Annotated in this window: 47 protein-coding genes and 1 riboswitch (2 of these 48 running past the window's edge); of the genes, 23 read left to right on the forward strand and 24 right to left on the reverse strand. The window is 74.8% G+C overall.

Annotation, left to right across the window (positions count from 1 at the left end; all coding sequences use genetic code 11):
* Positions 1 to 855: the 5' portion of a S41 family peptidase gene (locus ACFCLZ_RS27395; RefSeq protein ID WP_380280198.1), read on the reverse strand. It extends 153 nt beyond the left edge of the window; the window shows 855 of its 1,008 coding nt (coding positions 1-855); its start codon is at positions 853 to 855; its stop codon lies beyond the left edge, outside the window.
* Positions 856 to 945: 90 nt separating this feature from the next.
* Between ACFCLZ_RS27395 and ACFCLZ_RS27400 the strand changes: the two genes are divergently transcribed.
* Positions 946 to 1,488 carry an ArsR/SmtB family transcription factor gene (locus ACFCLZ_RS27400; protein WP_380280200.1) on the forward strand — a complete coding sequence of 181 codons (543 nt, stop codon included), beginning with the start codon at positions 946 to 948 and terminating at the stop codon, positions 1,486 to 1,488.
* A 10-nt stretch (positions 1,489 to 1,498) separates the two neighbouring features.
* On the opposite strand, the gene ACFCLZ_RS27405 is transcribed toward ACFCLZ_RS27400, so the two are convergent.
* Positions 1,499 to 2,638, reverse strand: a complete 1,140-nt coding sequence (locus ACFCLZ_RS27405; RefSeq protein WP_380280202.1) for a serine hydrolase domain-containing protein — start codon at positions 2,636 to 2,638, stop codon at positions 1,499 to 1,501.
* 43 nt (positions 2,639 to 2,681) lie between these two features.
* Positions 2,682 to 3,611 carry an RNA polymerase sigma factor SigJ gene (gene sigJ, locus ACFCLZ_RS27410; protein WP_380286303.1) on the reverse strand — a complete coding sequence of 310 codons (930 nt, stop codon included), beginning with the start codon at positions 3,609 to 3,611 and terminating at the stop codon, positions 2,682 to 2,684.
* 242 nt (positions 3,612 to 3,853) lie between these two features.
* Between sigJ and ACFCLZ_RS27415 the strand changes: the two genes are divergently transcribed.
* Positions 3,854 to 4,264 (forward strand): hypothetical protein, encoded by a 411-nt coding sequence (locus tag ACFCLZ_RS27415; protein WP_380280203.1) that lies wholly within the window; start codon positions 3,854 to 3,856, stop codon positions 4,262 to 4,264.
* Between the two features lie 46 nt (positions 4,265 to 4,310).
* Here the strand turns inward: ACFCLZ_RS27415 and ACFCLZ_RS27420 are convergent, their stop codons facing one another.
* A complete protein-coding gene (locus ACFCLZ_RS27420) occupies positions 4,311 to 5,138 on the reverse strand; it encodes an SDR family oxidoreductase (protein WP_380280205.1) in 828 nt (275 codons plus the stop codon).
* 129 nt (positions 5,139 to 5,267) lie between these two features.
* Here ACFCLZ_RS27420 and ACFCLZ_RS27425 point away from each other — a divergent pair, with 129 nt between their 5' ends.
* Both ACFCLZ_RS27425 and ACFCLZ_RS27430 read left to right on the forward strand, forming a co-directional pair.
* On the forward strand, positions 5,268 to 5,918 hold the full coding sequence (locus tag ACFCLZ_RS27425; protein ID WP_380280206.1) for a TetR/AcrR family transcriptional regulator: 651 nt from the start codon (positions 5,268 to 5,270) through the stop codon (positions 5,916 to 5,918).
* Positions 5,919 to 6,026: 108 nt separating this feature from the next.
* On the forward strand, positions 6,027 to 7,616 hold the full coding sequence (locus tag ACFCLZ_RS27430) for a serine protease (RefSeq protein ID WP_380280207.1): 1,590 nt from the start codon (positions 6,027 to 6,029) through the stop codon (positions 7,614 to 7,616).
* 23 nt (positions 7,617 to 7,639) lie between these two features.
* Here ACFCLZ_RS27430 and ACFCLZ_RS27435 read toward each other — a convergent pair whose 3' ends face one another.
* Together ACFCLZ_RS27435 and ACFCLZ_RS27440 are read right to left on the reverse strand one after the other, a co-directional pair.
* Positions 7,640 to 8,452, reverse strand: a complete 813-nt coding sequence (locus ACFCLZ_RS27435) for an arylamine N-acetyltransferase (protein ID WP_380280209.1) — start codon at positions 8,450 to 8,452, stop codon at positions 7,640 to 7,642.
* 69 nt (positions 8,453 to 8,521) lie between these two features.
* Positions 8,522 to 9,166: a TetR family transcriptional regulator C-terminal domain-containing protein gene (locus ACFCLZ_RS27440; protein WP_380280211.1), complete on the reverse strand. Its 645-nt coding sequence runs from the start codon at positions 9,164 to 9,166 to the stop codon at positions 8,522 to 8,524.
* An 86-nt stretch (positions 9,167 to 9,252) separates the two neighbouring features.
* Between ACFCLZ_RS27440 and ACFCLZ_RS27445 the strand changes: the two genes are divergently transcribed.
* From ACFCLZ_RS27445 to ACFCLZ_RS27475, 7 genes are all read left to right on the forward strand, one after another.
* Positions 9,253 to 9,774 carry a DUF1453 domain-containing protein gene (locus ACFCLZ_RS27445; protein WP_380280213.1) on the forward strand — a complete coding sequence of 174 codons (522 nt, stop codon included), beginning with the start codon at positions 9,253 to 9,255 and terminating at the stop codon, positions 9,772 to 9,774.
* A 146-nt stretch (positions 9,775 to 9,920) separates the two neighbouring features.
* Positions 9,921 to 10,619, forward strand: coding sequence for a hypothetical protein (locus tag ACFCLZ_RS27450; RefSeq protein WP_380280215.1), 699 nt, complete (start codon positions 9,921 to 9,923; stop codon positions 10,617 to 10,619).
* Positions 10,620 to 10,728: 109 nt separating this feature from the next.
* Entirely contained in the window at positions 10,729 to 11,376 is a 648-nt protein-coding gene (locus ACFCLZ_RS27455) for a class F sortase (RefSeq protein ID WP_380280217.1), read from the forward strand.
* Between the two features lie 110 nt (positions 11,377 to 11,486).
* Positions 11,487 to 12,347: a hypothetical protein gene (locus ACFCLZ_RS27460; RefSeq protein WP_380280219.1), complete on the forward strand. Its 861-nt coding sequence runs from the start codon at positions 11,487 to 11,489 to the stop codon at positions 12,345 to 12,347.
* A complete protein-coding gene (cseB, locus tag ACFCLZ_RS27465; protein WP_380280221.1) occupies positions 12,344 to 13,111 on the forward strand; it encodes a two-component system response regulator CseB in 768 nt (255 codons plus the stop codon). The genes ACFCLZ_RS27460 and cseB overlap by 4 nt, the downstream gene beginning before the upstream one ends.
* Positions 13,108 to 14,367 carry a sensor histidine kinase gene (locus ACFCLZ_RS27470; RefSeq protein WP_380280223.1) on the forward strand — a complete coding sequence of 420 codons (1,260 nt, stop codon included), beginning with the start codon at positions 13,108 to 13,110 and terminating at the stop codon, positions 14,365 to 14,367. Before cseB ends, ACFCLZ_RS27470 begins: the two co-directional genes overlap by 4 nt.
* A gap of 308 nt (positions 14,368 to 14,675) precedes the next feature.
* Positions 14,676 to 16,058, forward strand: coding sequence for a hypothetical protein (locus tag ACFCLZ_RS27475; RefSeq protein WP_380280224.1), 1,383 nt, complete (start codon positions 14,676 to 14,678; stop codon positions 16,056 to 16,058).
* A gap of 66 nt (positions 16,059 to 16,124) precedes the next feature.
* Here the strand turns inward: ACFCLZ_RS27475 and ACFCLZ_RS27480 are convergent, their stop codons facing one another.
* Entirely contained in the window at positions 16,125 to 17,333 is a 1,209-nt protein-coding gene (locus ACFCLZ_RS27480; protein ID WP_380280226.1) for an FAD-dependent monooxygenase, read from the reverse strand.
* A gap of 115 nt (positions 17,334 to 17,448) precedes the next feature.
* On the opposite strand from ACFCLZ_RS27480, the gene ACFCLZ_RS27485 reads away from it, so the two are divergent.
* Entirely contained in the window at positions 17,449 to 18,048 is a 600-nt protein-coding gene (locus tag ACFCLZ_RS27485) for a TetR/AcrR family transcriptional regulator (RefSeq protein WP_380280228.1), read from the forward strand.
* A gap of 10 nt (positions 18,049 to 18,058) precedes the next feature.
* On the opposite strand, the gene ACFCLZ_RS27490 is transcribed toward ACFCLZ_RS27485, so the two are convergent.
* On the reverse strand, positions 18,059 to 18,670 hold the full coding sequence (locus ACFCLZ_RS27490) for a TetR family transcriptional regulator (RefSeq protein WP_380280230.1): 612 nt from the start codon (positions 18,668 to 18,670) through the stop codon (positions 18,059 to 18,061).
* A gap of 80 nt (positions 18,671 to 18,750) precedes the next feature.
* Here ACFCLZ_RS27490 and ACFCLZ_RS27495 point away from each other — a divergent pair, with 80 nt between their 5' ends.
* The gene (locus ACFCLZ_RS27495; protein WP_380280232.1) at positions 18,751 to 19,695 is read left to right on the forward strand and encodes an oxidoreductase; all 945 of its coding nucleotides are present in this window, start codon (positions 18,751 to 18,753) and stop codon (positions 19,693 to 19,695) included.
* A 277-nt stretch (positions 19,696 to 19,972) separates the two neighbouring features.
* On the opposite strand, the gene ACFCLZ_RS27500 is transcribed toward ACFCLZ_RS27495, so the two are convergent.
* The 6 genes from ACFCLZ_RS27500 to ACFCLZ_RS27525 form a co-directional block, all read right to left on the reverse strand.
* Positions 19,973 to 21,448 (reverse strand): M6 family metalloprotease domain-containing protein, encoded by a 1,476-nt coding sequence (locus ACFCLZ_RS27500; RefSeq protein WP_380280234.1) that lies wholly within the window; start codon positions 21,446 to 21,448, stop codon positions 19,973 to 19,975.
* A 237-nt stretch (positions 21,449 to 21,685) separates the two neighbouring features.
* Positions 21,686 to 23,098: a cobyrinate a,c-diamide synthase gene (locus ACFCLZ_RS27505; RefSeq protein ID WP_380280236.1), complete on the reverse strand. Its 1,413-nt coding sequence runs from the start codon at positions 23,096 to 23,098 to the stop codon at positions 21,686 to 21,688.
* Positions 23,099 to 23,125: 27 nt separating this feature from the next.
* Positions 23,126 to 23,731, reverse strand: a complete 606-nt coding sequence (gene cobO, locus ACFCLZ_RS27510; protein ID WP_380280238.1) for a cob(I)yrinic acid a,c-diamide adenosyltransferase — start codon at positions 23,729 to 23,731, stop codon at positions 23,126 to 23,128.
* A 6-nt stretch (positions 23,732 to 23,737) separates the two neighbouring features.
* Positions 23,738 to 25,858: a putative cobaltochelatase gene (locus tag ACFCLZ_RS27515; RefSeq protein WP_380280239.1), complete on the reverse strand. Its 2,121-nt coding sequence runs from the start codon at positions 25,856 to 25,858 to the stop codon at positions 23,738 to 23,740.
* A complete protein-coding gene (locus ACFCLZ_RS27520) occupies positions 25,855 to 27,369 on the reverse strand; it encodes a cobyric acid synthase (RefSeq protein WP_380280240.1) in 1,515 nt (504 codons plus the stop codon). The genes ACFCLZ_RS27515 and ACFCLZ_RS27520 overlap by 4 nt, the downstream gene beginning before the upstream one ends.
* Positions 27,366 to 28,352 carry a cobalamin biosynthesis protein gene (locus ACFCLZ_RS27525; protein ID WP_380280242.1) on the reverse strand — a complete coding sequence of 329 codons (987 nt, stop codon included), beginning with the start codon at positions 28,350 to 28,352 and terminating at the stop codon, positions 27,366 to 27,368. Before ACFCLZ_RS27525 ends, ACFCLZ_RS27520 begins: the two co-directional genes overlap by 4 nt.
* Positions 28,353 to 28,390: 38 nt before the next feature.
* Positions 28,391 to 28,573, reverse strand: a riboswitch (cobalamin riboswitch).
* A 211-nt stretch (positions 28,574 to 28,784) separates the two neighbouring features.
* On the opposite strand from ACFCLZ_RS27525, the gene ACFCLZ_RS27530 reads away from it, so the two are divergent.
* Together ACFCLZ_RS27530 and ACFCLZ_RS27535 are read left to right on the forward strand one after the other, a co-directional pair.
* Positions 28,785 to 29,900, forward strand: a complete 1,116-nt coding sequence (locus ACFCLZ_RS27530; RefSeq protein WP_380280244.1) for an alpha/beta hydrolase family protein — start codon at positions 28,785 to 28,787, stop codon at positions 29,898 to 29,900.
* Positions 29,901 to 30,268: 368 nt separating this feature from the next.
* Complete coding sequence (locus tag ACFCLZ_RS27535; RefSeq protein WP_380280246.1) at positions 30,269 to 31,594, forward strand: hypothetical protein; 1,326 nt, start codon at positions 30,269 to 30,271, stop codon at positions 31,592 to 31,594.
* A gap of 93 nt (positions 31,595 to 31,687) precedes the next feature.
* Here the strand turns inward: ACFCLZ_RS27535 and ACFCLZ_RS27540 are convergent, their stop codons facing one another.
* From ACFCLZ_RS27540 to ACFCLZ_RS27580, 9 genes are all read right to left on the reverse strand, one after another.
* Positions 31,688 to 32,566 carry a CDP-alcohol phosphatidyltransferase family protein gene (locus tag ACFCLZ_RS27540; protein ID WP_380280248.1) on the reverse strand — a complete coding sequence of 293 codons (879 nt, stop codon included), beginning with the start codon at positions 32,564 to 32,566 and terminating at the stop codon, positions 31,688 to 31,690.
* Positions 32,553 to 33,245: a phosphatidylserine decarboxylase gene (locus ACFCLZ_RS27545; protein WP_380280250.1), complete on the reverse strand. Its 693-nt coding sequence runs from the start codon at positions 33,243 to 33,245 to the stop codon at positions 32,553 to 32,555. Before ACFCLZ_RS27545 ends, ACFCLZ_RS27540 begins: the two co-directional genes overlap by 14 nt.
* 469 nt (positions 33,246 to 33,714) lie before the next feature.
* Positions 33,715 to 34,917 (reverse strand): acyl-CoA dehydrogenase family protein, encoded by a 1,203-nt coding sequence (locus ACFCLZ_RS27550; RefSeq protein WP_380280252.1) that lies wholly within the window; start codon positions 34,915 to 34,917, stop codon positions 33,715 to 33,717.
* A gap of 177 nt (positions 34,918 to 35,094) precedes the next feature.
* Positions 35,095 to 35,598 carry a MaoC family dehydratase gene (locus tag ACFCLZ_RS27555; RefSeq protein WP_380280254.1) on the reverse strand — a complete coding sequence of 168 codons (504 nt, stop codon included), beginning with the start codon at positions 35,596 to 35,598 and terminating at the stop codon, positions 35,095 to 35,097.
* 28 nt (positions 35,599 to 35,626) lie between these two features.
* Positions 35,627 to 36,589 carry an HpcH/HpaI aldolase/citrate lyase family protein gene (locus ACFCLZ_RS27560; RefSeq protein ID WP_380280255.1) on the reverse strand — a complete coding sequence of 321 codons (963 nt, stop codon included), beginning with the start codon at positions 36,587 to 36,589 and terminating at the stop codon, positions 35,627 to 35,629.
* Positions 36,590 to 36,610: 21 nt separating this feature from the next.
* The gene (locus ACFCLZ_RS27565) at positions 36,611 to 38,632 is read right to left on the reverse strand and encodes a protein meaA (protein ID WP_380280257.1); all 2,022 of its coding nucleotides are present in this window, start codon (positions 38,630 to 38,632) and stop codon (positions 36,611 to 36,613) included.
* A 1-nt stretch (position 38,633) separates the two neighbouring features.
* Positions 38,634 to 40,004, reverse strand: a complete 1,371-nt coding sequence (gene ccrA / locus ACFCLZ_RS27570) for a crotonyl-CoA carboxylase/reductase (RefSeq protein ID WP_380280259.1) — start codon at positions 40,002 to 40,004, stop codon at positions 38,634 to 38,636.
* 375 nt (positions 40,005 to 40,379) lie between these two features.
* On the reverse strand, positions 40,380 to 41,285 hold the full coding sequence (locus tag ACFCLZ_RS27575) for a TetR family transcriptional regulator (protein ID WP_380280261.1): 906 nt from the start codon (positions 41,283 to 41,285) through the stop codon (positions 40,380 to 40,382).
* Positions 41,286 to 41,464: 179 nt separating this feature from the next.
* Positions 41,465 to 43,240, reverse strand: a complete 1,776-nt coding sequence (locus ACFCLZ_RS27580) for a 3-hydroxyacyl-CoA dehydrogenase family protein (protein WP_380280263.1) — start codon at positions 43,238 to 43,240, stop codon at positions 41,465 to 41,467.
* A gap of 512 nt (positions 43,241 to 43,752) precedes the next feature.
* On the opposite strand from ACFCLZ_RS27580, the gene ACFCLZ_RS27585 reads away from it, so the two are divergent.
* The 3 genes from ACFCLZ_RS27585 to ACFCLZ_RS27595 all read left to right on the forward strand — a co-directional run bounded on the left by ACFCLZ_RS27585 (position 43,753) and on the right by ACFCLZ_RS27595 (position 48,117).
* Positions 43,753 to 45,201 (forward strand): glutamine synthetase, encoded by a 1,449-nt coding sequence (locus tag ACFCLZ_RS27585; RefSeq protein ID WP_380280265.1) that lies wholly within the window; start codon positions 43,753 to 43,755, stop codon positions 45,199 to 45,201.
* 2 nt (positions 45,202 to 45,203) lie between these two features.
* Complete coding sequence (locus ACFCLZ_RS27590) at positions 45,204 to 46,322, forward strand: amidohydrolase family protein (protein ID WP_380280267.1); 1,119 nt, start codon at positions 45,204 to 45,206, stop codon at positions 46,320 to 46,322.
* Positions 46,323 to 46,623: 301 nt separating this feature from the next.
* On the forward strand, positions 46,624 to 48,117 hold the full coding sequence (locus ACFCLZ_RS27595; protein ID WP_380280269.1) for a S8 family serine peptidase: 1,494 nt from the start codon (positions 46,624 to 46,626) through the stop codon (positions 48,115 to 48,117).
* 118 nt (positions 48,118 to 48,235) lie between these two features.
* Here ACFCLZ_RS27595 and ACFCLZ_RS27600 read toward each other — a convergent pair whose 3' ends face one another.
* A complete protein-coding gene (locus ACFCLZ_RS27600; protein WP_380280271.1) occupies positions 48,236 to 49,129 on the reverse strand; it encodes a HipA family kinase in 894 nt (297 codons plus the stop codon).
* A 152-nt stretch (positions 49,130 to 49,281) separates the two neighbouring features.
* On the opposite strand from ACFCLZ_RS27600, the gene ACFCLZ_RS27605 reads away from it, so the two are divergent.
* From ACFCLZ_RS27605 to ACFCLZ_RS27625, 5 genes are all read left to right on the forward strand, one after another.
* Positions 49,282 to 49,722, forward strand: a complete 441-nt coding sequence (locus ACFCLZ_RS27605) for an SRPBCC family protein (protein ID WP_380280273.1) — start codon at positions 49,282 to 49,284, stop codon at positions 49,720 to 49,722.
* Between the two features lie 177 nt (positions 49,723 to 49,899).
* Positions 49,900 to 51,054, forward strand: a complete 1,155-nt coding sequence (locus tag ACFCLZ_RS27610; RefSeq protein WP_380280275.1) for a glycosyltransferase — start codon at positions 49,900 to 49,902, stop codon at positions 51,052 to 51,054.
* A 334-nt stretch (positions 51,055 to 51,388) separates the two neighbouring features.
* Positions 51,389 to 52,912 carry an exopolysaccharide biosynthesis polyprenyl glycosylphosphotransferase gene (locus tag ACFCLZ_RS27615; RefSeq protein WP_380280276.1) on the forward strand — a complete coding sequence of 508 codons (1,524 nt, stop codon included), beginning with the start codon at positions 51,389 to 51,391 and terminating at the stop codon, positions 52,910 to 52,912.
* Between the two features lie 8 nt (positions 52,913 to 52,920).
* A complete protein-coding gene (locus ACFCLZ_RS27620; RefSeq protein ID WP_380280278.1) occupies positions 52,921 to 54,267 on the forward strand; it encodes an O-antigen ligase family protein in 1,347 nt (448 codons plus the stop codon).
* Positions 54,264 to 55,983, forward strand: the 5' portion of a protein-coding gene (locus tag ACFCLZ_RS27625) for a lipid II flippase MurJ (RefSeq protein WP_380280279.1). 14 nt of this gene lie beyond the right edge of the window; the window shows 1,720 of its 1,734 coding nt (coding positions 1-1,720); its start codon is at positions 54,264 to 54,266; its stop codon lies beyond the right edge, outside the window. The genes ACFCLZ_RS27620 and ACFCLZ_RS27625 overlap by 4 nt, the downstream gene beginning before the upstream one ends.

Genomic DNA, 55,983 nt, shown 5'->3' on the forward strand with positions numbered 1-55,983 from the left:
GTCCGTCGCGGTGTCCGGGATCACGCCGGTGCCCTCCCAGTTGGCGCCCGACACCGGGTTGATCGAGCGGGCGGTCGGGATGGTGGCCTCCAGGTGGGGGTGGAGCGTGAAGCCCCGGCGCGGGTTGGCGCCGCCGCCGGACGCCTCGCCGACCACCACGGCGCGGCCGCGCTGCTGGAGGTCGTACGCGAGTGCCTCGCCGCCCGAGAAGGTGGCCTTGCTGATCAGCACGTAGAGCGGCTTGCTGCCGCCGAAGCGCGGGCCGGGCGCCATCGCCGGGGTCCAGAACTGCTGCTCGGCGTCCGTCTCGCGGTCGTAGAGGGAGCTGAGGTGCGTCGGTTCGTCGAAGAGGTGGCCGCCGATGTGGGCGGTCGTGTACGGGTGGCCGCCGACGCACTCGCGCAGGTCCAGGATCAGCGCCTCGGCCCGGGCGACCAGGGTGAGCGCGGCGTTCAGCGCCTCGCCGGCCATGTCGAGCGGGAAGAGGATCGGCGCGAGCTTCAGCAGGGCGACGCCGCCCGCCAGGCGCTCGATCCGGGGCACGCCGCCGAGCGAGAGGTCGGCGGATCGCGTCAGTTCGGCGAGGAGGGCGCCGTCCTCCTGCTCCGCCGGGATCGGCTCCGGGTGGAACTTCAGTCGCAGGTGGCGGTCGCCGTTGACGGACTGGAGGTCCTCGGTGACCAGCCGGCCGAGCGTCCGGGCGTCCTCGGCCTGCCGGTAGCGGCCCTGGGCGTGTGCCTCGTCGAGGCGGGCGGCGATCCGGGCGCCGATCTCGGGGAAGACGTACAGCTCGGTCGCGAGCCGACCGGCCTCGGTGACGATCCCGGTGATCTCGGCCGACTGGAGCTGCGTCATGTGCCGTCCCCTGCTGCTGGTGGTCGATCAGGTAGGGGTCAGTGGAGCACGCGGCTTGCGAAAGCGTCAAGAAAATTGGACGCTTTACGCATGGAGGATCAGACCCAGGATCAGACCCAGGATCAGGCCCAGGACCAGGACCAGGAACTCACCGTCGAGAGCCCGCAGCAGTTCAAGGCGCTCTCCCACCCGCTGCGCCAGCGGCTGCTGCTGGCGCTCGGCGGGCAGCCCGCCACGGCCGGCCGGCTGGCGGCGGCGCTGGACAGCCGGAAGAGCACGGTGGCCCACCACCTCAAGGTGCTGCAGGACGCCGGCGTCGTCCGCATCGTGGAGACCCGGAAGGTGCGCGGCGGCAGCGAGCACCTCTACCGGCGCACCGCCCGGCGGATCACGGTGGCCGGACGGGACGCCGGCCCGACCACCGCCCTGCTCGGGGCGGTGGCCGAGGAGTGCGTCAAGGCGCCGCAGGACCCGCTGCTGGTGCTGCGGCACCTCCGGCTGACCGCCGACCAGGCCGCCCGCCTCGGCGCCGCCCTCCAGGCCCTGGTGGACGAGGCCGCCGAGGCCCCGGAGGGCGAGCCGGTGCACGGTGTGCTGGTGGCGCTCTACGAGCAGGCGGCCGGACCGAACTGAGCGCCAGGACTCAGCGGCAGAACTCGGCCTCCGCGAGGGCGCGCTCGCCCTCGGCCCAGTCGGCGTTGGTGTTGAACGCCGCCGCGTGCCGCCCGTCGCGCGTGGTCAGCGCCACCGTCGACGAGCCGTGGATGCCGCCCGTGTGGCCCCAGAGGGTGACCCCGCAGCTGAGCTTCACGCTGCCGATGCCCAGCCCGGGGCCGCCGGCGGCGGGGACCATCTCGTCCAACTCGGCCCGCGGCAGCAGCTGTCCGCGCATCAGGGCGGAGTAGAAGCGGGTCAGGTCGGCGGTCGTGGAGATCATCTCCCCGGCCGCCCCGCCCCACGAGGGGTTGAGCTCGGTGGTCTCCAGCGGCGTCGCGGAGCCGCCGAACAGCTTGGAGTAGCCGAGCGCGTGCGGCCGGGGCAGGTCGGCGGCGGTGCCGGGCAGGGTCGTGGCGGAGAGGCCGAGCGGCCGGATGATCCGCCGCTCGATCGCCTCGCCGTACGGGTGCCCGGTCACCTTGGCGATGATCATCCCGGCCAGCACGAAGTTGGTGTTGGAGTACGAGCGGGACGTTCCCGGCGCGAACAGCGGCGGGTGGGAGACCGCCGTCCGCACCAGGTCCTCGGGCCGGTACGTGTCGTAGCGGTGGACCAGGAAGTCCGGACTCGCCAGCCGCTGGATCATCGCCGGATCCTCCTCGTAGGAGAACAGTCCGCTGGTGTGTCCCAGCAGCTGCCGGATCGTGATCGCCGAACCGTCGTTCCCGTTGCCCTGCACCACGCCCGGCAGCCACTTCTCCACCGAGTCGTCCAGGGAGAGCCGCCCCTCGGCCCGGAGTTGGAGCACCACGGTCGCGGTGAAGGTCTTCGTCAGACTCCCGATCCGGAACCGCTCCCGGGGGGACCGGGGCTGCCCGGTCGTGGTGTCGGCCGCCCCGACGGCCGCCGACCAACTGCCGCCGTCCTCGCGGACGCCGGCTATCGTCCCGGGCAGGCCCTCGGCCCGGACGAGCTCCGCCATCGCGGCCCTGGTCGCCCCGTGGACGCCGTCGCCGTGCCCTCCCTGGGCGCCGGCCGCCGCGGCCGACGTCACCGTGCCCGTCGTCACCGCGGCGGCCACCGCCACCGCACCGAACCCGCGCCGAAGCGCCTTCCGCCGAGCCATACCGACCTCCAAGGTCCGAATCGCCCGTCCCCCGCCGAACGGATCAACGGATGGGCCGCGCAGGGGAGTTCCCGACAGGCGTCGGGATGTCGGGGCGTCGGGCCGCGTCGCCGCCCGCCGTCCAGCGGGTCAGCTTCTCGGGGTTGCGGACGGCCCAGATGCGGGTGATCCGGCCGTCGGCGAGGTCGAGGGCGGCCACCGTCGCGGTGACGCCGTCGCGTTGGGCGACCAGGCCGGGGAGGCCGTTGACGGTGCGCTCCAGGAGGGTGAGCCCCGGCGCCTTCTCGGCCAGGAGGACGAGGTAGCGGGCGATGCGCGCGCCGCCCTCGACCGGGCGGAGCGCGGCGCCGACCAGGCCGCCGCCGTCGGCGACCATCGTGGCGGCGGGGTCGAGCAGGGCGACCAGCGCCTCGATGTCCCCGGCCTCCCACGCCCGCCTGAACTGCCGCACCACCTCGGCCTGTCGGGGCTGCCCGGCCGACGGGACCCGCGCGGCGCGGAGCCGTCGGCGGCCGGCGGAGGCCAGTTGGCGGCAGGCCGCGGGGGTCCGGTCGACGATCGCGGCGATCTCGGGGAAGGGGTACCGGAAGACGTCGTGCAGCACGAACACCACGCGCTCGGCCGGTGTCATCGACTCCAGGACGACCAGGAAGGCCATGCTCACCGACTCGTCCAGGGTGATCCGGTCGGCGGGATCGGCGGGATCGGCGGGATCGGCGGAATCGGTGGACCGGTCGCCGGTGCCGCCGAGCCACTCGGCGCGGTCGGGCAGCGGCTCGGGCAGCCACTCGCCGACGTAGCGCTCGCGCCGGACCCGCGCCGAGCCGAGCACGTCCAGGCAGACGCGGCTGACCACCGTCGTCAGCCAGGCGCCGGGCGCCTCGACCGCCCGCCGCCGCGCCGGCGCCATCGCGTACCAGCGGGCGTACGCCTCCTGCACGGCGTCCTCGGCCTCGGCCGGTGAACCGAGCATCCGGTAGGCGAGGTTGACCAGGTGGCGCCACTCGCCGACGGCTGCGTCCGGGAGCCGCTCGCCGACGGCCGGGAGCCGCTCGCCGACGTCCGCGTCCCCCGGCCGTTCGGAATGCCCGTCCTCGGTCCCCATGCCGGTCGCCCCCGTTCGTGCCCACCCGCCTCACACTTCGCGGGCCTGCGTCGTCGAATCACCGGGACACTACCGATCCACCGCCGCGAGGCAGGAAGAGGGACCGCACCATGGCCATCCCGAGCAACGCCGTCGAGCGCCGCAGCTTCACGTTCCCGCAGGTCGCGGTCGCCCTGCAGACCCTGGCGATCCTCTTCCAGGCGACCACCGCCGGCCTGCTGCTCTCCACCGCCTACGGCGAGACGCTGCACAGCGTCGGCGCCCGGGTGATGTACGGCGCCTCGATGCTCTACCTGCTGGCCGCGGTCCTGGCCTGGCGGCCCGGCGGCGGCCCGGTCCGGCCGGTCCTCCACGCCACCGGCTTCCTCGCGCTCGCCTCCGTCCAGGTGGTGCTGGGCGTCGCGCACCTGCCGGCGCCGCACGTGCCGCTGGGTGTGCTGATGTTCGGCCTGAGCCTGCTCGACCTCGGCCGCGACCTCGGCGGCCGCCGGTCCGCCGGCCCGCGCCGGGCGGGCCGGTAGCGCCGCGCCGGGCCGGGAGCCGTCCCGGCCCGGCGGGCCCGCCGTCTCAGAGGGTGAACGCGGTGGGCTGGGCGTCCGGGCGCATCGCGGCGTCGGTGCCGCCGTCGACGAACAGGGTGGCCCCGGTGGTGAAACGGGCTTCCGGCCGCAGGAACTGGTGCACCCAGTAGGCGATGTCCTCGGGCCGGCCGAAGACGCCCAGCGGCATCGGGGTCGGGAAAGCGTCGGGGTCCGGCTCCTCGCCCACGCCGGTCGACCCGAGCATCAGCGGGGTGAGCACCGCGCCGGGGGCGATGACGTTGAGCAGGACGCCCTCGCGGGCCCACGGGGGCGTGACCGCCGTCCGGCGCACCCAGCGGGCCAGCGCGAACTTGGAGCTCGCGTAGGCGGAGATGCTCGGCGCCGCCTGGCCCACCTCGGCGGGGACCGCCGCCTGGGCCGCGCGGGCGTGCTCGCGGGCCGCGTCCTCGTCGCCCGCGAGCAGCAGGCCGACCAGCGCGTCGTCGATCATCGGGACGGTCGTCGAGGAGTTGGAGCCGATCACCACGGCGCGGCCGGCCGACGAGCGGGCGAGCGCCGGGCGCAGCCCCTCCAGCAGGGCGACCGGGCCGAAGTAGTTGATGGAGGCCACGGCGGCGGCGTCCTTCATCGCGGGGCCGACCCCGGCCACCGCGGCCACGCCGTCCACCTGCCCGCCGGAGGCGTCCAGGATCCCCTGGACGGCGGCCCGGCGGCCTTCGGCGGTGCCCAGGTCGGCGGTGATGTCGGCGTCGTGGAGATCGACGCCGATGACGGTGTGCCCGGCCTCCCGGAGGACGGAGGCGCTGGCGGCGCCCATGCCCGAAGCGGAGCCGGTGACGACGTGGATACCCATGGTGCGAGCCTCTCGATCACGTGCGCGCGGGCGCACGGGACTGGCGGGATGCCCGTCTCCGGACATCGGCCAATCGCAATTCAATCACTGATTGGATGGTAACGCGGGTTCCTGTGGTGCAATGGCGACATGCCGGATGGAACCGCCCAGGCCCAGAACCCCGCCCCGCCCCCGGACCCCGCGTCGACCCGGGACCGGCTGCTCGCGGCCGCCGAGCGGCTCTTCCTCCAGCGCGGCGTGGGCCAGGTCTCGGTGCGGGCGATCAACGCCGAGGCGGGCCTCAACCCCGGGGCGGTGCACTACCACTTCGGCTCCCGGGAGGGTCTGGTCACGTCGCTGCTCGGGCGTGAGCTGCTCCCGCTCTGGCAGGACCGGCTGGAAGCGGCCACCCTCCACCCCGAGGCCACCGGGCCCGCGCAGGTGCGGACGCTCGTCACGGCCGTCGTCGAACCGTTCGACGAGCTGGTGCGCACCGAGCGCGGCCGGATGCTGTGCCGGCTGCTCGCCCAGACCATGCTCGCCGCCGACCGGCCGCTCAGCGGGTCCCCCTGGGCGGGCACCGCCCCGTTCGAGGTCGTCCTCGGCCGGGCGCTGCCCGAGCTGACCGTCCACGAGATCACCGACCGCTGGCGGCTGGCGTTCACCACGCTGCTGGAGGCCTACGGGCGACCGCTGGCCGCCGACGCGGCCTCCGTCGTCGAGCCGTCGTTCCCCGAACGGGCCACCGTGGTCGCGTTCCTGACCGCCGGGCTGACCGCCCCCCGGCCGGACGCCGGATAGCGGACCCCGGCGCCGTCGACGCCGCCCGCGCCGACCGGGCGTCCGGCCGCCCGCCCGGGCGTGGTCCGGATCACAGGAACTCCGGCGGCCGTGCGGGCAGGTCAGGGTATGCGCACTACTCCTGTATCCCGCCGCAACGCCCTCCGGTCCCTGGCCGTCGCCGTCACGCTGGTGGGCGGCCTGACGCCTGCCTGGGGCGGCGCGGCCTTCGCCGCCGAGGCCGAGACGTACACCCTCACCATCCGGCACCTCGACCGCGCCGGCCAGGCGCCGGAGCGGTACTCCACCACCGTCACCGGGATCTCCGGCGCCGGCGCCGACGAGCTGGTGCACCCGTACGACGCCTCCGGCACCACGACCGTGCGGCTGCCCAAGGGCCGCTACCTGCTGGAGAGCAGCCTGTTCACGAGGACGTCGGCGGACGGCACCGACTGGATCGTCCAGCCCCGCCTCGACCTCGACCACGACACCACCGTCACCGTCGACGCGCGCACCACCGCCCCGGTCGACGTCCGCCCCGCCGACGGCTCCGCGCGCTTCCTCCAGGGCGGGATGTTCCTGGAGGTCACCCACCAGGGCACCACCCGGATGGCCAGCGTGGTGAAGCTGACGCCGAGCCCTCTGCGCGTGGCCCACCTCGGGCCGGAGAGCGAGGCCGGGTCGGTGCGGCAGTGGTACGACACGTACTGGACGAGCGACACCGCCGCCTACGCGCTCGGCCAGACCTTCGCCGGCACCCGCGCGCTGACCGGGCTCGCCCACCACTACACCGCGCCGGAGCTGGCCACCCTGCGGATCCGCGGCGCGGCCCGGCCGGGCGCCGGGGGGACGGCGACCATGGACCTGGCGCCGAGCCCCGGCCAGGGCGCCGGACCGACGATCGGTCTCGTGCAGAGCATGCCCGTGCCCGGCACCGCCACCGTCCTCGTCACGCCCGGGCGCGGTACCTGGGACGTCTCCTTCGCGGCCCCCGGCGCGGAAGGCGTGCGGACGAACCGCTACTTCGCCGACCGCATCGCCCTGCGGGCCGGGGCCACGACCACGCACACCTTCGACGGCCCGGTCTTCGGCCCCGCGCTCACCGACCGCCCCGGCGTCGAACGCGACGGCGACACGATCACCACGCACCTCCCGCTGCTCGCCGACGGAGACGGCCACGTGCCGTCGGCGCCGTCCTTCGACACGGCCTACACCGCGCTCTACCGTGACGGCGTGCTGGTCGGCACCCGGTCCGGCGCGGAGAGCGCGGCCGGCCGCGCGGCGTTCACCGTGCCCGCGGCGAAGGCCTCGTACCGCCTGGCCGCCACGGTCACCCGCAAGGCCGCGACCGGCGCGACCACCCGCGTCAACGCGTCCTGGACCTTCGCCTCGGCCGCGACGGGCGGCCCGGCCCCGGTGCCGGTGAGCGTCGTGCGGTTCTCGCCCGAGCTGAGCCCGGCCGGCACGGCGGCGGCCGGGAGCCCGGTCCGGGTGCCGGTCACCGTGCAGGGCGCCGCCGCGGACGGGCGCGTCCGCGCGCTGACGGTCTCGGCGTCCACCGACGGCGGCGCCTCGTGGACCCGGCTCCCGGTCGAGTCCGGCGCCGTCACCGTCCAGAACCCGCCGGCGGGAGGCGGTGTCTCGCTGCGCGCGGAACTGACCGACACCGACGGCAACACGCTCGACCAGACCGTCGTCGACGCCTACCGCACCGAGTAGCTCACGCCTACCGCACCGAGTGGCTAACGCCGGGGTCGGACGCCCGGCGGCGGGGCGATGCCGAACTCGGACTCCAGGACCTCCCGGACGCCCCGCTCGCCGTCGAGCTCCTCCACCGTCGCGGTGCCGTCGCCCGCGGTGCGGGTGAGCGTGGTGCCGTCCAGGGACAGGTGGCCGTCGGCGAGGGTCCGCTGCGCGAAGAGGCGGCGGAACGGCGAGCGCGGGTGGGTGGCCACGTACCAGTTGGCGAGGTCGATGTCGGGCGGCGGCGCCGGGTCCAGGGTGAACGACACCAGGTCCCGCCACGCGTCGCCCGACCGGATCTGGAGCACCCACACCGGCACGGGGCCGTCCGCCTCCTCCAGGACCAGCCGGTGCCGGCGGCCCCGGCCCTCGCGGACCAGGCCGGGGACCATCGGCAGCGGCTCCAGCAACGCGTCGCGCGAGCCGAACCCGACGTCGGCGAGGTGGCGCGCCCCGGTCGCCCCGGGCACCCGGACGGCCAGCACCAGGTGGGTGCGCGGCCGGATCTCCCCGGGGCGGGCGCCGGCCCGCACCCGGCCGGTGTGGCGGGCGACCTCGTAGCCCAACTGCTCCAGGACGGCGGCGAACAGCGTGTTGTGCTCGAAGCAGTACCCGCCGCGCGAGCCGGTGACGATCTTGGCCTCCAGATCGGCGACCTCCAGCGACGGCACGGTGCCGACCACGACGTCGATGTTCTCGAACGGGACGGCCAGCACGTGCGCGTGCTGCAGTGACCGGAGCGTGGCCAGGGTGGGCGCCCGCTCGCCGTCCCACCCGATCCGTGCGAAGTACTTGTCCAGGTCGACGCTCATACCGCCACCGTACGGATCAAGCGGCGGCCGGGCCTCCGGCTGCGGTTCGGCTCGCGGTGGACCAATGGCCTAGGACCCGGGGCGGTCGCCCGGCCGTTCGGCCAGATCGCGCAGGTGGCGGCGGAGGATCAGCAGGGCGTTCTTCGGGGCGACGCCGTCCGGATGGAGGACCATGCCGAGGGCGAGGCCGTCCAGCAGGGCGGCCAGCCGCTCCGTCTCCAGCCCGAGGTCGAGGTCGGCCGGGACCCCGCCGGCGCGCCGGGCCTCCTCCAGGACGCGGGCGATCAGCCGGCGCGTCGACTCGTGCAACAGGGCCGCGCCGGGCCGCAGTTCGGGGTGGGTGCGGGCGGCGGTGGTGAACGCCAGCCAGAGCACCGCCTCCTCGCGGCGGACGGCGTCCAGCGGGAGCAGCTCCGCCAGCAGGGCCTCGACGGCGGCGCGCCGGTCGAGCCGGGCGGTCGGCGCGGCCGGGTTCAGCAGGCGCTCGGCGTGGCCGTTCACGCGCTCGCCGATCCGCGCGCACAGCTCCTCCATCGCGAAGATCACGACCTCGGTCCGGCTGTCGAAGTAGTGGCGCACCGAGCCGATCGCCAGGCCCGCCTCGTCGGCGATGTTGCGCAGCGAGGCGTGTTCCAGTCCGTCCCGGCCGACGATGCGCAGGACGGCCCGCGCCACGTCCTGGCGGCGGGTTTCGGGGATGACGACCTTAGGCATGTTGTTGTTATAGCACGGTCGAGCTAAATTGGGCCGCCGGACATCCGGGCGGCAGGTGGCCCGGGAGCGCAAGGGGGGTGCGGGCCGTGGACACATGGCTGCTCGTGACGATCGTCGTGGTGGCGGCGGTGGCCGTCGTCGTCAAACGCCTGATCGGGGAACCGGTCAACGTCCGCGACCTGTTCGGCCCGCCGGTGGTGCTCACCGCCCTCGGCGTCTGGTCGGTGCTGGAGGTCGAGGAGCTGAACGGCGCCGACGTCGGCTGGGTGGTCGGCGGCTGCCTGATCGGCCTCGGCCTCGGCGCGCTGCGCGGCGCCACGGTCGCGGTGTTCGCCCGCGACGGCGTGCTGTACCAGCGCTACACCGGGCGGACCTTCCTCGTCGTCGTCGCGGCCTTCCTGGCCTCGGCGCTCTACGGCCTGCTCGCCCGCAGGCTCGGCATGCACGAGGCCGCCCGGCCGGTCAACCTCTCCATCGGCGTCGGCTTCCTCGGCGAGGCGCTCGTCATCGGCTACCGCGGGCTGCGCAGCCGGACGCCCTTCGCGCCGGAGAGGCCGGGCCCGCTGGACGGGCACGCCGACCGGATCGACCGGTTCATCCGCCGCTGAGCGCGCGGGCCCGAGGTTGTTACGCAGCCGATGAACCGTTGTGACACGAACGGCCGGGGACCGCGACACGGGCTTCCTACCGTCACTCTCGACGCGCCGGCCACACCGGGCCGGGGAGCGCGTCGCCGAGGATGAATGGAGTTCGTATGGCTACGCGTACGACCAGGAACCGCGCCGTCGTGCGGCTGTCGGCCGTCTGCGCCCTGACCGGCGCAGCGCTGCTGACCGCCGTCACCGGCGGGCAGGCCTGGGCCGAGGGCGGCGCGACCGCCGCCCCGACCCCGGTGGCCACGCCGACCGTGACCCCGACGCTGACGGCGACCCCGAGCACGGGGGCCACGCCGACGGCGACCCCGAGCACGGGGACCACGCCGACGGCGACCCCGAGCACGGGGACCACGCCCACCGTGACCCCGAGCGCGGGGACCACGCCCACCGTGACCCCGAGCCCGGTGGCCAAGCTCCCCGTGACCGTGACCGTGATCCAGGGCGCGGGGAACACCTACACCTTGCAGGGGCCGGACGTGATCTGGGGGATCAGCTACAGCATGCAGGAGGGCCCGGAAGGGGCAACCGTGATCCTGGTGCCCGGGAAGGAGCCGAACACCTGGACCAAGACTCCGGCGTCCAAGGCGGCGGGCAATGGCGCGGCGGGCAAGGCCGGCAGCGGGGCCGGTCAGCCGCAGGTCCGTTCGGTGCCGAAGGGCGCCGCGCAGGCCGGTGACGGGTCCGCCGCGGGCGACGCGTCCGGCCTCCAGCTGATCGGCGGCAGCGTCGTCGCGGCCGTCGGCGCCGGGGCGCTCGGCTTCGCCGTGCTGCGCCGCCGCTCCGGTGCGCGAGGCTGACAACGGCCGCCCGGACGGGCGTCGCCACGGGGGGCGCGCCCGGCACGGGGGGTCATGGCCGGGCCGGCTGAACCGGAGCGTCTTCGGGGCGGCCGGGCTGCTCTGCCTGGTGCTCGGCACGACGGTGGCGCTCTCGGACCAGCGGGAGCCCCCGGTGGTCCAGGTGGAGACCTCGGCCCGGCAGGCAGCGGTGGAGACCGCTTCGGCCGCCCCGGCGGCGACCCCGTCCGCCATCGGCGCGGCAGCCCCGGCCGCCACCGCCACGGCAACCGCCGCGCCGATCCCGTTCGCGGCCTCGCCGCCGACCCGCCTGCTCGTCCCGGCGGCCGGCGTCGACGCCCCGGTGACCGGCCTCGGCCTGAACGCCGACGGAACCGTCGAGGTGCCGTCGGCCGAACGGGCCGGCGAGGTCGGCTGGTACCGCAACGGGCCGACCCCGGGGGAGACCGGGCCCGCCGTCCTGATCGGGCACTACGACACCGCGCACGGCCCGGCGGTCTTCCGGGGACTGCCGAAGCTGCGGCCGGGTGACCGGATCCAGGTACGGCGGGAGGACGGCAGCACGGTGGACTTCAAGGTCCGCGAGCTGGTCCAGGCCGCCAAGGACGCCTTCCCCACCGACACGGTGTACGGCGACACGGCGGCGCCCGAGCTGCGCCTGATCACCTGCGGCGGCCGGATCGGGGCCGACGGGCACTGGACGGACAACATCATCGTCCTGGCGGACCTGGCCGAACCGGCCGCCTCCGCCGGCTGATCGGGCTCCGGCTACCCTGCCGGACGGCGCCCGCCGGGGAACCGGCGGGCGCCGTTCCGACGACCTATCACCGGACACGAACCAGCGCAGACCAGGAGGGTCACCGGAGGATGAGCACCATCGCCCGTCGCCCACACTTCTTCCTGACCCTCCTCGCCGGCGCCCTGCTCGCCCTCACGGTCGGCTGCGCCGCTCCCGGTGAGCTGCGCGACCACGGCGCGGCGGCGGCCGTCACGCCCCCGCCCGCCCGCCTGCCGCTCTGGCCGGACCGGACCGCCGCGCCGTCACCGGAGTCCATGTCGATCCATCTCGTGGATCCGGCGCCGCAGCCGGTTCCGGAGGTGAGCGTCGCGGGGCAGGACGTCACCGCGGTGGACATCCGCACCCTGCTGGCCAAGGACCCCGAGGTGACTCCGGAGGAGCGGCGGGCCCTCGACCCGTGCACAGGTTGCGAGGTCCGTACCGCCGAGTACCGCGACCTCACGGGCGACGGTCGGCCGGAGCTGCTGGTCGTCGTCGGCCTCGCCGACGGGGACGTGCTGCACGTCTACACGGCGTCGGGCGACCAGCTCCTGTCCGTCCTGAGGGCGCAGCTGCTGAAACGGTTCGGCGCCGAGACGGTCGGTACCGACCTGTGGCTGTACGAGCCCACCACCATCCAGTCCCGGACCAGCCGCCGCTACAGGTGGGACGGCGTGCGGCTCATCCTGGCCGAGCAGAAGGTCGAGGGCATCGGGCCGGCCCCGGACGGCTTGCGTCTGTGGTCGTTCGGCTCCGACAGGAATGTGATCGCCGAGCCCGTCCCGACGCCCACCGCTCGGCCGGTCGCCCCCTCCGTCCGGCAGCCCACGGCCCCCGCCCCGAGTGCCGGAGCCGGCGCGTCCGTACCGCAGTCCTACTCGATCCGCCCGGCCACGCCCGCAGCCGCGCCCACCGCTCGGCCGCCCGCCCGCTCGGAGACCACGCCATGAACCACCCGTCAGCCGGCCACCCCCGCATCCTCATCGTCGAGGACGACGAGGTGATCCGGGAGGCCACCCGGATGGCCCTGGAACGCTACGGCTTCCCGGTGTCCACGGCCGCCGACGGCCTGGAGGGGCTGGAGATGTTCCACGCCGAGCGGCCCGACCTGGTGCTGCTCGACGTGATGCTGCCGCTGCTCGACGGCGTCGGCCTGTGTCGGCGGATCCGCGAGGAGAGCCAGCTGCCGATCCTGATGATGTCGGCGCGCACCGATCCGGTCGACGTGGTGTCCGGCCTGGAGGCGGGCGCCGACGACTACGTCGTCAAGCCGTTCGAGAGCGCGGTGCTGGTCGCCCGGATCCGCACCGTGCTGCGCCGCATCCGGATCGTCCCGGCCGCTCCCGCTGCCGCTCCCGTGCCTGTGCCTGTGCCCGCCTTCGAACCCGCCGCCCCTGAGCCGGTGGCCCCCGAACCCCGCACGCCCGTGCGCAGCTTCGACGGCCTGGAGGTGGACACCGACTCCATGGAGGTCCGCGTGCACGGCCGGCTCGTCCCGCTCACCCCCACCGAACTGCGCCTGCTCCTGGAGTTCACCGCCGCGCCCGGCATCGTGCTGGAGCGCGCCGTCCTGCTGGAGCGGGTCTGGGACTACGAGTGGGGCGCCGACACCCGCGTGGTCGACGTCCACGTGCAGCGGCTGCGCGCCAAGATCGGCGGCGGGCGGATCGAGACCGTCCGCGGCTTCGGCTACAAGCTGCGGCGTTCCGAATGACCCTGCGCCGCCAGATCGCCACCGCCGTCGCCGCCATCTCCGTCCTGGTCGCGGTGGCCGTCGGCCTGCTCGTCCACCAGGCGATGGTCCGTCAGCACGTCGACCAGGCGCGCGGCTCCGCGCTCACCGCGCTGGACGCGGCGCTCGGCGGCTACAGCCGCGACGGGGACGTCACGGCCGGCGGCCGCCATGCCGCCGTGGACGACCCGGCGCTGCCCGGGCGGCTGCGCGCCCTCGCGACCGAGGGGCACCGCGGGTCGCTGCTCGCGCAGGGGCCCGAGGGCGAGTCGATGTGGGCGGCGGGCGCCGTTCGCGACGGGGTGCTCTCCGTCCGGATCGACTTCGCCCAGGACCGGCAGGCGATCGCCGACCTGGACCGGATCATCCTGATCACCGTCACCGCCTCGGTCTTCACCACCGTGCTGGTCGGGGTGCTGGTCGCGGACCGGATCAGCCGCCGGCTGCGGACGGCTGCGACGGCGGCCCGGGGCATCGCCTCCGGGCGCACCGACACCCGGATCGGCGAACTCGTCGACGGCCAGGACGAGGTCGCCGACCTCGCGGCCGCGGTCGACCTGATGTCCCGGGAGCTGCACCGGCGGCTGGAGGACGAGCAGCGGTTCACCGCCGATGTCGCCCACGAGCTGCGCACCCCGCTGACCGGGCTGGTCACGGCCGCCGAACTGCTGCCCCCGGGGCGGCCCACCCAGCTGGTGCAGAACCGGGTGCAGGCGCTGCGCGGGCTGGTCGAGGACCTCCTGGAGGTCTCCCGGCTGGACGCCGACGCCGAACTGCCCGACCTCTCGGCGGTGCCGCTGGAACGGGCGGTGCGCCGCACGGTCACGCTGACCGGCCTGGAGGTGGCGGTCGAGGTGGCGACGGAGGTGGCGGCCGACACGTCCGTGCGCACCGATCTGCGCCGGCTCGACCGGATCCTCGGCAACCTGCTCCTGAACGCCGACCGCCACGGCGGCGGCACCATCCACCTGCGCGTCGACGGCCGCCGGATCACCGTCCGCGACCACGGCCCCGGCTTCCCCGACGAACTCCTGCGCGACGGCCCCCAGCGCTTCCGCACCAGCGTGCGCGAACGCGGCAAGGGCCACGGCCTCGGCCTCACCATCGCCCAGGGCCACTCCCGCGTCATCGGCGCCACCCTCACCTTCACCAACCACCCGGACGGCGGCGCCCTCGCCACCCTCACCCTCCCACCGGCCCCGGCCGCTCCCGAGGACGGACCGGCGCCCGCCGAGTGACCCGGCCGGCGGTGTGGAGTTCGGTGGCGAACCACCCTTTCGGTCGGCTCCGGAGAGAGGGTGCTCGATGCTTCGCCGGAACTCCGAAAAGATTCGTTCGTCCGTGTGCAACCGTCCTGCCCGGTCGCGTGTCTGAATGACCATGAGGCGCGAAGACGCCTTGGGCGCACTGGCCGAGGAGGGGTTCTCGGCCCGGCGCGCTTTCACTCCCGAGCGGTCGGCCCAGGTCCGTCCGCTTGTGGAAAATTCATTCGGATCATCATTCTGCTGCTGACGCCTGCCCGCAGCGGAATCGGGGGGGAATTCCCATGCTTGTCAACGTCGCGAACCGTCGGGACCGCTCGCACCGCACGGTCTCACGGGCCGCCGCCACCGTCCTCGCGACGGTGCTGGCGGGCGGGACCGTCCTGCTGTCGGCGCCCGCGGCCCTCGCGGACGACAGCGGGGTGCCCGGGGCGAAGCTCAAGGTCAATGCCCCGGCTGTGATCGGACTCGCCGGGCAGCCGGTCGAGTTCACCGAGACCGTCACCAACACCGGCTCCCAGGGGGCCGGCTACCACCTCTTCCTGAAGGCCGTCACCGGCGAGGGCCTGCCGCGCAACAACGCCATCGTCCTCGACTACCGTGACCCGGCCGACGGCGCGTGGAAGCCCGTTCCGCTGTGGGCCGACGGCGAGGGGAACGACCTCGCCCACCGGGGCCAGGTGCCCTACTCCCTGGAGATCCCGGCGCACGGCAGCGTGACGGTGCAGCTGCGGATCGGCGTGCCGCTGGGCGGGCCGCACGAGGGGGCCGGCAACGGGGGGATCCAGTCGATGACCTTCGAGTCGTCGGTGGCCGTCGGTGCCCACGGCGCCGCGGTGACCCAGGAGACCGACACGATCAAGGTCGCCGGCCTCTCGTCCTCGCCGTCCCACCTCCCGGCCACCGCGGTCGCGGGCGGCCCGCCCATCGAGTTCGACGTCGTCCTGAAGAACCCGACGCCCTCGCGCTACATCAACGTCTCCGACGTCCTGTTCGCCGGCGCGCACGCCACGGTCGAGGTCCGCAGGGCGAACGGCACCTGGACCGCGCTGAAGCAGGTGCGCGGCACCTTCGGCGAGGACAGCCCCGGCGTCTACCTGGAGGACCGCGACTCCAGCATCCGCGCCAAGTCGACGACCACCCTGCGGGTCCGGGTGTCGTACGACGCCGCCACCCCGCTCGGGTCGGTCGACGTGACCCCCGTCCTCTTCGTCAACGAGAGCCCGACCCGGCCGTTCTCGGGGACGTCGATGGGCGGCCAGGGTGCCACCGTGCAGATCGTCGCGCCCGGCGCCTCGGTGCCCAAGGCCAAGCCGGCCGCGCAGGAGGCGCCCGCCGCCAAGGGCGCGTCCGTCGTCAAGGAGGCCTCTGCGGGGAAGGAGGCCTCGGCCGGGAAGGCCCCGGCGCCCGCGGCCGCGGCGCCCGTCGCCGCTCCCGCCGCTCCCGTCGTCCCGGCCGCGTCCGCTGCCCCGAGTGAGGCCCCCGCCCCGGCCCCGGCCCCGGCCGCCCCGTCCGCGTCCTCCGCCCCCGTCGCGGCGGCCCCGGCCACGGTCGAGCTGGCCGAGACCGGGTCCTCCGCGTCGCTCACCGCGGCCCTGGCGGCCGGTCTCACCGTGCTCGCGGTCGGCGGCGGCGCCACCTTCTGGCTGGCCCGCCGCCGCCTCTGACCGCGCCGACAGGGGGGCGGCTCCGCCACCGGCCGGAGCCGCCCCCGTCGCATGTCGCGGCGACGGTCAGCCGGTGAGCCGCGGCGGGTGCCAGTCGTAGGTGGCAGCGGCGCGGCCCAGGAGGAGGCGGTCGGGGAGGAGACCGGCGGCGGTGAGGGCGAGGTCGCGGGCGAGGACCGTGAGAGGGGAGCGGAGGGCGACCAGCGCGCCGACGGCGCGCGAGCCGTCGACGACGGCGGTGGCGCGGGGGAGGCGGGCGGCGGTGTAGGCGGGGAGGGCGGCGGCCGGGTCGGCGTCGGGGCGGATGCCGGCGGCCAGGACGACCGCGTCCTCAATGGCCTGGCAGGCGCCCTGGCCCTGGAAGGGGCACATGGCGTGGGCGGCGTCGCCGAGCAGCGCCACCCGGCCGCGGTGGTAGGCGGGGAGCGGGTCGGCCAGCTCCCAGACGTCATGGCGCAGCACCGCGGCCGGGTCGGTGGTGGCGAACAGCTCGGGGACGGGCGCGCACCAGCCGCCGTAGCGGCGCAGGAGTTCGGCGCGTTCGTCGCCGTCGGCGGCGCGGGCGCCGGCCGGGGCGAGGGCGGCGCCGTAGACGTACACCCGGCCGTCGGCGAGCGGCACGATGCCGGCGAGCCGACCGTGGCCCCAGACCTCGCCGACGGCGAACGGCGGGCGGGGCGGACGGGCGACCAGGGATCGCCAGGTGGTGAACCCGGAGTAGCGCGGGCCGGGGTGGTGGGGGAAGAGCAGGCCGCGGGTGGCGGAGCGGATGCCGTCGGCGCCGACGACCAGGGCGGCGGCCTGCTCGCCGTCGGGGGTACGGACGACCGCGGGGGTGCGGGCGTCGCCGGGCTCGCCGGGGTCGACGAGTTCGGCCCGGGAGCCGGTGCGGACGGTGCCGGCGGGCAGCGCGTCGACGAGGGCGTCGATGACGTCGGCGCGGGCGACGGCGATCAGCTTGTCGCCGAAATGGGCCTCGACGGCGTCGGTGCCGGTGCGGGCGAGCCAGCGGCCGGAGGGGCGGCGGATACCGACGGCGGGGTGAGGGAGGGCGAGGGCGCGCAGGCGGTCGCCGATGCCGAGCCGGTCGAGGGCGCGCAGGGCGTTGGGGGCGAGCGCGAGGCCGGCGCCGACGGGTTCCAGCGAGGCGGCGCGTTCGTGGACGGTGACCGGGACGCCCCGGCGGTGCAGGGCGAGTGCGGCGGCGAGGCCGCCGATCCCGCCGCCGATGACGACGGCGCGCGGTGACGGCTCCTGAGGGTCTGGGCGGTCCATGGGGCTCCTCTCGGACGCGGAAACTACATCTGTAGTTCCGTTCGCACGAGCCGACCGTACTACAGGTGTAGTGAGAATTGGGCGGGGGCCGGGGGGAGCGACGATGATCGGACCCATGACCAGTAGTGCCGCGCCCGCCGGCCCCCAGCGCCAGACTCTGATCGCCGACGCCGCCGTCGCGCTGATCGCCGAGCGCGGTCTGCGCGGGCTCACGCACCGCGCCGTCGACGAGGCGGCCGGCCTGCCCGCCGGCTCGACCTCCAACCTCGCCCGCACCCGGGCGGCGCTGCTGGAGCTGGCGATCACCCGGATCGCGGAACTGGAGTCACCGGCGTACGCGGCGCCGGTGCGCGCGCCCACGGCGGAGCACGCCCGGGAGCTGCTCGCCCAGCTCGCCGCCGACGCCGTCCACCAGGCGCTCACCGTCGGCCGCACGCTCACCGTGGCCCGCTTCGAGCTGGCCCTCGAAGCCACTCGGCGCCCCGAACTGCGCGTCGTCTACGACCGCCTGGGCGCGGGCTTCCTCGGCCTCGCGGTCACCCTGCTCACCCAGTGCGATTCCCGCACCCCCGAGGCGGACGCCCGCCGACTGGTCCGCTGGGCGGACGGCGTGCTCTTCAACGTCACCGCCGGCAGCGGCGCCGGCCGCGTCCCCGGGCCGGCCGAACTCGGCGCCGAGGTCACCCGCTACCTCGCCGCCCTCCTGGACGGCTGAGCGCCCCCGCTCAGCGGGCGGGTGCGTCCAGGGCCGGGGCGAGGACGGCGAAGGCCTCGGCGGTCAGGGCGGCCGGGTCGATGGCGCCGTCGCTGTCGCTCCAGCGCTCCAGGACGGCGCCGAAGGCGGTGAGCGCCATCCCGGCGGCGAGCCGGGGGTAGAGGACGGCGGCGGGGTCGAGGTCCAGCCGGCGGGCCAGTTCGGCCGACAGTTCCGCGCGCCATTCGGCCTGCCGCTCCAGGAAACGGGCGTGCAGGGCCGGGGTGCGCAGGATCAGCTGGACGGCGCGCAGCGCCCGGTCGCCGTGCTCGCCGCAGGCGGTCAGGGGGACCGAGACGGCGTGCCGCAGGGCGGCCGAGGGCGGCTCCGCGGCGGGACGGGCGGCCAGTTCGGCGCTGATGCCGCTGCCCAGGTCGGCCAGGAAGCGGACGATCACGTCCTCCTTGGACGCGAAGTAGCGGAAGAACGTCCGCTTGGACACCCCGGCGTCGGCCGCGATCTCGTCCACCGTGACGGCGTCGAACCCCTGGGTGGTGAGCAGCCGGAAGGCGGCTTCGGTCAGCTCGTCCACGACGAGTTGGCGCTTGCGCTGGGCGAGGCTGACGGCGGGTCGGGAGGTCACCCGACGATGGTAACGCCATGCCGACAGTGTCATCCAGTAGCGCCTTGACACCGAGTGACACGAGCGGCAGCATCTGCCATATGAAGCCTTTGGAGCCAACAGGCGGCCCTGCGGACCAGCACGGGCGGGTGTTCGTCGTCACCGGAGCGAGCAGCGGGCTGGGCCTGGCCACCGCCCGGGTGCTGGCCGAGCGGGGCGGGCGGGTGGTCCTCGCCGTCCGGGACGAGGAGCGGGGGCGCGCGGCCGCCGCCCGGATCGCCGCCGCCCTGCCGGACCCCGGCGTGCCCGACCGCCTCGAAGTCCGCCGCCTCGACCTGGCCGACCTCGACACCGTGTGGACCTTCGCCGACCGGCTGCGCGCCGACCACCCCCGGCTGGACGTCCTCGTCAACAACGCGGGTGTGTTCGCCCCGCCCCGCGCGCTCAGCCCGCAGGGCCACGAGCTGCAGTTCGCCGTCAACCACCTCGGCCACTTCGCCCTCACCGGCCTGCTGCTCGACGCCCTCGCCGCCGGCCGCGACCCGCGCGTGGTGACCGTCAGCTCGCTCAACCACCGCAAGGGGCGGATCCGCTTCGACGACCTCACCGGAGCGCGCGACTACACGCCGATGGGCTTCTACGACCAGTCGAAGCTCGCCAACGCGCTCTTCGGCCGCGAACTCCACCGGCGGCTGACCGCGTCCGGCAGTCCGGTGCGCAGCCTGCTCGCCCACCCCGGCTACACCGCCACCGGTCTGCAGACCAACGGGCCGACCGGCCTCACCCGGCTGCTCTTCGGACGGCTGCTGCGGCCGCTCGCCCAGCGCCCGGCGGACGGCGCGCTGCCGCAGCTGTACGCGGCGACCGACCCGTCCGTGCGCGGCGGGGAGTTCATCGGCCCGGACGGCCGGGGCGAACTGCGCGGCGCGCCGACCCGGGTCCGGCTCGCGCCCTCGGCGGCCGACGCCGAGGCCGCCCGCCGGCTCTGGGAGCTCTCGGAGGAGCTGACCGGTGTGCGGTTCGGCCTGGCGGAGGCCCGGGCCTGAGGCGACCGGGGCCCTCGGCGCCCGAGCACGCGGCCTGCGCCGGGCACGCCGAAATCGCCGCCGCTGCCCGGTCCGGCCTCACCATCCGCGCCGGGCGCGGCTGCGCCGGAGCCACCGCCGGAGCCGCGCAGCGCGGCGGGCAGGGCGGCGATCAGCGTGTCCACCCCGAGGGCCGACCGGGGATCCGGACTTCCCGGAGCGGGAGCCCCCGGTGTGGACGATCATCTGACCATCGGTCATCCGGCCGTCCTGGAGGGGTTGTCCAGGGTCGGCCGGGTCACTCGATGGTCACGCTCACCTCCATCCGGTCCGCCCCGGGCGTGCCGGCGACGTCGAGGGTGATGCCGCTCCAGGTGCCGTCGGGCTCGTCCAGCGCGGGCCGGGTGTGCTCGCCGATGCTGGTGTTGCCGAGCGCCGGGTAGAGGTCGGTGTCGTCACCGCGGTTGCCCTGGCCGAAGATCTTCGCCAGGTCGCGCCGGCCGTCGGCCTGCATCAGCTCGATGGCGAGGTGCTTCTCGTCGTTGACGTTGTCGATGCTCTCGTCCACGACGTACGCGGCGATGCCCTGGTCCGGGAGGAACTTGTCCTGCCCGCTCTGGCGCCGGTACTCGACGATGATGTACTGGGTGGGCGTCATCCGGGGGCTGCGGACGAACAGGATGTCGCCGCCGTCGGAGACGGGGCTCAGGGTGATGTCCTTGGTGGTGCTGGTGACGGCCTGCGGGGCGCTCCAGCCCTGGAACATCCGCAGCATGCCGTCCAGATACACCGGGGTGACGCCGTTGTTGCCCCAGGAGCCGGCCGCCATCAGGCAGTAGTTGCCGAGGCCGTTGGACTTGGTGAACTCGACGTCGCCGGTGTCGTAGAGGTCGGGGTAGCCGCAGGCCAGGTGGCCCCACTCGTGGCAGCAGACGCCCACCTTGCAGTCCTCGGGGACGGTCAGGAAGGTCTGCACGGCCAGGCCGGGGGCGACCGGGGTGGGGGCGTCGTTGAGCCACTTGGCGCTCCACAGGGCGCCCTGGACCTTGGCCGGGTCCTGGATCGCCTCGGCTCCGCTGTCCGCGTGGACGACGAACAGGGCGGTGATGTCGCCCGTGCCGAGGGCGTCGAAGTCCTTGGTGAACTTGACGCCGTTCTTGAGCGCGAGGGCGATCGCGTCGGCGGCCATGCCCTGCTCGTTCCTGGGCGCGGTGCCCTGGCCGGACTGGTTGTCGGCGTAGAAGGAGATCGGGTGCGGCAGCGTGAACCAGCCGTGCACCTCGCCCTGGGGGTCGATGCCGCCGGCGCTCGGGTCGGTCGCGTCGAAGCCGCTGACCTGCCGGTAGTAGTCGCGCAGCGAGCCGGTGGCGAAGGTGCCGGAGCTGAACAGCAGGTCTTCGAAGTGTGCGGGGGTGTTCGCGGGGTCGTGCGGGTGGTCGGGGAAGTCCACCAGCAGCACCATGGTGCGGACCACGCCCTTGAGCTGCTTGCTCGGACGGGTGATCAGCTGGGCGTCGGTGCTGGGACCGGGGCGGGTGGCGCCGTCGTCGAGGCCGATGACGTTCTCACCGCGCACCCGGGAGAGCCAGACGTAGTAGTACTGGCCGAAGGTGATGTGCTTCGGCAGTCGGCGGGTCTCGATGAGCTTCAGGTACTCGCCGTGGAGCGCCTGGAGGGCGTCCGGTGACATCGGCACCGGGCAGGCGTACGGGTGGTGGGTGGTGGGGAGGCCGGGGACGAGCTGGGGACGCAGCGGGGTTAATGTGTGACGCATGGTGACGGCTCCTTCGAGCCTGCTCGCCCCGCCGGGGCGTCTGCGGCGCCATGGAGGCGTGCTCGGCGCCCCGCCGAGTGGGCGGTCGCCGACTGTCGCCCGGTTTGTCGAGGGATGGTCGGCTTGGGCCGGCGCCGGTGGCAAAGGGGGCGATATGCGGCTTTCTGTCCCTATTTTGACGCCCCGCACGGCCGCAGCACCAGACCCGAAGGCCTGTCGGTTTCCGTCGGGTGCCGCTCAGCCCGCCCGGTGCGCCGCCGCGGCCGCCGTGAAGGAGGCGGCGAGCTGCGGGTATCCCGCCCAGTGCAGGTGCAGATACGAAGCGTGAACATTCTCCGCCCCGGCCGCGCCCGCGAATCCCTCGGTGCGCGGACCGGTCGGCAACCTCCAGCCCCAGGCGGGCCGTTCGCCGGCGCCCGGCTCGCAGACCGTCCGGTGGAACTCGTGCCCGCGCAGCCTGGCCCCGGTCGGTGCGAGCGGCGAGTCGTGCAGGGCGACCGCCTCCCGGTACCCGAGGGTCAGCCGCTCGGTCATCCGGGCCGAGGTGTCCAGCACCCCGCACATCGGCAGGCCGTCCAACTCGCGGCCGAGGTAGAGCAGTCCGGCGCACTCGGCGGAGACCGGGCCGCCCGCGGCCGCGAACGCGGCGATCGCGGACCGCAGTTGACCGTTCGCACTGAGTTCCCGGACGTACAGCTCGGGGAACCCGCCGCCGATCACCAGGCCCGCCGTACCCTCCGGCAGGGCGTCGGCGTGCAGCGGGTCGAACGGCACCACCTCGGCGCCGGCCGCCGTCAGCAGTTCGGCGTTCTCCGCGTACGAGAAGGAGAACGCCGCGCCCCCGGCCACCGCGATCCGCGGCACGCCCGCAACAGGCACGCCTGCAACAGGTACGCCCGCCACAGGCACCGCCACCTCCGCCGCCGGGTCCCACGGCTCGACGCCGGCCAGCGGCGGCGCCGTCCGGGCCAGCGCCAGCACCGCGTCCAGGTCCACCGAGCCGGCGACCAGCTCGCCCATGTCCGCCACCGCCCGCAGCGCCTCCGCCGAGCGCTCCACGGCCGGGATCAGCCCCAGGTGCCGGGACGGCGTGGCGACCGCCGCCGAGCGCCGCACCGCGCCCAGCACCGGCACCCCCGAGCCCTCCTCCAGGGCCTCGCGCAGCAGCTGCTCGTGCCGGTCGGAGGCGACCCGGTTGAGGATCACCCCGGCCAGCCGCACCTCCGGGTCCCAGGAGGCGAAGCCGTGCACCAGCGCGGCCACCGACCGGGACTGCGAGGAGGCGTCCACCACCAGCACCACCGGCGCCCGCAGCAGCTTGGCCACGTGCGCGGTGGACGCCAGCTCGCCGCGCCCGGAGGCGCCGTCGAACAGGCCCATCACGCCCTCGACCACCGCCACGTCCGCCCCGGCCGCGCCGTGCAGGAAGAGCGGGGCGATCCGCTCCGGCCCGCACATGAACGCGTCCAGGTTGCGGCCGGGCCGCCCGGCGGCCAGTCCGTGGTAGCCCGGGTCGATGTAGTCCGGGCCGACCTTGTGCGGGGAGACGGCCAGCCCGCGCGCGGTGAGCGCGGCGATCAGGCCGGTGGCGACGGTGGTCTTCCCGGCGCCCGAGGAGGGCGCCGCGACGACGAGACGGGGGATGTTCACGTGCTCAGGCTCCGTAGGTCCGGACCGCTACCACTCGATGCCGCGCTGGCCCTTGCGGCCGGCGTCCATCGGGTGCTTGACCTTGGTCATCTCGGTGACCAGGTCGGCGAAGTCGGTCAGCGCCTCCGGTGCGTACCGGCCGGTGATGACGACGTGCTGGCTGCCCGGGCGGTCCTTCAGCACGGCCACCACCTCCGCCGGGTCGATCCAGCCCCAGTGCATCGGGTAGGTGAACTCGTCCAGCACGTAGAAGCGGTAGGTCTCGGCGGCCAGATCGCGCTTGACCTGCTCCCAGCCCTCCTTGGCCGCCGCCTCGCTGTCCAGCTCCATCGCGCCGGTGCGCTGGATCCAGGACCAGCCGGAGCCCATCTTGTGCCACTCGACGGTGCCGCCCTCGCCGGAGGCGCCGAGCACCCGCAGCGCGTTCTCCTCGCCGACCTTCCACTTGGCGGACTTCACGAACTGGAACACCCCGACCGACCAGCCCTGGTTCCAGGCGCGCAGCGCCATGCCGAACGCGGCGGTGGACTTGCCCTTGCCGGGGCCGGTGTGCACGGCGGTGATCGGCAGGGTACGGCGCTGACGGGTCGTCAGGCCGTCCTCGGGGACGCTCTCGGGGACACCCTTGGGCATATCGGCTCAGGCCGCCTTTCGCATCGCGGGGGACATCGGTCGGTTCTCGCGGACGAGCGAGGCGACGCCGTCGGCGCGCAGCTCGTCCAGGGTCACGGCGGTGGCGCGCAGCCGGGCCGCCAGGGCGCCGGCCAGGCCGAGCCGGACCGGGCCGCACTCGCAGTCCAGCACCACGCTCGCCACGCCCTGCGCGGCCAGCAGCCCGGCCGCCCGGTGCGACCGCGCGACGGCGTCCCGGCCGCCGCCGGTGGCCCGGCCGTCGGTCACCACGACCAGCAGCGGGCGGCGGTCCGGGTCGCGCAGCCGCTCGACCCGCAGCACCTCGTGGGCCCGCAGCAGGCCGGCGGCCAGCGGGGTGCGCCCGCCGGTGGGCAGCGACTCCAGGCGGGCCGCGCCGACCTCCACCGAGGAGGTGGGCGGCAGTGCCAGCTCGGCCGAGGCGCCCCGGAAGGTGATCATGCCGATCTTGTCGCGGCGCTGGTAGGCGTCCATCAACAGCGACAGCACCGCGCCCTTGACGGCGGTCATCCGCTGCCGGGCCGCCATCGAACCGGAGGCGTCCACGACGAACAGCACCAGGTTGGACTCCCGCCCCTGGCGCACCTGCTCGCGGAAGTCGTCCTTGTGCAGCACCAGCGCGCGCGAGGAGCGCCCGCGCGCCACCTGGTGCGGTGCGGCGGCGCGCAGTGTGGCGCTCAGGTGCAGCCGGGCCAGCCGGCCCCGCGGGCGGCGGGCCCGGACGGTGTGGCCGCCGTCGGTCTCGGCGGGGGAGCGGCGGCCCTGGGCGCCGCGCCCGGTGCCGTTCACCGCGAACAGCCGGGTGCGGTACGGGTCGCCGGCCGCGACCGGCGCCGACTCCCGCGCGGGGGAGGGGTGCTGGGCCGGGACGGGCTGCGGGGCGGCGTCCTCCCCGGCGGCCGGGTCCGCCTCCAGCGGCGGACCGTCCGGACCGGAGGGCTCCGGCGCGCCGCCGCCCCCGCCGCCGTCGGGGCCGCCGTCCTGCGGACCGCCGCCGTCCGGCCCGTCCGGGCCGCCGTCCGGGTCCGGCTCCGGGTCGTCCTGGGACCCCTCGGCCGTCGCGGGCTCGGGCTGCGGCTCCGGCTCGGGCTCCGACTGGGCGTGCTCCTCCAGCACCCGGTCCAGCTGCTCCTCGTCCAGCCCCGGCGCGTCGAACGGGTTGCGCCGGCGGCGGTGCGGCAGCGCCAGCTGGGCGGCCTTGCGGACGTCCTCCGCCAGCACCTCGGTGCGCCCGGCCCAGGCGGCCAGCGCGACGGCGGTGCGCGCCATCACGATGTCCGCGCGCAGCCCGTCCACCTCGAACGCCGCGCAGACGGCGGTGATCTGGCGCAGCGCCGTGTCGGTCAGCTCCACCTTCGCCAGCAGCTCGCGCGCGGCGGTGATCCGTGCCGCCAGCGCCCGCTCGTCCGCGGCGAAACGGGCGGCGAACGCGGCCGGGTCGGCGTCGTAGCCGAGCCGGCGGCGCACCACCTCGGCGCGCTCCGCGGGCTCCCGGGTCGCGGCGATCTCCACCGTCAGGCCGAACCGGTCGAGCAGCTGCGGGCGCAGCTCGCCCTCCTCCGGGTTCATCGTGCCGACGAGCAGGAAGCGCGCCGCGTGCCGCACCGACACGCCCTCGCGCTCGACGTAGGAGCGGCCCATCGCGGCGGCGTCCAGCAGCAGGTCCACCACGTGGTCCTGCAGCAGGTTCACCTCGTCGATGTAGAGCACGCCGCGGTGCGCCCGGGCGAGCAGGCCGGGCTCGTAGGCCTTGACGCCCTCGGCGAGCGCCCGCTCCAGGTCCAGCGAGCCGACGATCCGGTCCTCGGAGACGCCGACCGGCAGCTCGACCAGCCGGGCCGGGCGCTCGGAGGCCGGGGCGCCGGCGTGCGCGCCGTCGGGGCACTGCGGGTCCGGCGCGGCCGGGTCGCAGGCGAAGCGGCAGCCGTCGACGGTCGCGATGGACGGCAGCAGCCCGGCCAGCGCGCGCACCATGGTCGACTTGGCGGTGCCCTTCTCACCGCGCACCAGCACCCCGCCGACCGCCGGGGAGACGGCGTTCAGCAGCAGGCCGAGCCGCAGGTCGGCCATGCCGACGACGGCGGTGAACGGGTAACGGACGTCACTCATGCATGCTCCCCAGGGGCCCCGGGCGCCAGGGTCGGCAGCGATCCGGCCGCCGGCACCCCGCCCTCGATCAGCTTCCACAACGCGTCGGTGTCCGCGTGTTCCTCGATCAGCTCGCCCAGCCGGTCCAGCCGGGCCTCCCGCGCGGCGGCGAACGAGGTGTCCGGCGCGGGCACGAACGCCCGGCCGGCGGCCGCCGCGACCTCACGCAGCAGCGCGCGCCGGAAGCCGTCGTTCTCCAGCGCGCCGTGCCAGGTCGTCCCCCACACCTGGCCCACCCGGCAGCCGTCCAGGAACGGTTCCCCGCCCTCGACGGTGACGACGCCGTGGTGGATCTCGTACCCCTCGACCCGCTCCCCGAAGGCCTCGCCGACCGGCCGGGCGAGCACCTTCCCGGCGCCGAACCGCACCCGGGTCGGCAGCAGCCCGAGGCCGTCCACCGCGCCCGCCTTCGACTCGACCTCGTCCACGATCGAGTGCGCCAGCATCTGGTAGCCGCCGCAGACGCCGAGCAGCGGGCGCCCGGCCGCCGCCCGCGCCTTCAGCGCCGGCTCCAGGCCGCGCTCGCGCAGCCAGGCGAGGTCCGCGACGGTGGCCCGGGTGCCGGGCAGCACGACGAGGTCGGCGTCGGCCAGCTCCTCGGGCCGGGTGGCCCAGCGGACCAGGACGCCGGGCTCCTGGACGAGCGCGTCCAGGTCGGTGAAGTTGGACAGCCGGGGGAAGCGCAGCACGGCCACCCGCAGCACGTCCGCGCCGAGCGGGCCGCGCGCGGCGGTCCGGTCGACGACGGTGGACAGGTCGAGCGAGTCCTCGGCGTCCAGCCACAGGTCCGGCAGCATCGGCAGGGTGCCGAGCACCGGGCGGCCGGTCAGGTCGCGCAGCATGTCCAGGCCCGGCGCGAGCAGCCGCGCGTCGCCGCGGAACTTGTTGACGAACCAGCCCGCCACATGCCGCTGGTCCTGCGCCGACAGCAGCGCCAGCGTCCCGTACATCGCCGCGAAGACGCCGCCGCGGTCGATGTCCCCGACGACCACGACCGGCAGCCCGGCGGCGGTGGCCAGGCCCATGTTGGCGATGTCGCGGTCGCGCAGGTTGATCTCGGCGGGCGATCCCGCGCCCTCGCAGACCACCACGTCGAAGCGGCGGCGCAGGTCCGCCAGGCACTCCAGGGCGCGCTCCAGCAGCAGCGGCTTGCGCTCCCGGTAGTCCAGCGCGCCGACCTCGGCGACCGGACGGCCCAGCAGCACCACCTGGCTGCGGCCGTCCCCGCCGGGCTTGAGCAGCACCGGGTTCATCGCCGCCTCCGGCTCCACCCGGGCCGCCTGCGCCTGCATCGCCTGCGCGCGGCCGATCTCGGCGCCGTCCGCGGTGACGAAGGAGTTCAGCGACATGTTCTGCGCCTTGAACGGCGCGACCGCGACACCCTGCCGGGCCAGCCAGCGGCAGATGCCCGCGGTGACCACGCTCTTGCCGGCGTCCGAGGTCGTCCCGGCGACCAGTAGCGCCTTGCTCATGCCCCACCCCTCCGCTTCCTGATCGGCGCCGCCCGGAGCAGCAGATGCCCGGCGACGGTCGTACCCAGGGCCAGCGCGCTCACCCGCCGGGAGAGCACACAGGCCCGTTCGATGTCGTCCACCCCGACGGGGCGCAGTTCCCCGCCCAGCACGGGGCGGTGCTCCATGCGCTCGCCGTACCGCAGCGTGCCGCCGAGCCGCACGCCCACCGCGCCCGCGAAGGCCGACTCGGCCTGGCCGGCGTTCGGGCTGGGGTGCGCCGAGCCGTCGCGGCGCCAGACCCGCCAGGCGGTGCGCGGCTCGGGGGCGGCGGCGACCGTCAGCAGCGCGGTCAGCCGCGCGCCCGGCCAGCCCGCCACGTCGTCCAGCCGCGCCGAGGCCCAGCCGAACCGGGCGTAGCGGGGCGAGCGGTGACCGACCATCGCGTCCAGGGTGTTCACCGCGCGGAACGCCAGCAGGCCGGGCGTGCCCGCGAGAGCGCCCCACACCAGGGCGTTGACCACGGCGTCGGCGGTGTTCTCGGCCACCGACTCGACGACGGCGCGGGCGAGCTGCCGCTCGTCCAGCGCGCTCGGGTCGCGCCCGCACAGGTGCGGCAGCCGCTCCCGGGCCGCCGTCAGGTCGCCCGCCGCGAGGGAACGGCCGATGGTGCGGGCCTCCCGGGTCAGCGAGGCGCCGCCGAGCACCGTCCAGGTCGCGGCGGCGGCGAGGGCGGCCCGGCCGAGCGGACGGCGGGCCAGCAGCCGGTCGGCGGTCAGCGCGCCGGCCGCGACGGTGCCCACGGCCAGGGCGGTGAAGGCGGCGCCGGCGGCGCGGTGGTCGCGCCACAGCAGGCGCTCCAGCCGGCCGGCGGCGGAGCCGAAGCCGGCCACCGGGTGGCCGCGGCGCGGGTCGCCGAACCGGGCGTCGGCCAGGTAGCCGGCGACGGCACCCGCGCCGAAGGCGACGGCCCGGCTCAGCGGGCGCACGGCAGGGCGCAGCATCGCGTGCGTGTCCTCACTCAGGGTCCGCGCCCTGGATCGACGAACCGGCGGCGAGAGTCTCCTGGCTTCCGGGTCGAACGCACGGTCCGGGCCTTCCAGCGGCTTCTGACGGCTCGCCGTGGCGTGTTCCGGTCGTGCTCCCCGGTGACAGTGGCGGGACCGCGCCGGACTCGCACCGGCTTCCTCTGCATGCCTCCGTATTGGCTGAAGGATCCCATCACGGGCCCGAACCGGGAGTCAACCGAGGTCGTGGAGGGCGTTGGTCACACGCCGCGCCGCCCGTCCCGCCCGGTGTGACGTTCCTCCCGGAACAACCCGTACGGCCGTGTCCTACTGGCTTCCCCCCGCCCGCGCGAGTGGACTGAGGGGTGGGTCCGGACACCGGGCAGGCCAGACACCGAGCAGCCAGACACCGAGCATCGGGGAGCGAGTATGCGTTGGGGAATCGCGGCCACCGTGGCGGCCGCCGCCGTCGGCACCGGGGCCGCCGTCCTGGTGGTTGGCCGCAAGGCGTCCGAGCGGATGGTCCGTTCGGCCGGGGCCGCCCGCGACCGGAGCGGCCCGGTCCTCGTCCGGAGCCTCGGCGCGGGGCGGGTCACCTTCACCCGCACCCCGGTGAGCGAGCGCCCCGGCCGCTGGGCCGTCGAGTGGGGCGAGGACGGCCACGCGGTGGTCGAGGAGGTCCTGCACCGCGACGACAAGGGCGTCACCCGCCGCCTGGTCCGCGCCGAGCGCGGCACCCTCGCCCCCGGCACCGAAGTCCGCTTCACCCCCCGCGTGTACCTCGGCGACCCGGCCTCGGCGCTCGGCCTGCCGTTCGCCGAGACCGCCGTCGAGGGCGAGCTGGGCGCGATGCCCGCCTGGCGGCTGGACGGCAAGCGCGGCACCTGGGTGGTCCTGGTCCACGGCCCCGACGCCGACCGCGCGCAGAGCCTGCCCGTCCTCCCCGAGCTGCAGCGCCTCGGCCTGCCCGCGCTCGCCGTCACCTACCGCGGCGACGCCGGCGCGCCCGCCTCCCCGGACGGCCTCGGCCACTTCGGCGAGACGGAGTGGCGGGACGTCGAGGCCGCGGTGCGCACCGCCCTGGAGGCCGGCGCGGGCCGGGTCGTCCTCTACGGCTGGTCGCTCGGCGCCACGATCGCCCTGCACACCGCCGCCCGCTCGGACCTCGCCCCCTCGATCAGCAGCCTGGTCCTGGACTCGCCGGTGCTGGACTGGCCGGCCACCGCCCGCCGGGACGCCGCCCGGTCCGGCTACCGGGGTGCGGCCGCCGAACTCGGCGCGCTCGCCGCCGAGGGCCGCACCGGCGTGGATCTGGCCGACTTCGCCCGCCTCGCCGACGGCACCGACCTGCGGGTGCCCACCCTGGTGCTGCACGGCCCCGACGACCCGGTGGCCCCGTTCGCCGCCGCCCGGCGCCTCGCCCACCGCCGCCCGGACGTGGTCAACCTCCAGGCCTTCCCCGGCGGGGACCACGCGGCCCTGTGGAACACCGCTCCGGACCGCTACGCCGAGACCCTGCGCCGCTGGCTCACGCCGTTCTGCTGATCGGCTTGCAGCCCCCCCTCGCGCGGAATTCCGCGGCGCACCGGTTCCGTCTGGCATGGACCCGCCATAGAGATCAAGCCAGTCGGTTTGGCCTCTGTTGCCCGATCTTGTCGAGCCCCCGCGCCCCCCTCCGGCCCCGCGCGGACAACCGGATGTGACAGATGGCCGGTGCAAGGGGAAGACTGCTCGACGTGACGTCTCGGAATCCGCGCGACCGTGATGCCCCGCTCCCGCCGACGATCGGTACCGGTGCGACGGTGACCCGTCTCCCCGGAACGGCCCACCGCTCCGCAGGCGCCAGGCCGGGGGCCCCGGGCGTACCCCGCCGACGAGGCCCCGCCCCCGCACCCGGCCGTGGCCGGGTCCCCGTGCCGGAGGGCTTCCCCGCTCCCGCCGAGCTCGCCCCGCTGGCCCGCCGCATGCTGGTCGACGCCGTCCGGATCGCCCGCTGGGCCGGTGAGCTCGACGAGGTCGACAAGCGCGGCGAGCTGCTGCCCGACGACGCCCGCGCCGCCGGCCTCGCCCTCGCCATGACGGTGGGCGCCGCGGCCAAGTCGTGGGGCCAGGCCCTGCTGGTCGGCCTGGTCGAGGCCCGGGACGGCGGCGCCGGCCCCGGCTGGCGCCTGCATGCCTGGGAGCACGACGACGAGGCGGTGGTCCGCGGCTGGTCGGCGCTGTTCGACGCCTGGACGCTGCTCGCCCCGGTCCCGCCCGCCGCCCTGCGCGGCGTCTTCGCGGTGCTCGCCGGGCAGGCCGTCGACCAGGCCCCGCAGCTGCTGTCCTTCCTCCACCTGGTGGACGGCCCGGTGGCCGACGTCGAGCTGCTCGAACTGCTCCGGCGCGGCCTGGACGAGCGCCGGGTCGGCGGCGGCGAGGGCACCTTCGGCCTCTCGCCCGTCCCGCACGCGGCCTCCGCCGTCTCGGCCGTCCGCGGCACCTGCCGCGAGCCGCAGATCGACACCCCGGCCTCGCCCGCCGACGTCGCCGCCGTCCTGGACTGGATGCTGGACGGCCTGGCCGCCGTCGGCGCGCTGGTCCGCCGGGACAACGCGGCCGAGCTCTCCCCGCTCGGGCACTGGGCGGTGCGGGCCAAGCTGGAGGAGATCTGCACCGTCGCGCAGACCGCCGCCGGCCACATCGAGCAGAGCGCGCTGGAGCTGCTGAGCGCCTGCGCCGACTACTCGCCCGGCCCGGCCCGCGCCGAGTACCGGGCCTGGCTGGCCGCCCGCCCGGCCGACCGGGCGGTGGCCGAGCTGCTGGAGGCCGCGCAGGGCGAGGACGCCCTGGTGCGCGGCCTGGCCTTCGAGGCGCTGCGGGTGGCCGGCGTGACCGCCGAGCAGGCCGTCCGGGCCGCCGTCGACGAGCCGGTGCTGCGCCCCTACGCGCTGCTCTGGCTGGCCGAGCGCTCGGACGAGGGGGTCTCCCCGGCCGACGTGCTGGGCGCGGAGGACGCCGCCTGGCTCTGGGTGGACACCGCCGCGGCCGTGCTCGACCACGGCGAGACGGACCTGCTCGTCGGCCACGTCGAGGGCGCCTCGGCCGGTGACCCGGTGCGGCTGTTCGCCCGGGCCCGGCAGTCCGGGCACCCGCGGGCGGCCTCGGTGCTGACCGCCGTCTCCGGCGTGCACCCGGACCCGGGCGTGGCCCGCGCGGCCCGCCGCTCGGCGTTCAGCGTCCACCGCGGCGGCGCGTAGCCGACACCGGCGCCCGCGCCGCGGGCGCCCACATGCGCAAGGGCCCGGCTCCCCGAGGGGAACCGGGCCCTTGCGCATGCCCGAGGGGGAACGTCAGCCGACCCGCGACTCCGCGCGGCGGGCCCGGACGTCGCCGACCTTCTGGCCCACCTTGCGGCGGATGACCAGCAGCGGCGCCATCGCGGCGAGCGCGATCTGCGCGAACGCGCCGATGTGCAGCAGGTTGTCGCCGCCCGGCAGACCGGTCGCCCAGGCCGCCAGGCAGCCGATCGAGACGACGATCCAGCAGAGCGTCGCGGTGGCCAGCAGGCCCTGCGGCTTGGGGTACTCGATCCGGCTGACCATCAGGTACGCCGCGCCGAAGATGGCGAGCAGACCCGGCAGGAACGGCGGGTCGAGCAGCACGATGGCAATCACCGTCATGGCGCCCATCGGGCAGGGCATGCCCTGGAACACCCCGGGGCGCACCTTCACGGCGGAGAAGCGGGCGAGCCGCAGGACCACCGCGAGCAGCACGGTCAGCGCGATCAGGGCCGACAGCCGGCTGTTGGAGCCGGGCGAGACCATGCCCCAGACCGCGACGAAGTAGGCCGGCGCGATGCCGAAGCTGATCAGGTCGGCCAGGTTGTCGAGTTCGGCCCCGAGCGCGGAGGAGCGCAGCTTGCGTGCCACCAGCCCGTCGAACAGGTCGCACATCGAGCCGATCAGCAGCAGCGTCACCGCGGTGGCGGCGCTGTGCTTGTCCGGCGCGGCGTCGGGGTTGGTGATGTGCGGGACGAGCACCCCGGTGGTGATCGAGTAGATCGCCAGGAAGCCGCAGACGGCGTTCCCCAGGGTCAGGAAGTCGGCGGTGGACAGGTGCTGCGGCGAGCGCGGCGCGCGCAGCTCGCGGTCGCGGGCCCAGCGGCGGCGGCGCAGGACCGTCTCCTCGTCCTCCAGGCCGACGATCGTCTCAGGATCAGTCACGGTCAAGGCGCGTCACCCCGGCGGTGGTCTTCTGGCCGACCTCGACGCCGACCTCGACGCCGGCCGGCAGGTAGGTGTCGACCCGGGACCCGAACCGGATCAGACCGATCCGCTCGCCCTGCTCGACCTTGGTACCGGCGTCCACGTACGGCACGATGCGGCGCGCCACGGCGCCCGCGATCTGGACCATCTCGATGTCGCCGAGCTCGGTGTCGAAGTGCCAGACGACCCGCTCGTTCTGGTCGCTGTCCTTGTTGAACGCGGGCACGAAGCCACCGGGCACGTGCTCGACGGAGGTCACGGTGCCGGGCAGCGGGGCCCGGTTGACGTGGACGTTGAGCGGGCTCATGAAGACCGCCACGCGGGTCCGGCCGTCCGGCCACGCGTCGATGCTCTGGACCACGCCGTCGGCGGGGGAGATCACTCTGCCCGTGCCGATCTCACGCTCGGGGTCGCGGAAGAACCACAGCATGCCGGCGCCGAGCGCACAGGCGGGTACCGCGGCCAGGGCCCACTTGCCACTGCGCCGGGTGAGGGCGGTGGTCACGGCGGCCGTGGCGAGGGTGGGGACGAACCAGGGGGTGGCTCCGCGCGCGATGGTCACGCGGGGTCGCCGACCGGCCGTCGTGGCTGCGAGGGCATCGCGGTCCGTGACGGAGGTGTGAGGGGACGGGCTGATGGGCATCGAAGACCTTTGTCGCGGGGGATCATGGCCGCTGGACGGGGGCCACCGCGGGATCGGGTAAGAGGGGGACGTCTGCTGTCCCGGTGGATGCTATCGGGAGCAGACGGTGGGTGGGCAACCCGCCTGCTCGTCATGTGACCTGCCGGAGGCGCGGTCGCGCCCCTTCCGTACGACCGTAGCTCGCCCCGCTCCGGTTCCCAAGGGACCGGGCGAAGCTGGTGACTCATGTCTCAACGGTGCCCGTACGGCCGTTCGGGGCCTCCCGCCGAGGGCAGGGCGAGGGCGGCACGAGGGGATGCCGAGGGGATGCCGAAGCGGCCGCAGGGCGCGTGACAGCAGCGGTACGCCCTACGGCCGCTTCGGTGGGCCGTGCCGGACCCGGGGCGGACCGGGCCGACGCCTCGGAGCACGGCACGGTGCCGGGACGGGCCCGCACGCCCGTCGACCGGCGGCTTGTGTGGCCCGCGGATCACTGCGCGATGCGGTACTCCTCCAGCAGCCGGCGCCCGACGATCATCTTCTGGATCTCCGCAGTACCTTCACCGATCAGCAGCATCGGGGCCTCCCGGTAGAGCCGCTCGATCTCGTACTCCTTGGAGAAGCCGTAGCCGCCGTGGATCCGGAAGGAGTCCTCGACGACCTCCTTGCAGTACTCGGAGGCGAGGTACTTGGCCATGCCCGCCTCCAGGTCGTTGCGCTCGCCGCCGTCCTTCTTGCGGGCGGCCATGACCATCATCTGGTGGGCGGCCTCGACCTTGGTGGCCATCTCGGCGAGCTTGAACTGGATCGCCTGGTGCTCGGCGATCCGCTTGCCGAAGGTGGTGCGCTGCTGGGCGTAGGCGATGCCCAGCTCGAAGGCCCGGCGGGCGACGCCGCAGCCGCGCGCGGCCACGTTGACGCGGCCGACCTCGACGCCGTCCATCATCTGGTAGAAGCCGCGGCCGGGGACGCCGCCGAGGACCCGGTCCGCCGGGACGCGGACGTCCTGGAGGACCAGCTCGGTGGTGTCGACGCCCTTGTAGCCCATCTTCTCGATCTTGCCGGGCACGGTGAGGCCGGGGACGGTCGGGTTCGGCCCGAAGCCCGGGGTCTTCTCGACCAGGAAGGTGGTCATGTTCTTGTAGGGGGTGGAGCCGCCCTCGTCGGTCTTGCACAGCACCGCGACCAGGGTGGAGGTGCCGCCGTTGGTCAGCCACATCTTCTGGCCGTTGAGGACGTAGAAATCGCCGTCCCGGACGCCCTTGGTGCTGATCGCGGCGACGTCGGAGCCGAGGCCCGGCTCGGACATCGAGAAGGCGCCGCGGATCTCGCCGGCCGCCATCCTCGGCAGGAAGTGGTCCTTCTGCTCCTGGGTGCCGTGCGCGTTGATCATGTGCGCGACGATGAAGTGGGTGTTGACGATGCCGGAGACGGACATCCAGCCGCGGGCGATCTCCTCCACCACCAGGGCGTAGGTCAGCAGCGACTCGCCGAGGCCGCCGTACTCCTCGGGGATGGTCAGGCCGAAGAGGCCGAGCTGCTTCATGCCCTCGACGATCGCGGCCGGGTACTCGTCCTTGTGCTCCAGCTCGGTCGCGACCGGGATGATCTCCTTGTCGACGAACTCGCGCACGGTGGCGAGGATGTCCCGCTGGATCTCGGTGAGGCCGTCGGTCTGTGCGAGGCGTCCCATCGTGCGGCTCCTGTCATGCCTGAGGGAAAGAAGAGGAGAAAGAAGAGGAGGGGGGTGGACGGGGGCTCCGCGGGCGTGGCTTGCGCGGAGCCCCCGTGAACCGGGTCGGGCTGCGGCCGATGACGGCGGCCGGCCCGTCCGGGGCTCTGGGGCTCTGGGGCTCCGGGGGGGCCGGGCTCAGCCGAGGGGGGTGGGGCGGCCGGGCTGCTCCCCGCCGCGTGCCTCGGTGTACGTCGCGGTCGGCACCATCACCTTGCGGCGGAAGAGGCAGACGACCGTGCCGTCCTGCTTGTAGCCCTTGGTCTCGACGTACACGATGCCGCGGTCGTCCTTGGACTTGGACGGCCACTTGTCGAGCACGGTGGTCTCGCCGTAGATCGTGTCGCCGTGGAAGGTCGGCGCGACGTGCCGCAGCGACTCGACCTCCAGGTTGGCGATCGCCTTGCCGGAGACGTCCGGGACGGACATGCCCAGCAGCAGCGAGTAGACGTAGTTGCCCACCACCACGTTGCGGCCGAAGTCGGTGGTCCGCTCCGCGTAGTTGGTGTCCAGGTGGAGCGGGTGATGGTTCATGGTGAGGAGGCAGAAGAGGTGGTCGTCGTACTCGGTGACCGTCTTGCCGGGCCAGTGCTTGTACACCGCGCCGACCTCGAACTCCTCGTAGGTGCGTCCGAACTGCATGTCTCAGTACTCCTGGGGGTCGGCGTTCTCAGGCCTGCGGGGGCTCGAACTCGGAGGTGCGCTTCAGACCGGCGGCGCGGCCCTTGCCGGAGACCACCAGCGCCATCTTGCGGCTGGCCTCGTCGATCATCTCGTCGCCGAGCATCGCCGAGCCCTTGAAGCCGCCCGCCTCGGAGGTGCACCAGTCGTAGGCGTCGAGGATCAGCTCGGCGTGGTCGTAGTCCTCCTGGGAGGGCGAGAAGATCTCGTTGGCGGTGGCGACCTGGTCCGGGTGCAGCACCCACTTGCCGTCGAAGCCCAGCGCGGCGGCGCGGCCGGCCACCTCGCGGTAGCCCTCCTGGTTGCGGATCTGCAGGTAGGGGCCGTCGATCGCCTGGAGGTCGTGGGCGCGGGCGGCCATCAGGATGCGCATCAGGATGTAGTGGTAGGCGTCGGCCGGGTAGCCGGGCGGCTGCTCGCCGACCACCAGGGACTTCATGTTGATCGAGGCCATGAAGTCGGCCGGGCCGAAGACGATGGTCTCCAGCCGGGGCGAGGCCTGGGCGATGGCGTCGACGTTGATCAGGCCCTTGGCGTTCTCGATCTGCGCCTCGATGCCGATCCGGCCGACCTCGAAGCCCATGGTCTTCTCGATCTGGGTGAGCAGCAGGTCGAGCGCCTTGACCTGCTCGGCGTCCTGGACCTTGGGCAGCATGATGCAGTCGAGGTTCGGGCCGGCGCCCTCGACGACGGTGATCACGTCGCGGTAGGTCCAGTGGGTGGTCCAGTCGTTGACCCGCACGACGCGGGTCTTGCCGCTCCAGTCGCCGTTGTTCAGGGCGTCGACGATGGAGTGCCGGGCGCTCTCCTTGACCAGCGGGGCGCAGGCGTCCTCCAGGTCGAGGAAGACCTGGTCGGCGGGCAGGCCCTGGGCCTTCTCCAGGAAGCGCGGGTTGCTGCCGGGCACGGCGAGGCAGGAGCGGCGCGGGCGCAGGCGGTTGACGTTGGACATGCGGGGTGGTTCCTTCCGGGGTCAGCTGGTCGTCGTGGCCGGGGCGGGCGTCCACGGCTGGAGCCTGTTGGCCAGCCGGATCTCGTCCACGATCCGGCCGATGATGGTCGTGATGCCGAAGTCCTTCGGGGTGAACACGGCGGCGACGCCGGCGGCCCTGAGGGCCTCGCCGTCCGCAGCCGGGATGATGCCACCCACGATCACCGGGACATCCTCCACCCCGGCCCGGCGCAGCCGGTGCAGCACGTCGGGGACCAGCTCCGAGTGGGCGCCGGAGAGGATCGACAGGCCCACGCAGTGGACGTCCTCGGCGACGGCGGCCGCGACGATCTGCTCGGGGGTGAGCCGGATCCCCTGGTAGACCACCTCGAACCCGGCGTCGCGGGCCCGCACGGCGATCTGCTCGGCCCCGTTGGAGTGCCCGTCCAGGCCGGGCTTGCCGACCAGCAGGCGCAGCTTGCCGCAGCCCAGCTCGGCGGCGGTCGCGGCGACGGCCTCGCGCACCGCGGCCAGCTCGCCGCCGGGCTCGGCCGCGACCGCGACCGGGGCGCCGCCGACGCCGGTGGGCGCGCGGTACTCGCCGAACACCTCGCGCAGGGCGAAGGCCCACTCGCCGGTGGTGACCCCGGCTCGGGCGCAGGCCAGGGTGGCCGGCACGAGGTTCTCGGCGGTGGCGGCGACGGTCTTGAGCTCCTCCAGCGCACGCAGCGCGGCGACCTCGTCGCGCTGCCCGCGCCAGGCCTCCAGGGCGGTCAGCACCGACTGCTCGGAGGCCGGGTCGACGACCATGATCGCGGTGTCGAGGTCGGCCGTGAGCGGGCTCTCCTCGGTGGTGTCGAAGCAGTTCACCCCGATGATCCTGTCCTCGCCGGACTCGATCCGGGCCCGCCGGGCCGCGTGCGCGGCGACCAGGTTGGACTTCAGGTAGCCGGACTCGACGGCCGGGATGACCCCGCCCATCTCCAGCACCTTGGCGATCTCGGCCTCGGCGCCGGCCAGCAGCGCGGCGGTCTTGGCCTCCACCACCTCGGAGCCGTTGAAGAGGTCCCCGTACTCCAACAGGTCGGACTCGTAGGCGAGCACCTGCTGGATCCGCAGCGACCACTGCTGGTCCCACGGGCGGGGCAGGCCGAGCGCCTCGTTCCACGCGGGCAGCTGGACGGCGCGGGCGCGGGCGTCCTTGGAGAGGGTGACGGCGAGCATCTCCAGCACGATCCGCTGGACGTTGTTCTCCGGCTGCGCCTCGGTCAGGCCGAGCGAGTTGACCTGGACGCCGTAGCGGAACCGGCGCTGCTTGGGGTCCTCGATGCCGTACCGCTCGCGGGTGACCTTCTCCCAGAGCCGGCCGAAGGCCCGCATCTTGCACATCTCCTCGACGAACCGCACACCGGCGTTGACGAAGAAGGAGATCCGGGCGACCACCTCGCCCATCCGCTCGGCCGGCACCTGGCCGGAGTCGCGGACGGCGTCCAGCACCTCGATCGCCGTGCACATCGCGTAGGCGATCTCCTGGACCGGGGTGGCCCCGGCCTCCTGGAGGTGGTAGCTGCAGATGTTGATCGGGTTCCACTTCGGGATGTTCCCGACCGTGTAGGCGATCATGTCGGTGATCAGGCGCACCGAGGGGCCGGGCGGGAAGACGTGCGTCCCGCGCGACAGGTACTCCTTGACGATGTCGTTCTGGGTGGTGCCGGTGAGCCTGGCGATGTCGGCGCCCTGCTCCTCGGCGACCACCTGGTAGAGCGCCAGCAGCCACATCGCGGTGGCGTTGATGGTCATGGAGGTGTTGGTCTGTTCGAGCGGGATGCCGTCGAACAGGGTCCGCATGTCGCCGACGTGGCCGACCGGCACGCCGACCCGGCCGACCTCGCCGCGGGCGAGCACGTGGTCGGAGTCGTAGCCGGTCTGGGTCGGCAGGTCGAACGCCACCGAGAGGCCGGTCTGGCCCTTGGCCAGGTTCCGCCGGTACAGCGCGTTGGAGTCCTGGGCCGTGGAGTGCCCGGCGTAGGTGCGCATCAGCCAGGGGCGGTCGCGGTCGGCCATGTCAGTTGTCCCTGCCGCGCCGGATGGTCCGCTCGTCGAGCTCGCGGAAGAGGTTGATCGCCGGCAGGTGCCTGGCGCGCAGTTCGGCGTCGCGCACGCCCAGGCCCTCCTCGGGGGCCAGGCACAGCACGCCGACCTTGCCCTGGTGCTTGTTGTGGTGCACGTCCAGCGCGGCCTGGCCGGTCTGCTCCAGCGGGTACACCTTGGAGACGGTCGGGTGGATCTTTCCCTTGGCCACCAGGCGGTTGGCCTCCCAGGCCTCGCGGTAGTTGGCGAAGTGCGAGCCGACGATCCGCTTGAGCGACATCCACAGGTACCGGTTGTCGTACTGGTGCATGAACCCGGAGGTGGAGGCGCAGGTGACGACGGTGCCGCCCTTGCGGGTGACGTAGACGCTCGCGCCGAAGGTCTCCCGGCCGGGGTGCTCGAAGACGATGTCGACGTCCTCGCCGCCGGTCAGCTCGCGGATCCGCCCGCCGAGCCGCTTCCACTCGCGCGGGTCCTGGGTCTGCTCGTCCTTCCAGAACCGGTAGCCCTCGGCGGAGCGGTCGATGATCGCCTCGGCGCCCATCGCCCGGCAGATGTCGGCCTTCTGCGGGCTGGAGACCACGCAGATCGGGGTGGCGCCGCCGGCCAGCGCGTACTGGGTGGCGTAGGAGCCGAGGCCGCCGCTGGCGCCCCAGATCAGCACGTTGTCGCCCTGCTTCATGCCGGCGCCGTTGCGCGAGACCAGCTGGCGGTAGGCGGTGGAGTTGACCAGGCCGGGGGAGGCGGCCTCCTCCCAGGTCAGGTGGGCGGGCTTGGGCATCAGCTGGTTGGTCTTCACCAGGGCCAGCTGGGCGAGGCCGCCGAAGTTGGTCTCGAAGCCCCAGATCCGCTGCTCCGGGTCCATCATCGTGTCGTTGTGGCCGTCGGAGGACTCCAGCTCGACGGACAGGCAGTGCGCGACCACCTCGTCGCCCGGCTTCCAGGCGTTGACCCCGGCGCCGGTGCGCAGCACCACGCCGGCGAGGTCGGAGCCGACGACGTGGTACGGCAGGTCGTGGCGCTTGGCGAGCGGCGAGAGCCGGCCGTAGCGCTCCAGGAAGCCGAAGGTGGAGACCGGCTCGAAGATCGAGCTCCACACGGTGTTGTAGTTCACGGCGCTCGCCATCACGGCGACCAGGGCCTCACCCGGGCCCAGTTCGGGCACCGCGACCTCGTCGAGGTGGAGGGACGTGCGGGGGTCCTTGTCGCGGCTGTCGAGCCCGGCGAACATCTGCTCCTCGTCCTTGTGGAGCGTCACCGCCCGGTAGGACTCCGGCAGCTTCACGTGGGCGAAGTCCGCCGCCGTGCTGTCGGGGCTGAGGATCGCGTCGAGGATTTCCTTCATGGCTGCCTCCGAAGGCGTACCTGTGTGAGGGCACAGGGCGTCTGGGGGAGCCGGGAGCGGACACCGGCTTCGCTGAACGGGGTGGTGGGTGGTGGCTGGTGGGCCGAGTGGCTGGTGGGCCTGGTCCCGCGGTGGGTCGCTCCCGGGGTTGGGGGAGCGCCGGTACGACGGCGCGCCGAGGTGGGGAGCCGCGGCGCCGCGACTGGTGGGTAACAAGGTAGTGGCACCCTGTGCCACTCGTAAAGACACGGCGTGCCAGCAATTCCGACGGCCCGGGAACCCCTTCGAGGGCTCTGCGCAGGGCGCGAAAAGGGCCCGTGCCGATATCTCGACACGGGCCCTCAAGGCTGCTTCCACCTGCGAAAACGCCGGTGATCAGGCCTGTCTGACGCCCTCCAGGGCGGCCCGGACGGCATCCACCACGACGTCCAGCGGAGCGTCCGTCCGGGCGACTGTGATGAGCACCTCACCTCCGGAAGTGGCACTCGGTGCGCCGGTCGTCGCGGCCTCCTCCTCCGTCACACTGGCACCGGGTGCCACCACCGCACCGCGCCGCCGGGCCCCCGGAGCGCTGGACGCCCAGAAGGTCCGCCGGATCACCTCGAAGGAGTGGTCCAGCTGCGCCTCGACGTCGCCCCGCCCGCCCGCCCGCAGCCAGCGCCGCAGCACGTGGTTGTGGGCCGCGACCACGGCCGCCGCCGACACCTCGGCCAGCATCGAGTCGTCCTCGCCGCCGCGCTGCCAGCCCGAGGGGATCTCCCCGGCGGTGTCGAAGCGGCCCAGCAGGTAGCGGGTGAACAGCCGCTCGTAGCGGGCCACCACGGCGATCTCCCGCTCGCGCAGCGTCGGCACCTGACGGATCAACTGGTACCGCGCCACCGAGACCCCGGGCGTGGAGGCGTACATCCGCAGCACCTCCTTGATGCCCCGGCAGACCACGTCCAGCGGGTGCTCCTCAGGCTCGGCGCTGGCCAGCAGGTCGGCCACCCGGACCAGGGTGTCGTCGTGGTCCGGGAAGATCGCCTCCTCCTTGGACCGGAAGTACCGGAAGAAGGTCCGCCGGGCCACCCCGGCCGCCGCCGCGATCTGGTCGACCGTGGTCTCCTCGTAGCCCTGCGAGGCGAACAGCTCCATGGCGGCGGTGGCCAGATCCTGGCGCATCTGCTGGCGCTGCGCCGCCGCCCGGCGGCCGCCCGGGGCCCCGTCCTGGCCGGTCCCGGCCGTGCGGCCGTCGCGTGCCGGGGCGGATTGCTGCGGGGAGACTGACTGAACCCGATCCATGCCCGGAACGCTACACGCCCCCGGGGCCGCGCCCGGGGGCCTTCCCCGGTGTACCGGGGCCACCGGGCCGCTCACCGCGGGCCGGGGCCAGTGCGCCGAGACCGCGCCCGGCCCCCAGCCGGCCCGCTCGGGGCGGAACGGCGGGCGGCCGGGCCGGCCCCCGGAGGGCGGCGGGGTGGTCATCGGCGCGCGTGGTCGCGGAAGCCGCGGCCGGTCTTGCGGCCCAGGCAGCCGGCCGCCACCAGGTGCTCCAGCAGCGGCGCGGCGGCCAGGCCCGGCTCGCGGAACTCCTGGTGCAGCACCTGCTCGATGGTCAGCGAGACGTCCAGGCCGACCACGTCCAGCAGCTCGAACGGGCCCATCGGGTACCCGCAGCCGAGCTTCATCGCGGTGTCGATGTCGTCCACCGTCGCGTAGTGCTCCTGGAGCATCCGCACCGCGTCGTTCAGGTAGGGGAAGAGCAGCGCGTTGACGATGAACCCGGCCCGGTCCCCGCACTCCACCGGGTGCTTGCGGACCTTCGCGCACAGCTCCAGCACGGTCGCGGTGACGTCCGGCGCGGTCAGCACCGTGGAGACCACCTCCACCAGCCGCATCGCCGGCGCCGGGTTGAAGAAGTGCATGCCGATCACGTCCTGCGGCCGCGAGGTCGCCGAGGCGCAGCTGATCACCGGCAGCGAGGAGGTGGTGGTGGCCAGCACCGCGCCCGGCTTGACGATCGCGTCCAGGGCGGCGAACAGCTCGCGCTTGACCGCGAGGTCCTCGGCGACCGCCTCGACCACCAGGTCCACCTCGGCCAGTGCGTCGTACCGTCCGACCGGCGTGACCAGCCCCAGCGCGGCGTCCCGCTGCTCCCCGGTCAGCCGGCCCCTGGCCACCGAGCGCTCCAGCGACTTCGCCAGCCGCGCCTTGGCCCGCTCCGCCTTCTCCTGGCTGCGGGCGGCCAGCAGCACCGGGTGGCCGGCCTTGGCGAACACCTCGGCGATGCCGGTGGCCATGGTGCCCGAGCCGCAGACGCCGATGCCGCGCACCTCGCGGCCGGGGGCCTTCGCGGCGGCCGGGCCGGTGGCGGCGTCGACCGCCCTGGAGGAGCCGGGCGCCTCGTAGGTGTAGAAGCCGCGGCCGGTCTTGCGGCCCAGCAGCCCGGCCGCGACCAGCTGGCCGAGGATCGGCGCCGGCGCGTGCAGCCGGTCCTTCGACTGCTCGTACATCGCCTCCAGGACGGTCCGGGCGGTGTCCACGCCGATCAGGTCGAGCAGCGCCAGCGGGCCCATCGGCAGGCCGCAGCCGAGCCGCATCGCGGCGTCGATGTCCTCCCGGGTGGCGTACTTGGACTCGTACATCGCGGCGGCCTGGTTGAGGTACGCGAAGAGCAGGCCGTTGACCACGAAGCCGGCCCGGTCGCCGGCCGCCACCGGCTCCTTGCCGAGGTCCCGGGCGAAGGCCGCGGCGTCCTCGGCCACCTGCGGGGCGGTGAGCACGGTGCGCACCACCTCGACCAGCTTCATGGTGTGCACGGGGTTGAAGAAGTGCAGGCCGAGGACCCGGTCCGGGCGGGTGGTGGCGGCGGCGATCCGGGTCACCGACAGCGCGGTGGTGCCGGTGGCCAGCACCGTGCCGGCCGGGCAGATCCGGTCCAGCTCGGCGAAGACCTCCCGCTTCAGCTCCAACTGCTCGGGGACCTCCTCGATCACCAGGTCGGCCTCGGCGGCGGCCTCCAGCGCGTGGCCGACGGCGATCCGGGTGAGCAGCCCGGTCCGCTCCTCGGCGCTGAGCCGTTCACGGGCCACCGCGCGCGCGGTCGCCGTCTCGATCCGGGCCAGCGCCCGGGCGGCCGAGGCCGCGTCGGCCTCGATGCCGATCACCCGGCGGCCGGTCCTGGCCACCGCGACCGCGACGCCGGCACCCATCGTGCCGAGGCCGACCACGGCCACCGTGGGGAAGGGACGCTCCATCTGTCCTGACTCCTTGTCATGGAAGGCCCGCGCGCGCTCCGGAGGGCGCGCCCCCGGAGGAGGGTCCGCGCGCGGGGGCGGGGGGATGACGGCCGCGGCCACCGCGCAGCCGCCGGTCCGCTCCGGCCATGCTGGGGGTGTGCCGTGGTACTCAGGCGCTCGATGTGGGAAGCGGCTCTGAACGCACTCTGAACACAGAGGAGAGAAGCCCCGGCTGCGGCCGCGGTCCGCGGCGCCCGCCGGTGAACGAACGCACCGCCACACGCCGCCCGCTCCGCGCGAGTCCCGCACGGCGGACGGCGCCCCCGTCGGTGCGGCTCCCGAAGCCCGACGGTGGTGCGTGCCGACACTGTAGCGAAGCTACTCGCCGGTAGGAAGGGGGGCGGGGTGCTGATTTTCCGCTGCTCACGGAAGGGCGATCACCCGTGCGGGGGACGGCGGTGGACGGACGTCCGTTCGGACCACCCGATAGGGGAGTTACGCGCCCCCGCGGCCCGGGGCAGCATGAAGCCATGAGCACCGGAACCGTCGCCGAGGGCCGCCCCGAGCCGTCCGCCGAGTCCGCAGCCGGGCCGGACGGCGGCGCCGTGCCGCCGCCCCGGATCGACCGGGCCGAGCGCGGGGAGCGCGCCCAGGTGGCGGTCGACCGGCTGCGGACCGCCGGGGTCGAGGCGGTCGCCGTCACCTGGGTGGACAACGCCGGCATCGCCCGCGTCAAGGCGGTGCCGCTCGGCGGCCTGGTGCACGCCGCCCAGTGGGGCGTCGGCACGGCCCCCTGCTTCGACGTCTTCCTCGCCGACGACACCATCGTCACCAGCCCGCTGATCGGCGGCCCCACCGGGGACCTGCGGCTCTACCCCGACGTCGAGCGGATCGTCCCGCTCGCCGCCCAGCCGGGTTGGGCCTGGGCGCCGGGGGACCGCTACACCCAGGGCGGCGCCCCGCACCCGGGCTGCCAGCGGCTCTTCGCCCGCCGGACGGTCGCGGCCGCCGCCGCGCGCGGGCTGGCGCTGAAGGCCGGCATCGAGATCGAGTGGGTGGTCGCCCTGGCCGGCCCGCCCCAGGAGGAGCCCCGCTACCCGACGGCCGGCCCGGCCTACGGCATGCAGCGGCTCACCGAGCTCTCCGACTACCTGCGCGACGTGCTCCGCGCCCTCGGCGAGCAGGGCCTGACCGTGCTCCAGATCCACCCCGAGTACGCGGCCGGCCAGTTCGAGGTCTCGGTCGCCCCCGAGGGCCCGGTCGAGGCCGCCGACACCTCGGTGTTGATCCGGCACACCGTCCGCGCCGTCTCCGCCCGGCACGGCCTGCGGGTCTCCTTCGCCCCGGCGGTCGAGGCCGGCGGGGTCGGCAACGGCGGCCACCTCCATCTGAGCCTCTGGCGGGACGGCCACAACCTCGCCCACGGCGGCCCGGGCCCGCACGGCCTCACCGCCGAGGCCGAGGGCTTCCTCGCCGGGGTGCTCGGCGCGCTGCCGGAGCTGCTGGTGCTCGGCTGCTCCAGCCCGGCCGGCTACCTGCGGCTGGTGCCCCAGCACTGGGCCGGCGCCTACCAGTGCTGGGGCCTGGAGAACCGGGAGGCCGCGCTGCGCCTGGTGACCGGCTCCACCGGCGAGCGCGCCTCGGCCGCCAACGCCGAGGTCAAGTGCTTCGACGCCACCGCCAACCCCTACCTGGCGGTCGGCGGGGTGCTCGCCGCCGGCCTCGCCGGGCTGGACCAACGGCTCGCCCTGCCGCCGGAGTTCACCGGCGACCCGGCACACGCCGCGCCCGGCGCCGTCCCCCGGCTGCCCTCGGGGCCGGCCGAGGCGCTCGCCGCGTACCGCCGCTCCGCCCTGCTGCGCGAGGCGCTCGGCGAACCGCTGTACGGGGCCGTGCTCGCCGTCCGGCAGGCCGAGAACGAGCAGTACGCCGACGCGACCCCCGAGGACCTGGCCGCCGCCACCCGCTGGCGGTACTGACCGTGCCCCCGTTGGACGTCCCCGCACTGGTCGACCACCACTGCCACAGCGTGCTGACGGCCGAACTCGCGGACGACGCCCTGGCGGGGCTGCTCACCGAGTCCGACCGCCCGCCCGCGCCCGGCACCTCGCCGTTCGACAGCGCGCTCGGCCTCGCTGTACTCCGCTGGTGCCCGCCCGCGCTCGGGCTTCCCGCGCACGCGCCGGCCGAGGAGTACCTCGCCCGGCGGCGCGAGCTCGGCGCCCCGGAGGCGACCCGTCGGCTGCTGGGCGCCGCGGGCCTGGACACCTGCCTGGTGGACACCGGGCTGACCGCCGCCGCCGGCCACCCGCTGCTGCCGCTCGGCGAGTTGGCCGAGGCGGCCGGCGCCCGGGTGCGCGAGGTGGTCCGGCTGGAGCCGGTCGCCGAGGCCGTCGCCGCCCCGCCCGGCGCCTGGGCCGGGGCCGTCCGCGCGGCGCTGGCCCAGGCGGCGGCCGGCGCCGTCGCGGTGAAGTCGGTGGTGGCCTACCGCAGCGGCCTGGCGGTGCCCGCCGAGCGCCCCGCCCCGGCTGCGGTCGCGGCGGCCGCCGCCGGGTGGCAGCGCGCCGGGGGCGGCCGGCTCGCCGACCCGGTGCTGCTGCACGAACTGCTGTGGGCCGCCCTGGAGGTCTGCGCCGCGCTGCGCCTGCCGCTCCAGCTGCACACCGGTTTCGGCGACCCGGACGTCACCCTGCACCGCGCCGACCCGTCGCTGCTCGCCGACTTCGTGCGCGCCGCCGAGCCGAGCGGCGTCCCGCTGGTGCTGCTGCACGGCTACCCGTACCACCGGCAGGCCGCCTGGCTGGCCCAGGCCTTCCCGCTGGTGTACACCGACCTCGGCCTGACCACGTCCTACGTCGGCCCCCGGGCGGCGGCGGTGCTCGGGGAGATGCTGGAGCTGGCGCCGTTCGGCAAGCTGCTGTTCTCCACCGACGCCTACGGCCTGCCCGAGCTGTACCTGGTCGGCGCGGCCCAGTTCCGGCACGGCCTCGGCGCCCTGCTGGACGGCTGGCGCGCCGACGGCGCGTGCACCGCGGCCGACGCCGAGCGCCTCGCCCGCCGGGTGGCGGCGGACAACGCGCGCCGACTGTACGCGCTCTGACCGTCCGCCGCCCCGGCTTGGCGGCTATCCGCCACTGGCCGGTTCCGGCCGCCCCGGACGCCTGTTCCAGCGTCGGCCCGGCTGACTAGGGTGTGGCTCCCGGCGCGTGTGCCCCCGCGGCCGCCCGGTCACCCGGCCCTGCCCAGCAGAAGCGGAGTCATACCGTCCGTGGGTGACCAACTTGTGGCGATTAGATGACTACCTCTTGCGGATTGCAACACTTGTTCACTAACGTCCCGATCATTCCAAGTGCACCTGCCAACCGCAGCTGCTGCATGACGACTCGGGAGGGCCAACCCCTATGAGTGTTCCTCGGATCAGCCGGACCCGGTATGCGGCGGTGGGCCTCGTCCTCGCCACCGCCGGCGCCCTCGCGCTGCCGTCCGGCACCGCCGTCGCCGCCGCCTCCGGGTCGCAGTCGACGACCGGTCCGCTGCTCAGCTACGTCGTCAACACCAAGGCCAACCACGGCCAGGTGCAGAAGGTCGAGAAGGCGATCACGTCCCTCGGCGGCACCGTGGTGTACTCCTACGAGCAGATCGGCGTGGTGATCGCCCGCTCGACCGACACCCAGTTCGCCGCCAAGCTGCGGCAGGCCAAGGGCGTCGAGTCGGTCGGTGCCAGCCGCACCAAGGGCATCACGGCCTCCGAGGACCGCGTGGCCGAGGTCGCCGCCGCTCCGACCGGTGCCGCCGCCGCGGGCGAGGAGCCCCTCTGGGCCAACCAGTGGGACATGCGCCAGATCGGCGTGGACAAGGCCCACAAGCTGTCCCTGGGCAGCAACAAGGTCACCGTCGGCGTGCTGGACTCCGGCATCGACGGCACCCACGAGGACCTCGCCGCCAACGTCGACGCCTCGCAGTCGGTCTCCTGCATCGACGGCGGCAAGCCGAACACCGCCTGGGAGGCCTGGCAGCCGGGCGTCGACGGCGACCACGGCACCCACGTGGCCGGCACCATCGCCGCCGCCAAGAACGGCAAGGGCATCGAGGGCATCGCCCCGAACGTCAAGCTCGCCGCGGTGAAGGTCGTCGACGACGGCGGCTTCATCTACCCGGAGTACGCCATCTGCGGCTTCGTCTGGGCCGGTGAGCACAAGTTCAAGGTCACGAACAACAGCTACTTCGTCGACCCGTGGATGTTCAACTGCCAGAACGACGCCGACCAGGCGGCGATCACCACCGCCGTCCGCCGCGCCGTCGAGTTCTCGCAGCGCAAGGGCGTCCTCAACGTGGCCGCGGCCGGCAACGAGAACATCGACCTCGCCCACAAGACCAAGGACGTCGCCAGCCCCGACGACACCACCCCCGGCGAGCGCCCGATCACCCAGGACTGCCTGAACCTGCCGACCGAGCTGGACGGCGTGGTCGCGGTCTCCTCGGTGGGCGTCAACGGCGAGAAGTCGTACTACTCCAGCTACGGCAAGGGCAAGGTCACCGTGGCGGCCCCCGGTGGCGACCGCCGCTACCAGATCCCGAACACCCCGGACCAGAACGGCCGCGTGCTGTCCACCATCCCGGGCGGCAAGTACGGCTACATGCAGGGCACCTCGATGGCCTCGCCGCACGCCGCCGGCGTGCTCGCCCTGCTCGCCAGCACCCACCCGTGGGCCAACGCGGACGAGCTGACCGAGCTGCTGACCAACCAAGCCGAGTCGCACGCCTGCCCGTCGGCCCCGTACAACCCGGGCGGCGCCGGCGAGTGGACCGCCACCTGCGAGGGCGGCGCGGACGACAACGGCTTCTACGGCGCGGGCATCATCAACGCCGAGAAGGCGGCCCAGTGGTGGCGCTGAGCCACGGCCGACCGGCTGACACACCCTGAGCGGTGAACGGGGGCGGGACTTCGGGTCCCGCCCCCGTTCGCGTGCCCGCGGCCGCTCGCGCGCCCGACCCCCCGTTCGCCCGGACGGCTCAGTCGAAGTGCTGCTCCCAGACCGTCTCCACCGACGGCTTGCCGTGCAGGTCCGGCACCTCCCGCAGCCAGGCCGGCCGGCCCGCCCTGGTCCGCGCCGCCTGCCGCCGCTCCGCCTCGCGCAGCTGCTCGGGGGTGGAGAACCCCTCCGGCAGCCACTCGGCGGACAGCACCGCCCGCGCCGCCAGGTGGTTCACATAGGCCCGGCGCAGCTCCCCGACCGAGCCGAACCCCGGCTCGCCGGCCAGCCAGGCGTCCGGCACCAGCGCCAGCACCTCCTCCAGCAGCCCGACGGTGACCAGCGGCCCGAGCTCCTCGTCGGCCAGCCGGACGTCCGGCCGGTACCCGCCGAGGGCGTGGGCGCTGAGGTCGTACCGCTTGCCGACCGACGCCTCGGCGGCCGACCAGCGGTGATGGAAGACCAGCGCGGCGCCGTTGTCGATCAGCCAGAGCTCGCGGTGCCAGACCATGAGGTTGGGGTTGTGCACCGTCCGGTCGACGTTCCCGGTGAGCGCGTCCAGCCAGACCACCCGGCCGGCCTCGACCGGGTCGACCTCGATCATGCCGGGCCGGAAGTCGCGGGCGCCGGGCAGCAGGTCCATGCCGAGGTTGAGGCCGCGGCTGGCCCGCAGGATGTCCTGGATCTCGGGGTCCGGCTCGCCGTCGGCGACCGCCGGGTCGAAGTCGACCAGCCGCAGCTCGGGCACCGGCAGGCCGAGCCGCCGCGCCAGTTCGCCGACGATCACCTCCGCCACCAGCGCTTTGCGCCCCTGGGCGGCGCCGGCGAACTTCACCACGTAGGTGCCCAGGTCGTCGGTCTCCACCACGCCGGGGACGGAACCGCCGGCCCGCAGCGGGTCGACGTAGCGCACTGCTGTCACCTGTTCGAGCACACCCGCCACCTTAGGCCCTCTCGTTCGGACCACGCCGGGAGGGCGCCGCCGGGGAGGGCGCCGCCCGCCGGCCGGGGCCCCCTGTGATTGGCTTGCCGGTACCACCCGGACGACCACCCGGCGCCGGACGACCGTACGAGGAGAGCAGGACCATGGGACAGGTGCAGGCCACCACCGAGCGGGTCTACGACGCGGCCGCCGAGCGGGTGTACGAGGCCCTGGCCGACTACCAGGTGACCCGCCCCAAGCTGCTGCCCGCGCAGTACAGCGAGTACGCGGTCCGGGTCGGCGGCGCCGGCGCCGGCACCCAGGTGCACTGGAAGCTGCAGGCCACCGAGAAGCGGATCCGCGACTGCCTGTTCACCGTCTCGGCCCCGCGCCCGGACCAGCTGGTGGAGAAGGACGCCAACTCCAGCATGGTGATCACCTGGACCGTCGCGGCGGCCGGCGAGGGCCGCTCGAAGGTCACCGTCACGGCCACCTGGCAGGGCGCGAGCGGCATCGGCGGCTTCTTCGAGCGGACCTTCGCGCCCAAGGGCCTGAACCGGATCCACGACCAGGTGCTCGCCAACCTGGCGGACGAGGTCCGCTGAGCCCCACCGCGGCGCGGTGGGTCCCGGATTTCCGGACCTCCCCCTCAACTCGTCCAGGAATTCGACGAGTTCGTCCACCCGTACGAGCCGCGCGCCGTACGGGTGGACGCCTCGCCACCTGCGGGTGACGAGGACCGACGGGCGCGGTGCGGCCACCCTAGGCTCGCCGCCGTGCATATGACGATCCTTCACATTTCGCAGCCCGTCGACGGCGGCGTGGCCCGCGTCGTGGTCGACCTGGTCCGCGGTCAGCGCGAGGCCGGCCACCGGGTGCTGGTCGCCTGCCCGCCCGGCGGCCGGCTCGCCGGGGAGGCCGCGGCGGTCGGCGCGCTGGTCCGGGAGTGGCCGGCCCGGCGCTCGCCCGGCCCCGCCACCGCCGCCGAGGTCTGGCGGCTGCGCCGGATCGTCCGGGCCGCCGGGCCCGACGTGCTCCACCTGCACAGCGCCAAGGCCGGACTGGCCGGCCGGCTGGCCGTGCGCGGCGCGGTGCCGACCGTCTTCCAGCCGCACGCCTGGTCCTTCGCCGCCGTGGACGGCGCGCTCGCCGGGGCCACCCTGCGCTGGGAGCGGTACGCGACCCGCTGGGCGCACCGGCTGCTCTGCGTCTCCGTCCAGGAGCGGACCGACGGTGTCACGGCCGGCCTGCACGCGCACTGGGCGGTGGTGCCCAACGGCGTGGACGTGCGCCACTACGCGCCCGCCGACCGCCGGGCCGCCCGGATCGCGCTCGGCCTGGAGCCGGCCGCCCCGCTCGCGGTCTGCGTGGGCCGGCTCTGCCGCCAGAAGGGGCAGGACGTGCTGCTCACCGCCTGGCCCGAGGTGCGGCGCCGGGTGCCGGGGGCCCGGCTGGCGCTGGTCGGCGGCGGCCCGGAGGAGGCCCGGCTGGCCGCCATGGTCCGGGAGGGCGCCGAGCCGTCCCGGGTCCGGCTGGTCGGGGACGTCGCGGACCCGCGGCCCTGGCTGGCCGCGGCCGACCTGGTGGTGCTGCCCTCGCGCTGGGAGGGCATGGCGCTGGCACCGCTGGAGGCGATGGCCTCCGGCCGGCCGGTGCTGCTGAGCGACGTGCCCGGGGCCCGCGAGAGCCTGCCGCCGTCCGAGCGCGCCGGCGCCCTGGTGCCCGCCGAGGACGTGTCCGCGCTCATCACCCGAATGGCGGAAGCGCTGTCCGATCCGATCGAGTGCGAGCGGCGCGGCGCCCGGCTGCGTGAGCACGCCGCGGCCCGCCATGACGTTCGATCGGTGGTCGAACAGGTCGACGCGCTCTACCGCGACCTGCTGGGTGCCGGACCGGCGCCCGGACGGCGCCGCGCCCGTGTCCCGCAGTGGATCTGATCGTTTCACATGCCGTGAATGCCCCGCCGCTTTGGCGCTGCCGTATTCGCACCCTCCGCCGGTTGTGGGTGAGAGGCCAAATCGGAAATACCTATTAATGGGCGGCTGGAATGAAACGGCAAGTCAACTTCCAGCATTCAAGCCGGTTTTCGGTAACGTCTGATTCTGCCTGCTTCGTTTCGATTTCACTCGGGGAAATCGCGAGAAAACCGAAAGCCGCCAGCGGTGGCAGGTGCTGTCAGGACCGCGCTCACCGGGCCGGGACGGCCGCCCCGGGCCAACCGGTGCCGGACCGCCGTCACCCCGGGCACACAGCAGGGGAGTTCGTCCGCCGATGACCATTGACCACGACAGCGTGCCACGTCCCGGTCGGCCCCTGTCCGGCCCGCGCCGCCCCGGCACCGGGCTGCTGGACCGACCGCCGCGTTCCGCCCAGGCCCGCAGCGCCCCGCCGGCCCGTCGGCGCCGCCGCCCGGTCCGCTCCCGGCTCGCGCTGCCCGCCGCCCTGCTCGCCGTCGACGCGCTCGCCCTGTGCACCGCCACCGGGACCGCCAACCGCGTCCTCGACCCCGCCGTCCGGGTCGCGCCGCTGCTCGGCGTCGCCGCCCTGCTGCCCCTGCTGATCCTGCTCAACCTGGCGGGCGGCCTCTACCGCACCCGGCTCACCCTCTCCGTGCTCGACGAACTGCCCGCCCTCACCGCACGGGCCCTGGTCGCCGCCGCCTTCGCCATCAGCCTGGCCGGCTGCCTGGAGGACCGCTGGCCCGACTCCGGCCCCGCCACCCCGGCCCGGCTCACCGTCCTGCTCGGCACCCAACTGGTGCTCGCCGTCTGCGGCCGCGCCGTCCTCTACCACGTGGTGCGCCGGATCCGCCGCAGCCGCCCCAGCCCCGTCCTGGTGCTCGGCGCCGGCCGGATCGGCCGCCGGGTCGCCGCCGCCCTCAACGAGCGCGGCGAGTACGGGATGCGCCCGGTCGGCTTCCTCGACGCCGACCCGCCGCTGCTCGCCGGCGACACCGACCTGCCCGTGCTCGGCGGCCGCGAGGTCCTGGAACGCGAGATCCGCCGCCACCGCGTCCACCACGTGGTCGCCACCGCCGGCGCCGCCGACGAGGCCGAGACCGCCGCCGCCCTGCGCGACGCCGCCCGGCTCGGCTGCCAGGTCTGGCTGGTCCCCGCGCTGCGCGAGTACGGCTCGCTCACCGCCGGCCGGCTGGCCGGCGCCGACCACCTCTGGGGCTTCCCCTGCCTGCGGGTCGGCCGCGCCGCGACGCGCCGCCCCGGCTGGGCCGCCAAGCGGACCCTGGACGTGACCGCGGCCGCGATCGGCCTGCTCCTGCTCGCGCCCGTCCTCGTCCTGTGCGCGCTCGCCGTCCGCTTCGACACCGGCCCCGGCGTCCTCTTCCGCCAGCAGCGCACCGGGCTCGACGGCCGGGTCTTCACCGTCCTCAAGTTCCGCACCCTGCGGCCGAGCAACGAGCACGAGTCCGCCACCCGCTGGAACATCTCCCAGGACCACCGGATGGGCGCCGTCGGCCGGCTGATGCGCCGCAGCTCCCTCGACGAGCTCCCGCAGCTGTGGAACGTGCTGCGCGGCGACATGAGCCTGGTCGGCCCGCGCCCCGAACGCCCCTACTTCGTCATGCGGTTCAGCCAGGCCTACCCCGAGTACGCGGACCGCCACCGCGTCCCGGTCGGCCTCACCGGCCTCGCCCAGGTCAACGGCCTGCGCGGGGACACCTCGATCGAGGACCGGGCCCGCTTCGACAACCGCTACATCGAGAGCTGGAGCCTCTGGCAGGACGTCAAGATCCTGTGCCGCACCGCGGCCCTCATGCTCCACCCGGACGGGAGCTGATCAACGCCGTGGCCCTGACCCTCGCCGCACCCCCGCGCCCCGCCAGGCTGTTACGGCGCGCGGGGGGCGTCGTCCGCGAACGCCCCAGCCTGCTCGCCGCCGCCACCGTGCTGCTGGTCTGCGTGCCCACCGGGGAGAAGGACGTCGCCGCCGCCGTCCACGTCACCGCAGCCGACCTCGCCTCGCTCGCCCTGGTCGCGCTCACCGCCGTGAACCTGCTGCGCGGGCGCACCCCGGCGATCGGCCGCACGGACGCCCTCCGGTTCGGCGCGATCGTGCTCGCCGCCGCCGTCGCCACCATCGGCTCCATCGACCCGGCGACCAGCCTGACCGGCTTCGTCCGGCTCACCCAGGTCTTCGTGCTCGTCCCGGCCGCGGTGCTCTGCGCCCTGCGCGACCGCACCGACCAGCGGCTGGTCCTCGGCTCCTTCGTGATCGCCGCGCTGATCCAGGGCGTGGTCGGCGCCCACCAGTTCCTCACCGGCACCGGCGCCTCCTACACCGGCCGCCCGATCCGCGCCGTCGGCACCTTCGGCGCCCTCGACATCATGGCGATGTCCAGCGTCGTCAGCTACGGCCTGCTCGCCGCACTGGCGCTCGCGGTGGCCGAGCGAGGGCCCGGGGGCGACGCCCGGCTGCGCCGCTCCCTGTTCGCGGTCGCCGCCTTCCTCGCCTTCCCGCTCGCCGTCTCCTTCAGCCGCGGCAGCTGGATCGCCACCGCCGCGGCCGCCACCGTGCTGCTGCTGCGCGCCGACGCCCGGCTCGCCGTCCGCTCCGCCGTCCTCGGCACGGCCGCCGCCGTCGTCCTGGTCGGCGGCCTCGGCCTCGGCGGCTCCGGCGTCACCGCCCGGCTCAGCTCGATCGGCTCCGTCTCCGAGGCCCCCGACCAGTCGGTCTCCGACCGCTACGACCTGTGGGCCACCGCCGGGCGGATCTGGCAGGACCACCCCGTCTCCGGCGCCGGCCCCAAGGCCTTCCAGCAGTTGCGCGACAGCCACGCCCCGCTGCGGCTCTCCTCCGGAAGCGACGCCGCCGACGCCACCATCGGCTTCCAGCGCGAACCGCTGCTCTCCCCGCACAACATGTACTTCCTGGTGCTCAGCGAGCAGGGCCTCATCGGCATCGCGGCCTACGGGATGCTCTTCCTCGGACTGCTGCTCGGCTGCCTGCGCTCCGCCCGCGGCCCCGGCCTCGCCGCCCTCGCCCTGCTCACCTGGGTCCTGGTGGACTTCCTCTACGCCGACATCGGCGGCACCACCACCGTGCTGACCTCGATCGTCCTCGGCCTCGCCGCCCACGCGGGCCGCCCGGCCCGCCCCGGAGGCGACCGGGCGACCCTTGAGGCCGGCGCATGACCACGGACCGGCCCACCACCCTCGATTCCCCCGCGCTGCCCGGGCCCCGGCAGGCGCCGGCCGCCACCGGGCCCGCCGCCGGCCCGCGCCGCGGCTTCCTCGCCAGGGCCTTCGGCGTCACCGCCGTGCTCAGCGCCGCCGGCTCCGCCCTCGGCCTGCTCCGCGACCTCCTGCTCGCCCGCTACTTCGGCGCCAACCAGGGCACCGACGCCTTCCTGGTCGCCTGGACCGTCCCCGAGACCGCCGCACCGCTGCTCATCGAGGACGCCATGTCCTTCCTCATGGTGCCCGCCTTCGCGCTCGCCCTGGTGCTCCGCGAGGAGCGTCCCGACGGCCCCGACCCGGTCCGCCAGCTGGTCCGCGCCACCCTGCCCTGGCTGCTGCTCGCCCTCTCCACCCTCTCGCTGGGCGCCGCGCTCGGCGCCCCCCGGCTCGTCGACCTGCTCGCCCCCGGCCTGGCCGACCCCGGGCTCGCCGTCACCTGCACCCGGATCACCGCGATCACCGTGCTGCCGTTCGGGGTGGCCGGCTACCTCGCCGCCGCGCTGCGCGCCCACCACCGGTTCACCGCCCCGGCCGGCATCTACGTCGCCTACAACCTCGGCATCCTCGGCGTGCTGCTCACCTGCCACGCCCTGTGGGGGGTGCGCGCCGCCGCGATCGGCGTGGTCTTCGGCAGCCTGCTGATGGCCGGCCTGCTGGTCGGCCCGTTCCTGCGCCGGCTGCGGTCCGGCAGCGGCCGCCGCGACCGGGCCCGCCGCTCGCGCAACGCCCTGGTGCTGATCCCGCTCGCCCTGCTCCCGGTCGGTGTGTTCACCCTGACCCGCCAGGCCCAGGTCTTCATCGAACGGTTCCTCGGCTCGGCACTGCCGCCCGGCACCATCTCGCACCTCAACTACGCGGCCAAGGTCTCCCAACTCGCCATGACGGCCGGGATCCTGATCTGCACCGTCACTTTCCCGCTGGTCGCCCGGGCGCTCGCCGCCGGGGACGTCACCGCCGCCCGCGACCGGGTGGAGAAGGACCTCGGCCAGGCGGCCGCCGTCGTCCTGCTCGGCACCGCCTTCCTGATGGCCTGCGCCCCGTCGGTGGTGGCGCTGCTCTTCGAACGCGGCGCCTTCGGCCCCCGGGACACCGCCGCCACCGCCGCCGTCATCCGGGTCTACAGCTTCGGACTGCTCGCCCAGGCGCTGATCGGCGTGATGATCCGCCCCTACTTCTCGCTGCGCCCGGTGGTCCGCCGGGCCGGAGACCCCAGCCCCGAGGACGGCGGCCGCCGGCTGCTCGACTGGTACCCGGCCGCCGCCATGGCGTTCGGCCTGGTCGTCACCGTCACCGTCGGCCTGCTCGCCACCCCCCGGTTCGGCGCCCTCGGCCTGGCCGCGGGCAACGCGGCCGGCATCACCACCACCGCGGCGCTGCTGCTGCACGGCCTGGTCCTGCGCGGCATCCCGCTGCGGCTGCGGCGGGTCCTCGGCGGCCACGCCCGGCTGCTGGCCACCGCCGCCGGCGCCGCCGCGCTCGGCACCCCCGCCGCCGGCCTCGCCGCCGACCCCCTGCTCTCCACCGCGCTCGGCGGTCTCACCGTCGCGCTGGCCTTCGCCGCCCTGGGCACCGGCCTCGGCGCCCACGAGGTGCGCGGCCCGGTCCGGGCCGCCCTCCGGGTCCTGGGGCCGGTCCCCGGCCCGTCTCCTGTCGCCGATGAAGGGAAGCCTC

Origin of the sequence: Kitasatospora purpeofusca, from assembly GCF_042691725.1 — a bacterium.
Classification (GTDB): domain Bacteria; phylum Actinomycetota; class Actinomycetes; order Streptomycetales; family Streptomycetaceae; genus Kitasatospora; species Kitasatospora purpeofusca_B.

What these genes read in the sequence shown, in the direction of transcription:
- ACFCLZ_RS27605 (WP_380280273.1), top strand. Translation starts at nt 49,282, where the DNA reads ATGGGACAGGTGCAGGCCACCACCGAGCGGGTCTACGACGCGGCCGCC.
- ACFCLZ_RS27585 (WP_380280265.1), top strand. Translation starts at nt 43,753, where the DNA reads ATGAGCACCGGAACCGTCGCCGAGGGCCGCCCCGAGCCGTCCGCCGAG.
- ACFCLZ_RS27500 (WP_380280234.1), bottom strand. Translation starts at nt 21,448, where the DNA reads ATGCGTCACACATTAACCCCGCTGCGTCCCCAGCTCGTCCCCGGCCTC.
- ACFCLZ_RS27515 (WP_380280239.1), bottom strand. Translation starts at nt 25,858, where the DNA reads ATGAGTGACGTCCGTTACCCGTTCACCGCCGTCGTCGGCATGGCCGAC.
- ACFCLZ_RS27545 (WP_380280250.1), bottom strand. Translation starts at nt 33,245, where the DNA reads ATGCCCATCAGCCCGTCCCCTCACACCTCCGTCACGGACCGCGATGCC.
- cobO (WP_380280238.1), bottom strand. Translation starts at nt 23,731, where the DNA reads ATGCCCAAGGGTGTCCCCGAGAGCGTCCCCGAGGACGGCCTGACGACC.
- ACFCLZ_RS27425 (WP_380280206.1), top strand. Translation starts at nt 5,268, where the DNA reads ATGCCGGATGGAACCGCCCAGGCCCAGAACCCCGCCCCGCCCCCGGAC.
- ACFCLZ_RS27575 (WP_380280261.1), bottom strand. Translation starts at nt 41,285, where the DNA reads ATGGATCGGGTTCAGTCAGTCTCCCCGCAGCAATCCGCCCCGGCACGC.
- ACFCLZ_RS27450 (WP_380280215.1), top strand. Translation starts at nt 9,921, where the DNA reads ATGGCTACGCGTACGACCAGGAACCGCGCCGTCGTGCGGCTGTCGGCC.
- sigJ (WP_380286303.1), bottom strand. Translation starts at nt 3,611, where the DNA reads ATGCTCGGTTCACCGGCCGAGGCCGAGGACGCCGTGCAGGAGGCGTAC.
- ACFCLZ_RS27400 (WP_380280200.1), top strand. Translation starts at nt 946, where the DNA reads ATGGAGGATCAGACCCAGGATCAGACCCAGGATCAGGCCCAGGACCAG.
- ACFCLZ_RS27610 (WP_380280275.1), top strand. Translation starts at nt 49,900, where the DNA reads ATGACGATCCTTCACATTTCGCAGCCCGTCGACGGCGGCGTGGCCCGC.
- ACFCLZ_RS27565 (WP_380280257.1), bottom strand. Translation starts at nt 38,632, where the DNA reads ATGGCCGACCGCGACCGCCCCTGGCTGATGCGCACCTACGCCGGGCAC.
- ACFCLZ_RS27405 (WP_380280202.1), bottom strand. Translation starts at nt 2,638, where the DNA reads ATGGCTCGGCGGAAGGCGCTTCGGCGCGGGTTCGGTGCGGTGGCGGTG.
- ACFCLZ_RS27550 (WP_380280252.1), bottom strand. Translation starts at nt 34,917, where the DNA reads ATGGGACGCCTCGCACAGACCGACGGCCTCACCGAGATCCAGCGGGAC.
- ACFCLZ_RS27420 (WP_380280205.1), bottom strand. Translation starts at nt 5,138, where the DNA reads ATGGGTATCCACGTCGTCACCGGCTCCGCTTCGGGCATGGGCGCCGCC.
- ACFCLZ_RS27615 (WP_380280276.1), top strand. Translation starts at nt 51,389, where the DNA reads ATGACCATTGACCACGACAGCGTGCCACGTCCCGGTCGGCCCCTGTCC.
- ACFCLZ_RS27415 (WP_380280203.1), top strand. Translation starts at nt 3,854, where the DNA reads ATGGCCATCCCGAGCAACGCCGTCGAGCGCCGCAGCTTCACGTTCCCG.
- ACFCLZ_RS27440 (WP_380280211.1), bottom strand. Translation starts at nt 9,166, where the DNA reads ATGCCTAAGGTCGTCATCCCCGAAACCCGCCGCCAGGACGTGGCGCGG.
- ACFCLZ_RS27580 (WP_380280263.1), bottom strand. Translation starts at nt 43,240, where the DNA reads ATGGAGCGTCCCTTCCCCACGGTGGCCGTGGTCGGCCTCGGCACGATG.
- ccrA (WP_380280259.1), bottom strand. Translation starts at nt 40,004, where the DNA reads ATGAAGGAAATCCTCGACGCGATCCTCAGCCCCGACAGCACGGCGGCG.
- ACFCLZ_RS27530 (WP_380280244.1), top strand. Translation starts at nt 28,785, where the DNA reads ATGCGTTGGGGAATCGCGGCCACCGTGGCGGCCGCCGCCGTCGGCACC.
- ACFCLZ_RS27520 (WP_380280240.1), bottom strand. Translation starts at nt 27,369, where the DNA reads ATGAGCAAGGCGCTACTGGTCGCCGGGACGACCTCGGACGCCGGCAAG.
- ACFCLZ_RS27485 (WP_380280228.1), top strand. Translation starts at nt 17,449, where the DNA reads ATGACCAGTAGTGCCGCGCCCGCCGGCCCCCAGCGCCAGACTCTGATC.
- ACFCLZ_RS27435 (WP_380280209.1), bottom strand. Translation starts at nt 8,452, where the DNA reads ATGAGCGTCGACCTGGACAAGTACTTCGCACGGATCGGGTGGGACGGC.
- ACFCLZ_RS27495 (WP_380280232.1), top strand. Translation starts at nt 18,751, where the DNA reads ATGAAGCCTTTGGAGCCAACAGGCGGCCCTGCGGACCAGCACGGGCGG.
- ACFCLZ_RS27430 (WP_380280207.1), top strand. Translation starts at nt 6,027, where the DNA reads ATGCGCACTACTCCTGTATCCCGCCGCAACGCCCTCCGGTCCCTGGCC.
- cseB (WP_380280221.1), top strand. Translation starts at nt 12,344, where the DNA reads ATGAACCACCCGTCAGCCGGCCACCCCCGCATCCTCATCGTCGAGGAC.
- ACFCLZ_RS27525 (WP_380280242.1), bottom strand. Translation starts at nt 28,352, where the DNA reads ATGCTGCGCCCTGCCGTGCGCCCGCTGAGCCGGGCCGTCGCCTTCGGC.
- ACFCLZ_RS27475 (WP_380280224.1), top strand. Translation starts at nt 14,676, where the DNA reads ATGCTTGTCAACGTCGCGAACCGTCGGGACCGCTCGCACCGCACGGTC.
- ACFCLZ_RS27470 (WP_380280223.1), top strand. Translation starts at nt 13,108, where the DNA reads ATGACCCTGCGCCGCCAGATCGCCACCGCCGTCGCCGCCATCTCCGTC.
- ACFCLZ_RS27595 (WP_380280269.1), top strand. Translation starts at nt 46,624, where the DNA reads ATGAGTGTTCCTCGGATCAGCCGGACCCGGTATGCGGCGGTGGGCCTC.
- ACFCLZ_RS27560 (WP_380280255.1), bottom strand. Translation starts at nt 36,589, where the DNA reads ATGTCCAACGTCAACCGCCTGCGCCCGCGCCGCTCCTGCCTCGCCGTG.
- ACFCLZ_RS27480 (WP_380280226.1), bottom strand. Translation starts at nt 17,333, where the DNA reads ATGGACCGCCCAGACCCTCAGGAGCCGTCACCGCGCGCCGTCGTCATC.
- ACFCLZ_RS27555 (WP_380280254.1), bottom strand. Translation starts at nt 35,598, where the DNA reads ATGCAGTTCGGACGCACCTACGAGGAGTTCGAGGTCGGCGCGGTGTAC.
- ACFCLZ_RS27460 (WP_380280219.1), top strand. Translation starts at nt 11,487, where the DNA reads ATGAGCACCATCGCCCGTCGCCCACACTTCTTCCTGACCCTCCTCGCC.